Here is a 55,975-nt window from a genome sequence, read left to right as displayed (position 1 = left end):
AAAAGCTGTCCATTGCGGTGGTCAAACAAATCGAGTTGCTGATTCTGCGCGGGATTCTGCGCCCGGGAGAACGTTTGCCTGCAGAACGGGAACTGGCCGACCGTCTGGGCGTTTCACGCCCCTCACTGCGCGAAGCGATTTCTGATCTTCAGCATCAGGGTTTGCTGACAGCCAAGGCGGGGTCAGGAATCTATGTTGCCGAAGTCTTAGGTTCGGCTTTTTCACCGGCTCTGATCCGGTTGTTCAGCAGCCATGACGAGGCGGTTTTCGACTATCTGTCCTTCCGCCGGGACATGGAAGGGCTTGCAGCAGAACGCGCGGCAAGACTGGGGTCGGAAAGCGACCTGAAGGTCGTACAGGCGATCTTTGACAAGATGGAGGCCGCCCATGCCCGCAATGCGGCCGAGGAAGAGGCCCATCTGGATGCGCAGTTCCACATGGCCATCATTGAGGCCAGTCACAACGTGGTCATGCTGCATATGATGCGGTCGATGTTTGACCTGCTACGACAGGGTGTCTTCTACAATCGGCAGATGATGTTCCGACAGCGTACGACGCGAGACGCCATTCTGGATCAGCACCGGGAAATCAATTCAGCGCTGCAGGCTCGCGACCCTGAGGCGGCGCGCGTTGCAGTCCAGGAGCATCTGGGCTTTGTTCGCATCTGCATGGAAGACCACCAGAAAGCCCTGCGGAACGAAGCCATTGCGCAGCAGCGCCTGGACCATGAGACAGGACAGCACTGATGTTCATTGGGCACCTACCTGGTGCGTATCTGGTCTTTCGCACTGCGACGCCCGGATTGGATAAAGCTGCGTTTGCCGCTGCGATGATTGGTTCCATCGCCCCGGATATCGATTTGCTGTGGTTCTATTTCGTAGACAATCGCAGCCACCACCATCACGAATACCTCACACACCGCCCTCTGATCTGGCTCGGCATCCTGACGCTCGGCCTGCTGCTGCGGCTAAGATTCCCGCGCGCAGGACTCATTACTGCAGCCTTCGGCGCCGGGGGTCTGGTGCATATGACCTTGGATTCGATTGTTGGCGAAGTGGCATGGGCTTGGCCAATTTCCGAATTCACCCACCCGCTGGTGGTTGTTCAGGCCACGCATTCTCATTGGATTTTATCTTTTCTAAGCCATTGGACCTTCAAGATCGAAATCGCAATCACTCTCCTGGCGGCCTATGTGTGGTGGACCAGCAGGCGCAAGAAACAGCAGGGCCTTGAGGTTTAAATTCCGTTCAACCGCCGCTTAAGACTGTGAACCCACAAATTTGGCCGTTTCATTGCCTTCGGGTCCTGACTGGACAGCGACGGAAACAACCCTTCAGCTTCGGTCCGAGAGCGCAATTCCAACGGCGTGTCCAATATCGCCCCGATCAGGTCATCCGACCGGCTCTGCGCCTGACGCTCGACCTCAATCGCCTGAAGCATTTCCGAATGGTAAGCCTCAGCCGCTTCGGACCGCTGGCCCTTGCGGAACCGGAAAGCCCCGACCTGAGCATGCACGGGCACCAAATCGGTATGTCGCGAAAACCGCAGCCATAGCTCTCCGTCGACGGCAAGCTTGAGGTTCTCGTTCAGTTGGCCCCCGACCTGATCCCAAAGGTCACGCCGCCAATAGGTCGATTCCTGCTGAACCCACTGATAATCCCCGGCAAGCAGTCTTACCCGTGAAACGGGCTTTGGGCGCCGTACAGTCAGGACATTGTCTTCTTCGTCAATGCACGTGACCCGCCCGGTCATCCAATTCATGTTTTTGTTCAACGCAAACAGCGATCCTACCGTGGCAAGGCCGCCGGGAATAAGAACATCGTCCGAATTGATCCAACCCATTACGTCGCCCGTGGCCACTGCAAAGCCTTTGTTTACAGCGTTGGCCTGCCCGGTATCCGGGCCCGAGATGATATGTGAAAACGCATCCCGGTACTTTTCGACCACCTCCATCGAACCATCGGTGCTACCGCCGTCCGACAGGATCAGGTCCAGCTTGGGATATTCCTGCTCAAGCACAGAGAGGATTGTCCGTTCGATGAAATCGACGCAGTTCAGGTTGGGAATAACGACACTGATCGTCGGCAATTCGGTCATAAAGGGCTCTTATCCAGCCCGGTTTCGGCATATGCCGTCGCACGGGCGCAAAATTGGTTGGAGTGTTTCCGAATATGTAACGCAGACAATCGGTCCCCGGTCAAATCGGGAAGCGGGGTGCGATATTCGCAGCCCAATGTCCGGACCCGGCAGATGTGCTGCCGGGCCGGAATTTTCTTAGTGAAGCTTTTCGTTCACATCCACAATGGATGCGTCGATCAGCTTGTTGGCCTGCGCGGCGGTCATCTGCTTGGCCAGCACAGCATTGGCTGCAGAAATAGCAACGGTGATGGCCTGATCGCGGACTTCCTTGACAGCCGACGCTTCAGCCGATGCAATCTGATCCTGCGCGGTCGCCAGACGGCGCGCGATGGATTTCTCCAGATCGACCTTGGCCTGCTCAGCTGCCAGAACCGCATCTTCCTTTGCGGCGGCCACGATGGCATCCGCCTGACCCTGAACCTCGCGTTGCTTGCGCTCGTACGAGGCAAGCAGGCTGCGCGCTTCTTCATGCAAGGCGCGAGCTTCGTCCAGTTCGGACTTGATGCCTTCGGCACGCTTATCCAGCGCTCCACCGATCATGCCCGGGACCTTGAAGTAGAACAGGACTGCGATGAAAACGATGAAGCCCAGCAGAACCACAAAGTCGGTGTTGCCAAGCGAGAAAAACGGGCCACTTGCGGCCAGCGCGGGGCTGGCGGCAACAAATGTCAGGATAAGGGCAAGAGTGTTCCGCATGTCACTTATCCTTTTGTCTGCGCGTCAACCGCACCGTTGATGGTTTTGGCATCAGCCTCGCCACCCAGAGCGGTAACCAGTTCTACTGCCGTATCCTTGGCAACGATTTGAATGCTTTCCAGCGCACCTGCACGGATGTCGGCAATAGCCTTTTCCGATTCAGCCGCTTTTGCAGCGATTTCAGCATCTGCCTTGGCAATCGCGTCATCCAGACCAGACTGGATTTCGGCGCGTGCTTCGGCAGCGATACGCTGTGCCTCAGAACGGGCATCGGCCAGCGCCTTGTTATAGGCCTCTTCAGCCTCGACCGCTTTGGCCTTTAGATCTTCGGCCGCAGCCAGGTCATTTGTAATGGTCCCCTGACGTTCCGCCAGGATTGCCGCGATGCGGGGCAGAGCCACGCGGGACAGGACCAGAAAGATGACGACCAGCGTGATGACCAGCCAGAAAATCTGGTTGGGGAACCAATCGAAGCAAAGCTGAGGCATACCAATCGCCGACCCATGAGAGTCAACGCAGGTGCCGGCCACCTCTTCGTATACGGGTTCTGTCGCCATGATGTCCTCCGTCGGAACGTTGTCTTTACAACAGGCGGGCCGCTATGGCTTGGGCCCACCTGCGCGTAAGGATCAGGTTCCGCAGATTAGACGGCGAACATCAGCAGCAGCGAAACTAGGAATGCAAAGATCCCCAGGGCTTCTGCAAATGCGATACCGATGAACAGGGTTGCGGTCTGCGAAGCAGCCGCCGAAGGGTTGCGCAGAGCGCCAGCCAGGAAGTTGCCTGCTACGTTGCCCACCCCGATTGCGGCTGCGCCGGAACCGATTGCTGCCAGGCCTGCGCCGATGTGTGCGAGATCGCCTTCCATGATGTTTCTCCTTACGAATTGGAAGTTTCGATGTTTGGGTATCGGACCTTAGTGCGACGGATGCAGTGCATCCTTCAGATATACACAGGTCAGAATGGTGAATACGTAGGCCTGGATAAAGGCCACCAGGACCTCAAGACCGTACATTGCGGTGATCGCCAGAACGGACACAGGCGAGATCACGGCAATCGCGGCGAAGCCTGCGAAAACCTTGATAACCGCGTGGCCTGCCATGACGTTACCGGCAAGACGAATAGAGTGGCTGACCGGGCGCACGAAATACGAGATCAGCTCGATGATCGCCAGGATCGGGCGCAGCGCCAGCGGCGCGCTGGAGACCCAAAACAGGCCCAGGAACCCGGCGCCGTTCTTGACAAAACCCAGAATGGTCACAGTCAGGAACACGGCCAGCGCCAGTGGGATGGTCACGGCGAAATGCGATGTGGTTGTGAACGAGGTCGGGATCAGACCCAGGAAGTTCGCGGTCACGATGAACATGAACAGGGTCATGACATAAGGGAAGTATTTGACGCCATCCTTGCCGCAGATGTCTTCAAGCATCTTGTAGATAAAGCCATAGGCCAGTTCGGCCACCGACTGCATGCGCGTCGGGACAATGGCGCGCTTGGACGTGCTGAGCACCAGCAGGCCGATCACGGCGAGAATTGCAAAAAACAGCCACAGAGTGACGTTAGTGGGCGTGTACCAAGCAATCGCACCGTCGCCAAAAAGCGGTTTGACGATGAACTGATCCATCGGATGGAAAACCAGGCTGCTGCCTTCTGCTGCGGTGGTCTCGGTTGCCACGTTCAGTCCCTCTCGTCTTCGTCGGCCTTGTCGGCCATCTGTTTCTCTTGCGCCTGTTGTGCGCTGCGGAGCATAACCTTTACCCCGGCGACCAGACCCAGCAATGTGAACAGCACCAGGAAGATCGGGATTGTCCCGAACAGGCTGTCCAGCCCGTATCCGATGCCAAATCCGATCCCCAGACCGGATACCATTTCGATGACCATCCGCCAGGCAAGCTCGCCTCCCGAATAATCGGCGTCCGCACGGGCCTCAGGCTTTGACTTGGCCTTTTTCGCCGCCGTGATCTTAGCCTCAAGCTGCGCCATACGCTGCTTTTGGTCATCATCAGTCACGGGCGTTTCCCTCGTACAGTCTTGGGCACGGTGCTAAGGGGCGGAGAGCGCAGAGTCAACGGCGTTGGCAGCCCGAATTGCCGCACTTTACTCTATTGTTTTTAAAGGTAATTTTTCTGAGTCACCATAGGCGTGATCAGCCCGAACCACAGGAAGCGGGTACAAAGGCACGGAATCCGCATATTCAACCTTTTGGTTGATCTTTGCCCGACACCCCCTGCCAGATACGTCTGATCACGCGCCCGTCGATCAGCAGCAGACCGGCGAAGATCGCTGCCATTCCCAGCAGATGCTCGGGCCGCAGGGTTTCCCCCAGCACCCATGTTCCAAGCACCAGCGCTGAAACAGGCGCAATCAATGTCACTGTCGAGATATTGGTCGGGCCAACTTTGGGCAGCAGCCAGTAGAACGCGATAAAGGCGGCGGATGTCAGCACAAACCCGATCATCGCCAGCGAGGCCCAAGTCTCGGCCCGGGTTATATGGGGTAGTCCTTCTTGCCAAAGCGCCAAGGGCGTGATGGCCAGCGTAGCACCCGTCAATGCAAGGGCGGTCAGAACCACAGGTTGCATATCCCGGAAGGCCCGCGCGATGTTGACTGAGAACGCATAGCAGATCGGTGCGCAAAGTGTCAGAAGGATCGCCCAAAATTCGGACGACGCGCCACCGCCCAGTACAGGCAGGGACAGCACAACGATACCGGTGAAGCCGCAAACTACGCCCAGAGACTTTAACAGGGTGGCACGTTCACTTCCGGGCCAGAAATGCGAAACAATGACGGCAAAGGCCGGTGTCGTTGCATTGACGATCCCTGCCACACCCGAAGCGATATGCTGTTGCCCAAGCGCATAGAACGCAAAGGGCGCGGCATAGCTGAGCGCACCAAACCCCAACAACCCAAACGCACGTGCCAGTGTCAGATTGACTGGCAATCGCGCCCCGATCACATAGACCCAGCACCCCAGCGCCCCAAATGCAACCCGTCCCATCGACACCGAAAGCGGCCCAAGTTCCCGCAGCAAAATGGCATTAAACATGAAGGACATGCCCCAGCCGATGCCAAGAATACAAATCACCAGCCAGTATTTTAGTGACATCCCAACCCCCGAAACACATGCCGGGGCACAGTGACCTCATACCGAAAATTGTCAAACCGGTTCTTGCGCTTTAGGAAAGGAGTATGTCCAACGATCTCGATACCGTTTTTGCGGCCCTTGCCGACCCCACACGCCGCGCCATCCTTGCGATGCTGCTGGAGGATGACATGGCTGTGACGGATGTCGCCGAACCGTTCGAGATGTCGCTTGCCGCGATTTCAAAACACCTGGTGATCCTGACCAGAGCCGGTCTGATCAGCCAAGAAAAGCGCGGACGGGTGAAGTGGTGCAAGCTGGAGCCTGACGCGCTGCGATCCGCATCCGTCTGGATGCAAGGGTTCGGGCAGTTCGAGCCGGTCAATCTGGACGCGTTCGAACGATTTCTTGAGGTTGAACTGCCCGCAGCCGAGGAATGATCCGCCTACCTGACTACAAAAACAGAGACACTGGCATGTTTCGCCAGATACCCCGCATGGCTCGAGAATATATAGTCGGTAATACGCGGCGCATGGGTGCCGACGACGATAAGGTCAGCTTCGATTTCTTCGGCAGTTCGTGTCAGGTCACCGTCAACTTCGGCGGCGACATCAACCGAATGGATATTGCGATACGCCACTTCGGTCCCGCTGCTTTCAGCCAACTGTTTGGCAAAATCACGTAGGTTCTTGTCAATCGCAGCATCTGACTGAACAGGGTCACCCGGTTGGGTGCCGGTGACACTGACCAAAGTAATCTTGGCCCCCTGCCATTCGGCTATAGCTGCTGCAACTTTGGCGGCCTTGCGCACCTCGGGTGGCAGATGAAGATCAACCGGGATCATGATATGACTGTACATGGGACGTTCCTCCTTGGCCTGAAGCATAGAGAAACCAGAGGGTGCCAGGCCTTGATCTGCCTCAACACCCTCGCCCGCTTGGTCAAACATTGAAACGGGTTAGCCTTCCTGACTGTATTCAACACCGGTCACGACCCCCGAAGGGTCCGCCCGACACAACCACGGGGCCTGGGCCCCGGTAACGGAAACCGTCGTGACCGACCCGCCCGGTTCGGTATCGGTGGACAATGCCCGAACATCTCCGGGCCGCGTTCCGGTTTCGGCTGCGACCAGCGCCTCGCAACTGGCTTGTAAATCCGTTTCAGATGACCCGGCACAGGCGCCGCAAACCACCAATATCATTATGGAAAGAACTGGTTTCATGTCGTCCCCTTGGACGTTTAATATTCTGGTCTAGGGCCAAGCCTGACACAATTTGGTCGTTTCACAAGTTCAATCGGCTTGCGGCAAAGGACGCGCGGGTTTGTCCTCCTCGGATTTCAGCAGCAAAACCAGGGCCAGGATCGTCAGACCGGCACCAAAATAGACGACAGGGCCAACCGCCTGCTGCCCCAGAGAGATTTCCCACAGAATGACCCAACTGGGAACCAGATAAGTATAAGCCATCACCTTTGCCGATGGCAGGCGCAGCGTTGAATACTGAACCAGCACGAAACTGGCCGCGGTTGCAAAGACCGAAACATAAATCAAACCCACCCAGACTATCGCTGGCAGGTTCGCCCAGTCGGTGGCACGGATCTCGGACCACCCGTAGATCGTCAGCATCAGGCATCCCGCCAGAAGCGTACCAAAGGTAAACACCACTGCAGGCTCTCCACGGTTCAGCTTGCGTACAAGGGGGGTATACAAAGCATGCGCGACACAGCCCCAGAAATAGATGATTTCCCCCTGCCCGATATCGAACGCGCGCACGGCTTGCCAATCGGCGCGAAAGATCACCCACAGCGCCCCGACTGCCCCAAGGGTCAGTGCAAGCGCCATCCTTGGTGTGGTGATCTGGCGCAACAAGATCCAACCGGCGAATGCGGCCATAACCGGAGTCAGCGTAAAGACCGCTGCCGCGTTGACAGGCGGTGCAGTTTTCAACCCGTAGAACATCAACACGAAATAGGCCGCGAATACTCCGCCCAGAACCAAATAGCGCCACGGGGCTTGTGCCGCGCTGCGCGGCAGACCGGTGGTCATAAGGGCGGCACCCCCAATCACCACGGATGCGATGCCGAACCGGGCCGCGGTAATGGCTTCGGGCGCGATCTGATTGGCGATCAGTGACCCCAGCGAGAAACTCCCTGCAACCAGGGCCGAAAAAATCAGCATGGCCAGATGGCCACGCGCCTGTTGACTCATTTTGCCCAGCTCTTGGATTGCTCTTTCAGATAGGTCAGAAAGGCCTGCACCTTGGTCGTGCGATGCAGATCCACATGGGTAACAAGCCACAGATCACCAAACCACTCCGGCATCGGGTCGATCACTTCGACCAGGTTCGGATCTCCTGCAGCTGACCAACGTGGCATGAAACCGATACCCGCGCCGGACAGGACCGCCTCGCGGATACAGAAGTTGTTGGTACAACGGAAGGTGATGCGCTCGGCTGGCACGGTCTGGCGCAACCAGCGGGAAAACGGCGCTCGGCTGTTTTCGTCATCGGTACTGATGAAAGAATGATCTGCAAAGTCATCGAGGCTGCCAGGCTTGCCGTGCAGCGCGACATAATCGGTGCTGGCGTATAACCCGACCTCTTGCTTCATAAAGGACTGAACCACGTTGTCGGGCTGATCAGGCGCTGACCCGGCACGGATCGCCACGTGCGCCTCGCCATATTCCAGACGAAACAGCCGATCACCGGTCAGATACCGGACGATCAGTTCAGGGTGCCGTCGCTGAAACTCGGCAAGAACCGGCACCACCAGAGACGCCAGAGAGGACAGCGACGTCACGACCAACTCGCCCGACACGTCATCACCCCGACCCTTCATCCGGCCGATCAGTTGATTGAACTGATCCTCAGTCGCCTGTGCCACACGCAACAGGTCCTCTCCGGCTTCGGTCGGGGTATAGCCGCGCGCATGGCGCTGGAACAGCTTGACCGCCAGCCGGGCCTCAATTGCATCAATGTGGCGAATGACGGTGGCATGATGCACACCCAGGACCTCCGCCGCGCCACTGACCGTTCCCATACGCGCCACCTGATAGGCGGTTCTTACCTCGTCCCAGTTGTCCACTGCGGTTTTCCATTGTGCAAATTCTAACAGACCCTGTTGACTTACCAGAGTTTTGTTCGCTCGCGCAATGCTCATATCGGGCCAAGACACATCCTGTACACCAAAGGAAATTGAACCATGACCAAAACTATCCTGCATATCGACGCATCGGCCCGCCGCGAAGGCTCGACCACTCGTGACCTGTCGGCACGCATCGTCAATCACCTGGGCGCTGACCGCATAATTCGCCGTGACCTTGCCACTCCCCTGCCGCTGCTGACCGAAGCCTGGGTCAGCGCAAATTTCACCCCTGCCGATCAGCGCAGTGCCATGCAACAGGACCAGTTATCCCTGTCTGACGAGCTGGTAACTGAACTGCAGCAGGCCGATACGCTTGTCATAGGCCTGCCGATCTACAATTTCTCGGTGCCCGCGGCGTTCAAAGCCTGGATCGACCTGATTGCCCGCGTCGGAGTGACCTTTTCGTATTCCGAAAGCGGTCCAAAAGGCCTGTTGGATGGAAAGCGCGCGGTTTTAGCCGTGGCGTCGGGTGGCACAGCTGTCGGGTCTGATGTCGATTTTGCCACCACCTATGCCAAGCATGTACTTGGCTTTATCGGTATCCATGACGTCGAAATCGTCGCCGCCGACCAGTTGGCGCTGGATGCCGAAGGTTCTCTCAGCAATGCACGAAATGCGGTTTCGCAACTGGCAGCCTGATTGACCTTCACCTCAGAAAGCGTCCAGTCTGTCCTGGATACCAAATGGACAGACTGGACGCACGCAATGAAAAAGATCGGCATTCTGGGTGGCGTGGGCTGGGCCTCGACCGTTGATTATTACCGGGCGATTGCCGAAGGCGCGGGGCAGTTTTTCGCCCAGCGCGGACATGGATCCCCTCTGCCCATCCCACCCATGACCATCGAGTCCGTGACCCAGGCTAAAACCCGTGCCCTGCGTGGCGTCGCTGGCGATGAGGCCAGTTGGGCCGGATTTGATGCTGTATTTCGGGAAGCTTTGTTAACTCTTGAAGCCTCTGGCTGTGACTTTGGGATTATCGCCTCGAACACACCCCACGCGCGGCTTCATGCAATCCGACAGGGCGTTACGATGCCCATTCTCAGCATCTTCGATGCAACCGCCGAGGTTACGGCCTCGACAGACGCCACGCGCGCGCTGGTTCTGGGCACCACGGTAACGATGCAGGCGACGCACTATGCCAACAAGCTGGGCGAGATTGGCATCAGCGCAAACGCCCGCCTGCCCGAAAGCGAAATTGCAAAGATGCAAGCGATGATCGACGGTGATTTCTACGGCGGCGCGTCAGAAAGCGCCCGTGCGCACCTGCTGGCCTTTTGTAACCGGCATGCCGAACACGGAACCGCAATCCTTCTGGCCTGTACGGAACTGCCGCTGGCCTTTCCCGATCATCTGGACGACCCTGTGTTCGAGGCTGACGGGCATCTGTTCATCAACCCGTCCGCTGCACATGTGGCCGCGGCCCTGGAGGAGGCGTTAGTGCCCTGATCAGGGCAGCCAGTTCACCGCGCATGTAATCCGATCGAAGAAGGCCATCAAATCAGCGCGCGATATGGCAACTGTGCGGTCATTGACCAAGGGATGCATGTTGATCACATCGGCCTGTTGTGCGGCAGCATCCATGTAAAAGCGTACATCATTCTGCACCCCGTTGATCATCGCCAGCGGGCTGACAGCCCCAGGGCGGATGCCGAGGTTTTGCAGCAGCCGATCCGCCGAGCCAAAAGACAGGCTGCCGACACCCAGCTCGGCGCCCAGCGCCTTGAGGTCGATGTCGCGGCTCTGTTCCAGCGTCACCAGATAGTTCCGCTTTTTCTTATCGCGCAGATAGAGGTTCTTGAGGCGCAGGGTACGCTCACCCGGCACAAGAAACTGATCTTCGACGCCTTTCGCATCCTCAACCGTGCACAGCGGGATGTGGGTATGCAGCCTATAGGTCAGGCCCCACGCATCCAGCTGCGCCAACAGCCCATCGGAACTGAGCGGCAATGTGTCTTGAAAAGCGGATGATGCATCCATGGGAACCTCCTGTCTGCCTCGCTCATCGCCCAACACGGGCACGATTTCAAGCCGAGACAAACCGCAAAACGGGTGCTAGCGTGCCGGCATGAAAGTGACGCGCAATTCCTCTAACCAGTTGATCCTTTCCGATACCCCTTGGTTTATCGGCATCATGCTGGTCTTCTTCATTCTGGCATTTATCGGCGCAGGCCTGTTCTTGGCCAGCGAAGGCGGTGAGGGCATCTTGTTCGGCATCTTCTTTGCACTGTTCGGCGGTGGAATGGGCTTTGGAGCATTCTGCGCCTTTGTCCGTCGTGTTCAGGTCATCCTGGACCGAAAGGAAGACCGCATAATGATCCGCAGGCAGTCGGTTTTTGGCTATGAGACTGTCGAGCATGTGCTTTCAAACCTATCCCATGCGGAGATTGAAAGCACGATATCTAGAAGCGACAAGGGGTCATCCACCCTCTATCGCCCTGTGCTAATATTGGACAAGGGGATGAGCGCGGGACGTCATCCCATCGTCGAAGCGTTCTCGAACGGTCGTGGTGCGCATCGGCTGGTTGAGGCGGTCAATAGCTGGCTTCCCGCGCACAAGGTTGACACCGCTAGCCGTTCAGCCTAAATCCCACCGCAACATCCGGAAGCCTCAGATCTTCCGGTCCCTTGAGTCGTTCAGGGATCGCCCCCCACCAGCGAGTTTCGCCCGTGGGGGCATTTCCTTTTGGCAGGCTTGCACGTTTATCCGTGCGTGCGAGGGAAATTGCGAATTTAACCGGTGCTTCCTAGTTAGGTGGTGCCACATCAAAACCGGCTAAGGAGGCCGCAGGCATGTTTGAAAATCTATCCGAACGCCTCTCTGGCGTCTTTGACCGGCTGACCAAACAGGGTGCGCTGTCTGAAGAGGACGTCAAGACCGCCCTGCGCGAAGTACGGGTTGCCTTGCTTGAGGCTGACGTCTCGCTGCCGGTCGCGCGTGAGTTCGTCAAGAAGGTGCAGGACCAAGCCACCGGTCAGGCTGTTACCAAGTCGATCACCCCGGGCCAGCAGGTCGTCAAGATCGTGCATGACACGCTGGTTGACGTGCTGCGCGGTGAGGAAGACCCCGGCGCGCTCAAGATCGACAACCCGCCTGCCCCGATCCTGATGGTCGGTTTGCAGGGTTCGGGTAAGACGACAACCACCGGTAAGCTGGCCAAACGCCTGAAAGAGAAAGAGGGCAAGAAGGTCCTGATGGCCTCGCTGGATGTTTATCGCCCGGCGGCGATGGATCAGCTGGCCGTTCTGGGCACGCAGGTCGGCGTCGATACGCTGCCGATTGTTCCCGGCCAGAAGCCCGTCGACATCGCCAAACGCGCCAAGCAGCAAGCGACGCTGGGTGGCTATGACGTCTATATGCTCGATACCGCGGGCCGTCTGCACATCGACGAAGTGCTGATGAACGAGGTCGAGCAGGTTCGCAACGCGGTCGACCCGCGCGAAACCCTGCTGGTCGTCGACGGTCTGACCGGTCAGGTCGCCGTTGAGGTCGCCGAGGAATTCGAAGCCAAGGTCGGTATCTCGGGCGTGGTTCTGACCCGGATGGATGGCGACGGGCGCGGCGGTGCAGCGCTGTCGATGCGCGCAGTCACCGGCAAACCGATCCGCTTTGTGGGATTGGGCGAAAAGATGGACGCGCTTGAGACGTTCGAGCCGGACCGGATTGCAGGACGTATTCTGGGCATGGGCGACATCGTTGCCCTGGTCGAAAAAGCCCAGGAAACGATGGAGATGGAACAGACCGAGCGCATGATGAAGCGCATGGTCAAAGGTCAGTTCAACATGAACGACCTGAAAATGCAGCTGGAACAGATGATCCAGATGGGCGGCATGCAGGGCATGATGGGCATGATGCCAGGCATGGGCAAGATGGCCAAACAGGTCGAAGAAGCGGGTATGGATGACAAGGTGCTCAAGCGTCAGATCGCCATGATCCAGTCGATGACCAAGCGCGAGCGCGCTAATCCGCAACTGCTGCAAGCCAGCCGCAAAAAGCGGATTGCCGCAGGTTCGGGGATGGAGGTCAGCGACCTCAACAAGCTGCTCAAGATGCACCGGCAGATGTCGGACATGATGAAGAAGATGGGCAAGATGGGCAAAGGCAAGATGCTGAAACAGGCCATGAAGGGCATGTTTGGCAAAGGCGGCCCCTCGCCAGAAGACATGGCGGCAGGCATGGACCCCAAGGCGCTGGAGCAGGCGGCCAAAGCGATGGGTGGCAAGATGCCCGGAATGGGCGGAGGCATGGCCCTGCCTCCGGGCCTCAGCGGATTTGGCAAAAAGAAGTAAATGACCGCCGCTACACCTCATATCCCCCGGCTTGAAACCGAACGCCTGATCCTGCGCGCCCCGTGCGAGGACGATTTCAGCGCGCTGGAAGCATTCTTTGCCAGCGACGCATCGAAATTCGTCGGCGGTCCCAAGCGTGCGGATGAGACATGGCGGACACTTGCCCTACTGCTGGGTCACTGGACCCTTCGCGGCTATGGGTATTGGGCGGTAGAGGAAAAAGGCGCCGGCAAATACATCGGCCATGTAGGGCTGTGGTTTCCGCATAGCTGGCCTGAGCCGGAAATCGGCTGGACACTGATGAGCAGCGCAACAGGCAAAGGATACGCGACCGAGGCGGCGCTCGCCGCACGGACATATGCCTATGACATACTGGGCTGGGATACTGCTATTTCTCTGATCGACCCCGACAATCTGGCGAGCAGAGCCGTGGCCGAACGATTGGGTGCGCGGTTTGACAGCATCTATAAACACCCGGCCTATGGCGAGATGCAGGTTTGGCGGCACCCGGCTCCATCAGACCTTGAGAACGGTGGAGTGGAGGCATACGCATGACGACGTTCTCCATCCCGATCATCGAAACTGAACGCCTTGTTCTGCGGGCCCCGCATGCGGATGACTTGCCTGAGTTGACTGCCTTCTATGCATCCGAGCGCAGCCATATGGTTGGCGGTCCGCGGGATCAGGTGGGCAGCTGGAGCTCTCTGGCTACACGTCTGGGTCACTGGGCGCTGAAAGGCTACGGCCTTTGGCATCTGACCGAGAAATCCAGCGGTCGCTTTGTTGGCGGGGTTGGCATCATTGATGTACCTGGCTGGGACGAACCCGAACTCGGCTGGACCCTGATGGAACGGGCGGAAGGCAAAGGTCTGGCTTTCGAGGCAGCCCTTGCAGCTCGCGACTATGCTGCACGCCAACAAGGTTTGAATGGCGTCATCAGCTATATCGCGCATGAAAACACGCGCTCTCGTGCCTTGGCCGAGCGTATGGGGGCCAGCTTCGAGCGCGAAGGCGAAGTGATGGGCAAGCCCTGCCAGGTCTGGCGCCATCCCATGCTTGATTTATCCGAACCTGCTTTGACCACCGAAAGGACCGGCCAATGACCAATCCCGTGACTCAGGCTGCCGCGTTGCTCAAGGACCACCGCGAAAGCATCGATCGCTTGGACGCGATTCTGGTTTACACACTGGGCGAGCGGTTCAAGCACACACAAGCCGTTGGCAAACTGAAAGCGGCACACGACCTTCCCCCCTCCGATCCCACGCGCGAAGCTGCGCAGATCGCACGGTTAGAAGACCTGGCGAAAGAGGCCGATCTTGACCCCGATTTCGCCAAGGCTTTTCTGAATTTCATCATTCAGGAAGTCATCCGACACCATAAGAAACACCAGAATTGACCGGGCCGTTCCCGGCACACGCCATCTAAAGGAGATACCACCATGGCAATGAAAATTCGTCTCGCCCGCGGCGGCTCGAAAAAGCGTCCCTTCTACCGCATCGTGGCTGCCGACAGCCGCATGCCGCGCGACGGCCGTTTCATCGAAAAGCTGGGCACCTACAACCCGCTGCTGCCGAAAGACAACGAAGAGCGCGTTAAAATGGACATGGAGCGCATCCAGTACTGGCTGGACCAGGGCGCCCAGCCCACCGACCGGATCGCCCGCATGCTGGAAGCAGCCGGCGCCAAGGAAAAAGCTGAGCGTAGCAACCCCAACAAGGGTACCCCGGGCAAGAAAGCTCAGGAGCGCGCGGAAGAAAAAGCTGCAAAGGCCGCTGAAGCTGCCGAAGCTGCTGCTGCGCCTGCTGAAGAAGCAGCAGCAGAAGAGTAAGCAGGGCGGCGCGTGCGGGATCAGACCTTTACCGACGATTTTCGCGCGCAGTTCGATCTGTTGTTGCGGCTCCGGCGCGACGTGCGCCGGTTTCGCGACGAAGCTGTGAACGAGGCAGTGCTGACGCGCTGCCTCGACGCGTTTCGACTGGCGCCTTCTGTGGGGCTCAGCGAGCCTTGGCGTGTGGTCCGAGTCGAAAGTACCGCCGCGCGTGAGGCTGCGCTTAAGAACTTTCAGGCGGCGAATGCCCAGGCCCTAAAGGGATACTCGGGCGACAATGCGCGGCTCTACAGTCAGCTGAAACTGACGGGAATGCAGGAAGCACCGGTGCAGCTGGCCGTGTTCTGCGACGATTCCACCGACAAGGGGCGCGGTTTGGGTGCAGGTTCGATGCCCGAGATGCGGCGCTATTCCGTGGTCTCGGCAGTCACCCTGTTCTGGCTTGCCTTGCGGGCCGAAGGGTTGGGTTTGGGATGGGTGTCTATTCTGGACCCCGAACAAATGGCGCGTGATCTGAATGTGTCGGATAGCTGGCGGTTGATCGGTTACTTCTGTGTCGGATGGCCCGAAGAGCACTCGGAAACCCCCGAGTTGCAGCAATCTGGCTGGGAAATCCGCGACGACAACCTGCTTGTGGAGGTACGATAGACGTATGTTCGGACTATTACGGCTTCCTATCCTGTTGATGATCGCCTTTATTGTGGGCGTGTTTTTCGAACGCTCGAACCAGCGCGAAGCGTGTGAGGCACGCGGGTTATGGCAAGACGGGCTATGTGTGACGGTGGATGGACCAAATGAATGACCTGATCTGCGTAGGAAGTGTTGCGGGCTCATACGGGGTGCGCGGCGAAGTGCGCCTGAAAAGCTATTGCGCGATCCCTGAGGATATCGAAGCCTATTCGCCGCTGACGGATGAACAGGGCGCGGAACGCTATCCGCTGGTCCTGACTCGTCCAATCAAGAATGGCTTTGCCGCCAGATTGGGCGGAGTTGAAACCAAGGAACAGGCAGACGACCTGAAGGGGCTGCGCCTGTTTGCGCGGCGCGATCAGTTGCCTTCGCTACCTGATGACGAGTTCTACCACACAGATCTAATCGGGCTTGCGGTCTATGACACAGGGGGCGCGTTGCTGGGTCAGGTTAAATCTGTCCAGAACCACGGTGCGGCGGACCTGTTGGAATTGCACGGGCCGGGCCTGAATTCCACTGTTTTGCTACCGTTCACACTCGAGTCGGTTCCTACAGTTGATCTGGAACAGGGCCGCATCGTCGCCGACCCGCCCGAAGGGCTGATCTGATGCGTCGGGTCCTGCTGCATCTGGGCCTGCACAAAACTGGCACAACAGCAGCGCAATCCTTCCTCTATGAAAATCGCGAGCTGATTTGGCCGCATTTTGCGCTGGTCCTACCGTATCGCACCCGCAATTCCGGCCTGTCCCGCGCGGCCACCAACCATTCAGTCTATGGAACAGTGGGAACCCTCTCCGAGTTTGGCAGTCAGTTGCGCGAATTTCTGGACAGCCTGGATTTCGGCGACAAGCGGGGACTGATCCTGAGCGAAGAAAACTTCGCCGGCCTCAGGCCCAGCCGCAATATCGACCAAGGCTATGCTGCGGCCCCCGATCTGGCTGCCTGTCTGGTGGATTCAATTCGCCAGCGATTTTCAGGGCAAGAGGTTGAGATCACGATATACCTGTCTCTGCGCCAGCGCGGAGGCTGGTTGCGCAGCCTGTGGGCACATGATCTGGAACGGATGCGACAGGTTTTTGACTTTGAAACCTTTCGCGACAACCTGGACCACCTGCCCCCGCTGCAAGACACCGTCAGCCGCATCAAGGAAAAGCTGCCTTCCGTCTCTGTTACGACTGAATGGCTGGAAGATTTGCAACTGCGACGGCTTGGACCTGGCGACCCCTTTGCCGAATTTATGGACCTGTCGCGTGAAAAGGCCAACCTTCTGGTGCCTCCGACTCAGGTCAATACCCGGCTTCCCGAAGACGTCCTGTCCGAGTTGCTGGAACTGAATCGTTCGCGCCTGGACGAAGCGGCTCTGGTTGCGCAAAAGACTGCCGTGATTGAACGCGCGCAGACAGACCTGATTGGTACATCATGACTGATACGTCCCCGAAATCTCATGGCCGCAAGGCGATCCGTCCTACGCTGAAACCGCGCGAACTGCTTACGCCCACGCCCGATTTGCATGGGGTGTGGAAGGCCAAGATCATCACCTTGTTTCCGTCGGCCTTTCCCGGAGTTCTTGGCGAAAGCCTGACTGGAAAAGCCCTGCAAGAAGGGTTGTGGCAGCTGGAAACCGTTGACCTGCGTCAGTTCGGTGTCGGCAAGCATCGCAATGTGGACGACACCCCGGCCGGCGGCGGAGCGGGGATGGTGTTGCGCTCAGATGTATTGGGCGAAGCAATCGAGCACACGATGACCGAGGCGCAAGGAAACTGGCCTCTGATCTACCTTAGCCCACGCGGTCGCCGCATGGACCAGCGCATGATGCAGAACCTCGCGCGCTGTGATGGCATGACCCTGCTATGTGGGCGGTTTGAAGGTGTTGATGAACGGGTGCTGGAGCATTACGGCGTCCAAGAGGTCTCGCTTGGGGATTTCGTGATGACCGGAGGCGAGATTGCCGCTCAAGCGCTGATCGACGCCACGGTGCGTCTGATCCCCGGCGTTCTGGGCAATCAGGCCTCTGCCGAAGAAGAGAGTTTTTCGTCGGGCCTGCTGGAGCACCCCCAGTACACCCGCCCGGCCGAATGGAAAGGCCGCCCAATCCCCGAGATTTTGATGTCAGGCCATCATGGTCGCATCGCCGAATGGCGTCACGATATGTCCGAACAGATCACCCGCGAAAGGCGACCCGATCTGTGGGAGGCCTATCTGGGTGAAGGGGAAGAGACGTCTGACTGACATCCCCCGTGTGACATGAGCCCCGCAGCTGAGCTTTCCCGGCTGCAGAATTATTCGGGGGGAAAGCACGAATGCAGCCTTGATCACTTCGTTGTGGGCGATACCATCGAAACCTATGGGGTGCCCAAAGTCTAAGGGCTACCAGATTTCCAGCGCGCCCAGATTTCCGGTGGCCCGTTGAAGACATTGATATCAACCCTCCCCTGAACACCAGGCACCAGCCCGGTGCCGGTGTATTGCCAGAGCCGCCACACCGCTTTGGGATACACATTTCGCGGATGACCGGCGACCGAACGCAACCAGAACTCGGTCTTGGGCAGCCGCCCGATATTCGTATCACCATAGAAATCCACCGTCGTATAGACGATCGGACGGCGCCCATAGTGGCGTTCGAGGATATCCAGGAACCGTTGAGCCTCGGCCCGGACCGTCGCACCATCGGGGTGCAGGGTGCAGGTCTTAGAATGCGGGGTCCACTCCATGTCCAGCACATGTGGCAGATCCGATCCCTTGGGTACGTTCTGGATGAACCAGCGGGCCTGTTCCCGCGCCGACCGGCAGAAATAGTAGTAATGATATGCCCCCCACGGCACGCCCGCAGCCTGCGCACCTTGCCGATGGCTGGCAAACATGGGGTCGGCCACATCGCCCCCTTCGGTCGCTTTGATAAAGACGAAACTAACGCCTGACTGCTTGGCGGTGCGCCAGTCTATCGCTCCTTGCCAGCGCGATACGTCCAGCCCGTGCACCGGGTAATGCCCCGGATGTCTCCCTTCCCATTCGTGGGGGTCTGCATCTGCAAAGGCTGGGAAGATCACAGCGGGCGGCGTAGCATCTGGAAACGACTGGGCCTCGACCAGTTGCGGCGGCGGGCTGCTGCGACCGCAGGACAGGGTCGCAAAGGCTATGACGGCGAGCATCAATGCTGTGCGCATGATCTAATCCTGTATCAAATGACTGCTCTTATAATTACATCCAGTTTGCCTGATCAGCCCCGCAAGGCAATGGTTCTGTTTGCGTGCGGCGGAAACCCACCGTTTTCCCCGCCTTGCGTCGCGATTTAGGCTTGATCCCTGCCCCCGATGCCCGTAAATGACCGCAATCCGGTGCCGCAACTTCGCGACTCCGGTGTTTTGGTTTGCATCATGTCGTGACGCCCAGCTTTCTTCAGCCACGGCGCGGCGGGCAGGCCAGAGACCAAGTGAACATTCGATCTGACCTCTGGCGGGCTGTACGCAGGACCCGGTGAAGACCAAGAGCTCTCAGGCCGTGCCCAAACTTCGTGGACCAACCACGAGCAGATAGGAGAACCTGCGATGGACCTGATCGCACAGCTTGAGGCGGAACAGATTGCCGCCCTGGGGAAAGACATCCCCGATTTCAAAGCCGGTGACACCATTCGTGTCGGCTTTAAAGTGACCGAAGGGTCGCGCACCCGTGTTCAGAACTACGAAGGCGTCTGCATCGCCCGTAAAGGTGGCAACACCATCGCCGGTGCGTTCACCGTGCGCAAGATTTCCTTTGGTGAAGGCGTGGAGCGTGTGTTCCCGCTGTATTCAACCAATATCGACAGCATCACCGTTGTCCGCCGTGGCCGCGTTCGTCGCGCCAAACTGTACTATCTGCGCACTCGTCGCGGTAAATCCGCACGTATCGCAGAGGTCACCAACTACAAGCCCAAAGCTGGCGCCGAAGCGTAAGGAACGGAAAGATGAAAAAAGACATCCATCCCGATTATCACGTCATCGACGTCAAAATGACCGATGGCACCATAGTTCAGATGAAATCCACCTGGGGCTCCGAAGGCGATCAGCTGGCTCTGGAAATCGACCCCTCCGTGCACCCCGCATGGACCGGTGGCGGCGCGCGTCTGATGGACGCCGGTGGCCGTGTGTCGAAGTTCAAAAAGAAATACGAAGGTCTGGGCTTCTAAGCCTGACCCGTTTCGAATGCGAAAGGCCGCCCCTCTGGGCGGCCTTTTTCGTTTTACCCGAAACCTCTGACACCGCCCTGGCAAGAAACGCGTCAGGATCAATCCCTCAGGGTTTCGTCGCGCGTGTCAGATCCGCCGCGCTGTGCACCGGGGGCACAGGGCCGCGCAGCAACATCAACCCCAGCGTCACGCCGATCAGCGCCGCAATCGCCGTCACCATCATGGCGCTGTCAAATGCGTTGTCCTGCAGGTCGCGCAAGGCCTTTGCCAGAGCACTTCCCGATGTTGGATCCATGCCTGCGATCAACTGCTGGATCTGACTGGGCGTTCCGTGGGTCAGCGCATGGGCCAGATCTTCGCGCGGGGTCGAGCCAGCCGGAAGCGCGTCAATCACTTCGGTCAGACCCCGGCGCGAAGTGATGGCCTCGGCCAGGCCGCAGACCACAGCCCCCAGCGTGGCCCCGAAGTATAGACAGGCATTGATCACACCTGACCCCTGCCCTACATGCTCGTCCGGCAAAAGCCGCAACCCAAGACGCGGCAGCAGCGAAAAACAGATGCCAAGGCCAATGCCGACGATCATCAATTTCCACCATATCTGCGCATATTGAGTGGGCACTGTGATCGTGGTCAGCAACAAAAACCCAACCGCCATAGCACTCAGCCCAATCACTACGGGCCACTGAAAGCTGTAGGGCGCCAGAAACCGGGGCGCGATGACCGAGACCGCGAACATGCTTAGGCTCAACGGCATAATCGCAAGCCCAGCCCCGATAGACGTGTACCCGAATGTATCAGGCGATTGGACGAATGTGTTGAAGTAGACGAAAAAGCCAAACAGCATAAAGCCGGTAAGGAACATCCCCGCTGCCGCCATGAAATAGCGCGGATGAAGGAAATAGCGCAGCTCGACCAACGGATCTTCACTGCGGCGCGAAGCCAGCACAAGGCCGACCATGGCCAGCATGGCCACACCCAACGGCACCAGCGTCAACGGTGCCCGCCATCCACCACTTTCCCCATTGCTCAGGGCAAATGACAACGGCCCCAGAAACAGCACAAGAGCCACAGCGCCGAGATAATCGAACCGGGCACCGGCCAGTCGCGTGTTCGGTACATAGTTCCGTTTTCTCACGGTCAACCCAATGATAAACGCGGTGGTCAGCAGGATCAGATCGGTGGCGAAAACGGCTCTCCAACTGATGTAGTGGGCGAATGCACCGCCCAGGATTGGGCCGATCCCGATCGCCAGTCCGACGATGGCGCCCCATGCTCCGGTAACGCTGGCGCGTTTTTCCTCCGGGGTCGCTGCAGTCAACAAGGGCAACGACGTGCCAAACAGCGCTGCGGCCCCTGCCCCCTGCGCCCCACGGCCAAACAGCATCATCGCCCCGTCCTGCGCGAACAAGGCCGAGGCAGAGCCTATGGCAAAAACGATCATGCCAACCAGAAACACGCCCAGCTTGCCCGTGATATCACCCAGCCGACTGATAATCGTCACCAGCGTGGCACTGACCACGGTATAGATGGCCATGACCCATTGCAGGTCCGAAGGCGACAGATCGAACTCATTCTTAAGATCAGGCAGGATGGTCGCAACCGCCGTGGAATTGAAGCCAACAACAACCATGCAAATCGCCGTCATGACCAATACAACGCGTGCGCCGACATCAGATGAATTCGTTTGTAACATCAAATACGTCCTAAAATACGGGCGGCGACTATGGAGCGCCACACCGACAGCTTAGCAGGAATGTGCAAACCGCCTAGCCTTAGATCCAGTAGGACAGCGCCAGCGGCAAAGCGATGATCGTTGTCAGGGTCGAAACCAGTATGAACCCGGCAACATCGGGGCCATATTCCGGCACATGCTGGTCTATGAACAAATAGGTCGCCACCGATGACGGCATCAAACAGCACAGGATCACCGCGCCGCGCTCAGCGCCTGTAAAGCCGAAGGCCCAGACCAACCCGCTGGCGATTGCAACTGCCATCACCAGGTGCAAAGCGGTCAGCATCACCGCACGCCCAAGGCGGTTGACCCGAAGGCTGGCCAATGTGTGGCCCAATGTCAGCAGCATCAGCGGGATGGAAAGCCCACCCAGGATATCGAATGACTTCGCAACAGGCTGAGGCAGGCTATAGCCGCTGGCCATCAGCACCAGCGATAGGACCACCGCATATATGATCGGCGAGGTGGCGAGCTTTCTGGGCGAAAACTCTTTGGCTGGTATCCACATCCCTACAGTGAAGATGCTGACAAGAACGACCACTACAAATGCCATCGTACAGGCCATCCCCGCATCGCCTAACGCAAGCAAGGTGATTGGCAATCCGATATTGCCCACATTCCCATGCATCAGAGGCGTCAGAAAGGCCCGCGCCGGTAGGCGCATAACCTTCAGCGCCGCAAATCCCAGAACACCAAACCCGGCAATCGCCAAAACCGCAGCGGCCATCACGTCCAGAAACGTTCCAACAGCGATCTTTGTGGCCGACAGATGCGAGATGATGAGTGTGGGATATCCAACCCGCGAAACGATCGCGCCAATGACCTTGTTGTCAAAGGGCGTTTTAGTCAACGCCAGTGCATACCCAGCCCCGGCACAGATTAGCACCGGCAACACCACATTCAGTACGTTCAGAAACAGATGCTCCAAGCCATGTCTTTCTCACAGTCCTTAAGCCTGGAGATTGAAACATAGTCCTGGCTTTCGCAAGTCAGCGGCCTATGGGCAGGCTGAGATTTCCGCAACACCGCCTTTTTATGCCGCCATAGATTGTTTCGGGTTCTTCCCTTCCCGCTTTCCACAACATATAGTGGCCTGCAACAACGTGTACGCAAACACGGTGAGACTTGGGAATACAGGCATGGCACATATTATCGTAGTGGGGAACGAGAAGGGCGGCGCGGGCAAATCGACTGTGTCCATGCATGTGGCCACCGCACTCGCCCGCCTGGGTCACAAGGTCAGCACCCTGGATCTGGACCTGCGGCAACGCAGCTTGGGACGGTATTTCGAGAACCGGAATAGCTTTCTGAAAAGCGCGGACCTGACCCTTCCCAGCCCCCGCCACCATGACCTGCCCGAAATTGACGCAAGCACGCTTAAACCCGGCGAGAACATCTATGACCACCGCCTCTCAGCGGCCGTGTCCGAGCTGGAAAGCGATAGCGATTTCATCCTGATCGACTGCCCCGGCTCTCATACCCGCCTCAGCCAGGTGGCGCATTCGCTGGCTGATACGCTGATCACTCCGCTGAACGACAGTTTTATCGATTTTGACCTGCTGGCACGCATCGATTCAAAGGGTGAGAAAATTCTGGGCCCGTCGGTCTATTCCGAGATGGTCTGGAACGCCCGACAGCTGCGCGCGCAAGCCGGCCTGAAGCCCATCGACTGGGTCGTTGTGCGCAACCGCGTCGGTACCCAACGCATGGTCAACAAGGAAAAGATGCAGCGCGCGATCGAGATGCTGTCGCAGCGCATCGGCTTCCGGGTTGCTTCGGGCTTTTCCGAACGCGTTATTTTCCGAGAGCTGTTCCCGCGCGGGCTGACCCTATTGGACCTCAAGGATATCGGGATCAAACAGCTGAACATCTCGAACATCGCAGCACGTCAGGAATTGCGCGACATGATGAAAGAGCTGAACCTGCCGGGTGTTGAGATCGATTTTTAGAGGCTTTTTACGACGGGTAGACGGACTATACTGCCGCTCAAATGGAAAAACGAAAGTCCGTTTCTGGCAATCGTTTTAGCTTCAGAGCCCTTGTTGGGCCTAAGCTATCACTGCTTTCCAATACTCAGGGTAAACTCGAACGAAACCAAATCCATCGACAGTCAAATTTGCTTCGTATCCACTATTGATCGAAGTGTACCTATAGGTATTCTCGTTCAGCCGCTCATATCGTTGCTTCAGCGGTTTGAATGTCCAGGTTTCATCATCCAACCAAACAGCAGTGAACTCTGCCTGATCTCCAATCCCTAGCTGGAGTCGCTTGATCGCACTCGTGTTCGTGGCCGGTGTAAACCCAAGATCGATGTCGAGCAATTCATCAACAGCATCCACAACTTTGTCATTCGAGGTCCATGTACCATCGTCTTGCTTCACTAAAACAAGATCAACCCTATCTGCCCCAATCCAACGCTGTACGGTGGCGGCGCTACACTCCCATTCGTCATTACAGGTCACGGAATAAGCTATTCTGACAGGAGAATTTTCAACTACGTAGACAGCCATGCCCGAGATTACGCGAGACGTTCTGTTACCATTAACCGAACAGGCTTCTGTGCCTACGACATCAATCCGTCGCCACATTGTACTTCGCATCATCGCCTCAACCATCGCTATTGCTTTGCTTGCCCCATAGCGGACATTCATGCGTGTTTCAGCATAGGTCAATCAGGGCTCTCTCCAGCCGTTCTCGGCGGCGTGCATGAACGGCTGGGTCAGTGTTGTCAGAAGTCGAACGAACTAACCGCTGTTCCTTGCGATGATGAAAGCAGTCGAACCCGTTTCGGGACGCCACTTTTGTTCAATTTCGAACCCATGAGCTTGCATACACTCAACAAGGATTTCTTGCGTCAGGACGCGGATCTTGGGCAATAGGCCGATGGTCCCGAGAGCTGGTATGACGTACTTCTCGAGACCTTCCAGGCAGACCGTCGAGCTGAAGAACAGGCCACCTTCCTTCAAGGAACTACGAACACGGTCCAGTGTCGCGTCAAGATCCAGTACCAAGTGCAGGATCGACATAGCCAGTACGGCATCATACTGTTGACCCTTCGCTGGAATAGGCCAGCACTCGAACGCGCTGACTTCAAAGTTGATGTTCTTGCTGCCCTGCGCGTCGACTTTTTCCCGGGCGATTGTGATCATTTCGGATGAATAGTCGATGGCGTCGATATGGGCGACTTTTGGGGCGTGAATGAGCGCCGTCGTACCTGTGCCACAGCCAAATTCCAGGACGCGGTCTTGGGGGGACAGGTGTCTTGCAGTTATGTCCAGTTTGTATTCATAGGCGGCTTGGTTTTGGACCGGACGGCGGGCATAGGATCTCGCCATCAGATTCCAGAACCGGGTGGGTTTGATGAACATATCTAATCCTTTGGTAGGGTGCAGCAGACGCGATGATTTAGTTAGCGTCTTGGATGTCGAAGACTTTTTCGAGGGGCTTGTCGAATACACGAGAAATCAAGATCGCCAGTTCGAGCGTTGGCGAATACTTGGCGTTTTCAATGGCAACGATGGTTTGTCGGGTGACTCCAACCTTTTCGGCGAGTTCTTTTTGCGTCATTTCATCAGCGTCAAAGCGTAGACGTCTAATGTTGTTGGAGATCCTGAGCTTGCCCATGGATCAATATCCCCGCCGATAGCTAGCAAATTTGACAATATCTGCTGACAGGGATCCGAAAGCCATTCCGAAATAGATGATGTTGAAGCCGGTGAGCGCTGATGCGTTGAGAGCCATGGCGACGACAGCTGAGACAAAACCCGCACCCGCGAAGATAATGATGGCGTAGCTGCCACGGCGCTCGAACATCTTGTCACGTTCATCAACGACGAAGCTGGGTTTGGGTTCGTGAGTAACAATCGCAAACCCAATGTTGAACAGTATGGTGCCGATGATGGTGGCCACGACGCCCAAGGGGATCAGCCAGATCACCATGCGGGCCCAGTTGTTTACAGCGTCTGGGCCATCAAACAATCCAGAGGCATTCATATCCAGAAGCCGTGAAACAACAAATGCACTAACGGCGAGGTTCACGAAGATCGAGACGACCGTATTGCGATCTTGGTAGGTCATTTCTGAAATCCCTATTGGACAGAACACTTCTAGTGAGTCGATTATTACTTACATCTTGTATGAAATATTATACCCAATGTCAAAAATAATATACTTCAATATCGAAGCGTAGTTGCAGCTTATGCTCGATGATGGGCATCTACCCTTCAACTGGAGTGCTGCGCGTTTGCGACTGGCCCAAAGGTTGCGTCGCCAACTTTTCGAAGACTAGAACCAGCGTTATGCTAGACCCAGTTATCCTGCGATCTCAGCAAACATCCGAAAGCCAGAGGTTGTATTACTAGAGAATTGTTTCTTCCGGATCATGTTGACTACCTCAATGCCATCGAGTGTGGCTGAAGCTGATCTAAATGGCTTGAACCCACACATGTGCCGTACGCGTCATTTAAAGTTTGCGACACAACCCCTTCGCTTCAGCAGCGGCAACTTTGGACGATATCGAAGTCCCTCACATAATCCGCAAGGGGCAATTCACACCCGGATTCTGTCCGTTTCGGCCGTTCCCTGAGCTCGCGGCCTAACTCACGAGCGATTGCTGAAACCGCTCGGCAGGTTCAGAACTTTGTAACAGAACCGTTCGAGTGCTCGAAATAGTTAAGAATCACCTGGGTCAAAGGCTGCGAATGCGTGGCAAGAAAGGTATGAGGTTCGTTCTGGGAAATCTCAGGGAAAACCTGAGCCCCTAAAATCACGACTCACTTCGACGTTGAATCGCGTCAGCTTCGGATACAAGCTAAGAAAGAGCGCCAACTGTGGTCAGAATCTGCCTCAAACGTGTCCATAAGTGGGGGGAAGCAAGGCAATTTTATGTATCCCCGCTGCAGCCTTGACTAAACTTCCCGGGTACCGCTACGTCATTAAGAAATTATGAAGGTTGTATCAGTTTTTGCGAAACAACCTTGAGTAAAACGAGAATCAATAATCAGAAGTTTGAGGTTAGGAAAATGTTAAATCGGGTCCTGAAAACTACCTCTGGTGCGTTGATGTTGTCCGTCGCGACCATGGCAAACGCTGAAACTGTTCAATTGAACAGTTTAGACGGCGGAATGACTCTGACCGGAGAGCTAATAGATTTTGATGGCGCCAATTACGAACTCCGAACGGTGGTTGGTACAATCACGGTTGACGCTTTCAAAGTTGAATGCATTGGCGAAGCCTGCCCCAGTCGGAACGAAGGTCCGGTCGAATATGGCATTTCTGGTTCTTCTCGCCTGGTCGATGTCTTATTCGCTGACCTTACGACGCAATTCGGTGAGGAGATTGGCGGCACTGCTTTGCGCTCTGAGGAAGAAGGTGTTGATAAGCTACTGCTCCGCAACGAACTAGGCGAGTTTTTGGCCGAAGTCTCCTTGATGGGTGGTGACTCCGCAGACGGGATCAAACAACTGGTCGATGGAAACTCAGCACTGGCAGTGACCACACGCCCGGCTCAACCCGACGAGCTGGCAAGCGCATCGCAGGCTGGACTCGGGGATATCACCACGAGTGAAAACGAGAAAATTTTTGCGCTGGACGGTCTAGTTGTTATTACATCGCAAAGTAACCAACTGCGGGCAGTCGCCGAACAGGATCTAGCGCGAATATTTTCCGGAGCCATTTCCAACTGGAGCCAGATTGGTGGGCCCGATGCCCCGATCCAGCTTTACATGCGAGTGCCTGAAAGCGGAACTGCGTTGGTTTTCAATGACCTGATCATGAACCCCGTGGGCGCAACATACGCGAGCGATACAAGCTTTTTCGAAACAGACACGGAATTGGCTGCAGCAGTTGCTTCTGATCCGCTTGGTATCGGAATTACCAGCCTCGCAAGTGCTGATGAGGCCAAGGTTCTTGCAATTCGCGGTGTTTGTGGAATTCAGGTTCCAGCGACACCTTTCACCATCAAGACAGAAGAATACCCGCTTAGCCGACGCTTGTATGCATATACCGGCAAAACTGCGCCAGCACAGTTGAACCGCTTCATGCAATTCCTCGAAAGCGAAAAGGCGCAAGAGACAATTGATGCTTCGGGCTTTGTGTCACTTGGGGAATCCCTGCAAGGCCCCAATGAGCAGGGACTACGCTATCTTGGCGCAGTTATGCCAACCGATGCAGAGGTTACTCTGAAACAGTTGCAGGAAATGTCGGCTGAGCTGTCCGGTGCCGACCGTAGTTCTATAACCTTTCGGTTTGCATTCGGATCCTCTCGCCTGGATACGCGGGCACAGGACGACATAAGGCGCCTTGCTTCGTTGCTTGCCAAGGAAGAAACCACAAACAAAGAACTTCTTTTGATCGGATACACAGACTCTGTCGGTGCTGGCGGATCCAACCGGTCACTCAGTCAGCAGCGTGCCAAACAAGTTAGCAATGCGTTGCTACAAGCAGCGCCTACCAACAGCCTGGACGGGTTAACCATCCGAACTCTGGGTTATGGTGAGATCTCGCCGCTAAGTTGCAACGACACTGAGAATGGTCGCCGTATCAACCGCCGAGTGGAAGTCTGGTTGCGAGACGTTGTCACCACATCCCAGTAGCGAAGCGCCAACTCAGCTTCGGAACGGGAATACAACGGTCAGTGACCAAGACGATAATTCAATGGAGTAACGTCGTATGAGAATGCTCGCAGTATTGGCCAATGTTTTCCTACTGCAATTGTCAGGGGCGGCTGTCGCGCAGGAAGACCCATACAAAACCGCAGTAGACATCTGGCTCAATGGTAGCGAGGCCGTAGGCCTGCAAGGTTTGTCGGAAGCGGCCAGTCAGGGGAACACGTCGGCGCAAATGATCCTTGGTCAGATCGATCGCGATACTGTACCTGGAGGATTTTCCGATTACTTGATCAATCATCAGGCACGAGACCAGCTTCTTCGTGCACCGGATCCCGATAAGGGAACCGTAAACTGGTTGCTTGCTCTGAGCAATCCTGCCCTACAAAAACACGGCGAGGCCATCTTTGGATATCGGGTTGGTCGTCAGCCAATCAGCAATGCGATAGCACTGCAAACTCATGGTGAGATTGAAGGCGCCGAGTATGTATTGTGGAATACACTGAATAACGGCCGCTTTGATCTGATCAATTCCATGCCTTCAGAAAACTACGGCCTGTCCGAAGCCGGTTTTCTCAAGTGGATCGAAGCTTATATGGCGCGGGAAAACAAGGCGATCACGATGCGGGCCTTTGTGGAAGAATCCAATCCCAAACGTGTTTCGGGGTTGTTGGGTCTCAAACGACTGGCACGACTGTTGAACCTCAATCAGCATTTTTCCGACGAAGCCAACCAGTTCACAACAGTGATGCTGGGCCGGGGCTCGGACTTGCCTGAAAGTGTCGATTTGGTTCGCTTGAACGAAAGCGTTTCCCGCATCAGTGAAACCGATAAATACTTGAACATCGTAAAACGCTACTGCGACTCATGCGAAGGTGAAACAGTGGACTACGATTGCGTGGTTCAGGCTCTGGAAATCATAGGTGGCTACAAGACGCTGATGTCCATCCGCACCCCAGTTGAGGGGTCAATTGACCAGGCTACATTCATGAATTCTAATCGTGCGGTCGAAATCTTCGCGCAGTTGGTAAACAACATGCGCCGCCACTACTCTCGTGGCATTCGATCGTCTTGCATTGCCGCTAATCTGAAAGCCAAGATCTAACATATAGCTAAAACAAGGTTTGATTGAGATTATCACATGTTTGAAGGCGTCGTGAACCTTTGCAAAATAGCTTAACCGTTCAATGGTTCCGGTTCCGGTAAAGCAAAAGTAAAACGTTTGTATGTACTGACTTCCTACGCTGACCAACTTGGATCGAACAGTGTGCATACTGGAAATCACGAAACAAACGGACTCGCGTAAAGAGTGTGTATAACTGAGGAACGTTTTGTGATTGGAAATTGAATAATTCCTGATGTGCAAGGGACGATAACGGACGGGACGAGGCATGGGCAACGTAATGAAACTAGTAACGACTGGTGATGAAGATACGGGTCAGATGATCGGAGCCTCTTCCGCAGACGACCTCCCTGCAGGCGCCCGGTTGTTGCATGGTCAGTACAAAATTGACCACTACCTGAACAGCGGCGGCTTCGGCATTACCTATCTGGCCAATGACAGTCTCAACCGCAAGGTGGTCATCAAAGAGTGTTTTCCAGCCATGTTCGCGCGCCGACAGAATCTGCTGGTGAAGGCTCGTGTGCAAAAACACAAAGAAGATCTTCGCCAGATTGTGCGGCACTTCATCAACGAAGCCCAGCGCCTGGCAACTATGGATCACCCCAATATCGTTGGTGTGCACCAAGTCTTTGAGGACAATGACACCGCCTATATGGCACTGGACTTCGTTGAAGGCCCGGACCTTTTGGACGCAATCGACGACGCTGAAACCCAGCTGGACGAAGCCGATGTCATGTCGATCCTGCGGCAGATTCTGGATGCGGTCGCATTTATGCACAAGCAAGGGATGTTGCATCGGGACATATCGCCTGACAACATTCTGGTCGGACCCAACAAGATACCTGTATTGATTGATTTTGGTGCTGCGCGTGAGCAAAATAGGAAAACAAACCGTGTTTTGTCTGCCTTACGCGCAGTCAAGGATGGCTATTCCCCACAGGAATTTTATGTCACTGACGGCGTGCAAGGGCCGTTTAGCGACCTCTATTCCTTGGCGGCAACATTCTATCATGTGATCACCGGAGAGCGCGCGCCAGACAGCCAGACTCGGGTCTCTGCGATTGCCGAGCAAAAGCCCGATCCATGCAAACCTTTGCAGGGGCGCTTTGATAAGTATGATGACGTCTTTCTCGAAGCGCTCGACAAGGCTATGTCGGCGATGCCAAAGGATCGCTTTCAAACCGCTGATGAGTGGCTCGAGGCGATAGATCACTTGACCGAACCGACCGCCGTTGAACAGGATGTTAGAGTTGCGGTCTCTTCATCCGGCGGAATCAACCGTGTCGCAATAACCGGCGGGCTGTTGGCATTTGGAGTTGTAGGTGCCGTAGTCGGCGTGCTGGCCATCGGAGCATTTTCACCATCCTCCGAGCCACAAGCAACGCAAGAGGACGTTTTGGCTGCCGAAGCCGAAGCCCGCGCCCAAGCTGAGATCGAAGCAGCGGCGACAGCGGAAGCAATCGCAGATGCCACCGCACGGGTCGCAGAAGCCGAGGCACGATTGGCCCAAGCCGAAGCCCGCGCGCAGGCAGAGACCATAGCGCGTGCTGAGGCCGAAGCCGCAGCTCAGGCAGCGGCTCAGGCCGAAGCCGAAGCCCGCGCCAAAGCGGCAACCGAATCGGAAGCTCGTGCACAGGCTGAGGCCGAAGCGGCTGCTCAGGCGGCGGCCCAAGCCGAAGCCGAAGCGCGTGCCAAAGCCGCTGTCGAGGCAGAAGCACGCGCGCAAGCCGAGGTTGAAGCGGCCGCCAAAGCCGCGGCAGAGGCAGAAGCTCGCGCGCAGGCCGAAGTCGAAGCGGCAGCCAAAGCCGCAGCAGAAGCGCAAGCCCGAGCCCAGGCTGAAATCGAAGCAGTCGCAATGGCGATGGCAGAGGCAGAATCGCGCGCGCAGGCTAACGATGAAGTTGCTGCTAAAGTGAGCACTGGCGACACAGATCAGGCGAATGTCGAAGCTGATACTACCACTCAAATCGTTCAGGATTTAGGGCCGACTTCAGTGAAGTCTGAATGGAAGGTTCTTTTGCCTTTTGTAGCGTCGGCGGATAGTCCCGATACTGTGGAATACGTCGCTAGCGAGGCCCCGGTTTGGGTTCACGCGGGGCTGCGTATTGACTCTGTCAATGGGATTGAAATCAATGATCTGAACTCCATCGCTGCCGTTCTACTTCAATCTGGGGCTACTCCTTCGCAAGAGGGAACCATGGATGTGACCATCGGGCTTTCTAACCCAAGAGACGGTGTCGAAGTGCGGGACGTTACTCTGGGTGTCGTACAAGACACGACCTTGTCGAATGGCATCGTTTTTCAAACTCAATATGCAGAGAATGGAAAATGGGTTACGAGCGTGGCTCATGTCCCAGAAGATGTAGGCCCAGGCACAACTCTGAAACCGAACGACCAGCTGACAGCATATTTTCCGACAGATGAAAATATCGATGGGCAAGATACGATTGCTGATCTTCTGCGAGCAGGTTTGAATGACGGCCAGACTGACTTCAAGTTCACGGTCAGGAGAGGCACTTCTTTGTGGCTGGCGGACTTGCACTACGTGGGCAAGTAAAAGAGAGATCATGGCTGAACGCAGTGTGCGAGTTGACCACGCCACATTGAATAGGTGGGTTGTGAAAAAGCATAAACTGGTTCTAGTCTTTCGAAAAGTTTGCGACACATCTGTCTGGGCGTTCGTCACAGACGAAGATAACGAAACCGGTATGTTTCATTTCACCGTATATGGAGAAAGTGAGCCAAAGCTCTCTGAACAAGTCGGTGTTCTGAGCAGCGGAATGCTTACCAGCCTTGCAATGAGCAAGCTATGCGGTTCCATTCGCGATTGGCGCGAAGTCCTAGCCTGTTGTCGGCACATTCATTCACTGAGATTGTGACTTTGCTAACGCAGCATGAAGGCTGCGCCACGGACGCGGCTTCGAGCCGAGACAACTGTCATTCGATTTGTGACCAAGTATTTACGCCGAGTGTGAATGCTTGGAATTTTGCGGATTATGGTCGTCGAATTGTGGTTTCTCTTTTGAATTTCGAAGTGCGCGGTACTCGATAGGCGTTTGTCCGTAGACCCGTTGGAATGCACGATAGAAGTTGGAGCGTGCCAAAAACCCTGATTGAGAAGCGATGTTGGCAACGCTTTCATTAGTTTCTGCAAGCAACCGGGCCGCATGAGCCAAACGGAACTCGTTCACGTATTGCGACATGTTGGTTCCTTGAGTTCTGTTGACAGCAGACGACACAGTGCGGGCCGGAAGGCTTAAGCGCTTGGCAAGTCGTTGGACGGTTATGTTGGGGTCCAAAAAAAGCTGTTGTTCATCCATCAATGCCTGCAGTCGTTCTAGGACTTTCGCATCTTCAGTATTGGATACTGGCGCTGCGTATGACACAGCGTTGGCTTTGGGAAACATCACTGGGAGCGTGATTGACGTCGCAAGAAGAAGAAAGATCAACGGAACAGTTCCGTAAGAAATCAGCATTGAGGCATTGGCGCCCTTGTTGAATGTAAAGTCGATTGCGATCGCGCTATCCAAAACCAGTACAAAGACGAGAAATCCAATGCCGCGTAAAAGCCAGTTGGAAAGCGCCTGGGTGACATCGACCCGTGCTTGACTCAGTGCGTCAGGCCCCTTCCGCCAAAGTAAGAAGAGAGCGACGCAATAATACGAATAGCTGGCACTGATTACCCAATCCATGCTTCTCAAGTCACTGGCCAAGAGCAGATACAACCCGATCAAAATGAAAGGCGCACTTAGGTGCATCATGACGATCTTGGCGACGTCGTGTCTTTCGACAACCAACGATGCAAAGCTCAGATACAAGAGCGGCCCGAGGACCAAGGGCAACGTGCGTTGCAGCGGGATCAACTCCTCGACTCCGTAGCCAAATCGCAGACCGACCAACAGGGATGAGAAGGCGCCCAACCCAAAGAAGGCCGAGAACAACATGTTGGCCAGACGAAAGCCCAGATCCAACCGCCAGGCCAGCATGGTAAGCACAACGCAAAGCAATGCTGTCGCCAGCGGCAAGGGGAAACTGATCAACCCGGGGCTGTCCATTTGTCCTCTTTCTATCGAGACCTGTCCTCAATCAGGATCAAGGACAGGTATAGGCAGTGCAAAGCATTGTTTCAAATAAACCTACGGCTCAGCTTTGACGTATCTTGAACGATGATCGGAGCTTTCGATGAGACAATCTTCTTACCTTCTTGCAGGATTCTTAGCTATGTGCGCAGCCACGGCATTTGCCCAGCCCTATCGGGCTGCAATGACAGAACTCAATGTCGCCGACGTTGAGGGAGAACGCGATCTGTCCGGATTTATTTGGTATCCAACAGATGCAACTGGGCCAGAAACTTACGACTTCGAAAGTGAAGTGTGGGCTGGGACGAAGGTTGTGAAAGATGCTGCGCCAGTGACCAGCCGGTTCCCACTTGTCGTCTTATCTCATGGTATGTTTGGCAACGCCTACAATCAGGCATGGCTTGCCGGTGCGCTGGCACGGCGCGGATACATCGTGGCCGCCATCAGCCATCCTGGTACGTCAACCTGGTCTCGCGATCCCGATCTAACGCGGCAACTGTGGGAGCGGCCAAAGGACATTTCCCGTGTCATTGACCATGCAACCGGTTCGTCTGATTTTGCGAGGTATGTCGATACAGACAGAATCTATATGGCGGGACACTCACTGGGTGGCTTTACGGCTGTTGCCCTTGCCGGCGCGCAGTACGACGCGGCTGGGTTAAATCGGTTTTGCGACACTCAGCCAGACGAACTGGCTTGTGGCATCCTTTCGGGTTGGAAAATCGCGCAAACATCTGAAGATCGCGCTCAGATGGAAGCTGACCTGTCTGATCCTCGGATCAAGGCATTTGCAGTTTTTGATCTTGGCGGAACACAGAGCTTTTCCGAAGCGAGCCTTCGGAAAATTGACCGGCCGATGTTGGTCTTTGGGGCGCCGATCATGAATTCTGGTCTAACCCTCGACATTGAATCCCGTGCCCTGATTGCCGCGCTACCCACGCAGAATGCACGCTATATCGAGCCCGAGACGCTATCGCATTTTGACTTCCTGGGTCGCTGCAAGCCCGGAGGCTACGAACTGCTCGCAAGAGAAGAACCGGGAGACGAAATCATCTGCTCAAATGGCGGCACAGCGCGTGCTGCCAAGCATGAGATGATCATCGACGCTGTTACGGATTTCTTTTCGAATTCATAACAGTGCGGAGGCGGAATGGTACGGTGAATCCGGCCTTCCGCCTTCGCCTCCTATCATGATCGCATAAACCAGTTTAGGCGACACCACCGTCGACAACTTGCTCGGGATATAGCTCCGCCCAATCTGACAAAAACTCGAACACGGCATCTTGGCTTGCCAGATCTATGGCACGGCGCGGAAGAGCGACGCCTTCCCGCAATGCCAGACACAGGCACCGAGTATAGTCGCGGTCTAATCTCTGCGGGCAGTTCTCTGACCCATGAATAACTGTGGACAGAAGTGTTCCTCCATAGCCGTTCACATGTGTCAGGTCTGGCTTTAACGACAGAAGGTACTCCATGACGTCTGGCAAGCCCTCCCATCCGGCAACCTGCACCGGTGTCAATCCTTCGGTATCTGGACGGTCATATTCAACTCCTACGGCGACCAGTCGTCGAACGTGATCCAGTTTTCCCGGGATGTGCAATATCATTCGAATGATATTGCGGTAAGCGTCAGGTATCTTGTCTGGGTCAAAGTTGCATGGCGGCTGAACGCCATCGGCAACGGCACTCAATGTAGTTTCGATTTCACTCAAGGTCGTATCTGCGCCGCGCTCTTCGAGCATCCTCGCCAAACTGACATTTCCAAATACCCGCGCATAAGCATAGGGCGTAGTGTTTTCAAAGGGCCGATTCAGATCGGCTCCATTTTCAAGAAGAAGCTCGACCATATCTGGCGTGGCCATCCTTCGCGCCGCCTGGTGTAGCGCAGGGACGACCCACGGTGCCTCGCCGCCAACATGCGTCCCGTCAAATTCATCTACTTTAGCCCCGTGGTCGAGAAGCATCTGAACCGCCGTTGTGTCATGGAAGTCCATCGCGCGCAGCAATGCGTTTGTCCCCTTCGGGTCGGCGCCATGATCCAGAAGCAGTTGCAATCCCTTATGATGACCCAGCTCGGTTGAGTGATAAAGGCTCTCGCCGTCGTTCGGATTTGCGCCGTTCTCCAGCAGCCATTGCCCAAGAACCATATTGTCCGAATGGCCTATGGCGAAGTAGAGCGGTGATAGCTTGTAGTCGTTGCCATGGTAGACCGGCGCACCAAGATCAACATCAGCACCGGATTCCAAAAGGGCATTTGCGATATCAAGCATGTCATTGGCCAGCCCGGATGCGCGATGAATCCACTTGGACCGGGCGAGGATCGTCAAAGGCGGCGCCAGATCGCCAATAAGCTCGGTCGCCAGTTTCGGCGTTTGGTTGAGAAATTCCAACACATCCGACTTGCGATAAAGGGCCAGACACAGCCCGAAATCTCCGTCAGCCAGATCGGGCGCGTCAGCCAGAAGTTGATCAACAGCCGTAAAATGACCCTGAGCGAGAGCCAGTTTCAGGCGCTGCCGTTTGGCGGCTCTGTCCATGCCTAGTAGTTCGGCTGCGAACTTTAAGGCAGGCCAGGTCGGAAAACTGTTCTCGCACGCAATTACGTGCAAATAGTCCGAGTGCCTGAGTGCTGTTGCCTCCGGTCGAGGTGGATAGTTTGCGATGCGTTGACGGGCGCGTAATTCGCCTGCTTCATAGTCTTTGCGAAGTGCTTTGGCATCGCGGCGCAATTGGTCCAGGGATTTTGCCATCGGTGTCCTCACTTTTGGCTCGATGGTCCGCTGAATCCGAGCATGAGACATACCGAAATAAGGCTGTCGTATTGTTGATAGAGATGCCGATGACAGCTTTCCGCGGACCTGGAGGCTTTCCCTAGAAGCATTCCTATCATAACCATCCGAAGCAGCACCCGCAAGATCGGCTTGAGTGGATGACACTGATGCGAATGACCGCAAAACGAAGGCCGCGGCCTGCAACGAGACCCAAGAAACAGATGCTGCACTCTGCACGAAGGTCGGTAATGTGCACACAGTTGCCAATTAGGAACTGTTGTTCATCTCGTTCTGAACCACGTCGGCGTCTGAATGCTCGCAGGGCCAGTTAACGAGTCATTTGCGCCTTAGACTTCACTTCACACCAACGAAAAACAAATCCTTACAAATTTTTAAGATGTCTGAAAGGTCAGTTAAAACTCCCGGTATTCTACGGACAGCTTAGTTGATTAGTAACGAGGCGAGGGTCTTGTGCTGAGTTCTGTTTTACCCGTTTTGGCTGGCGTTCTTTTTGAAATTGGGCATCTGTGGCCGGCATTCTTTCTGGGCCCCGAAAGTGTTTTGGCTTTTTCAACCAACACTGCCCAATACTTAGTCTTTGCCTGCATTGCAGCACTGGTTTTTTTGCACAGAGGCCACAATCTCTCTCGCAACCTAAGTACATCAGTTCTGAAAGTGACATCTGATCCCAAGTGTCACACCCATCGGAGGACCAACGCCCTCCCTGGTTTGGATGACAGATTAATTGATCAGCTGTTTCTTCATGCCCAAGCAGTTCGAAGTGACAGACATACAGGTCGACATTGTACCTCCACAATCACAGCGAGAATTGGATAGAAAATGTCGAAATCCAAAGGTGACGCCACCTCTGTGCTGGCCAGATTTAACGAAAGATTTGGCCTGATTCAAAAACACGTCATCACCATTCCGCCCGCAAACAACAAAGCCCGCCCGGACAATCGTGCATTTGGTGCAGGTCAGACCAACTATTCCAAGGCCAAAAAGGAGCCAAACATGTCATTGGACATTTCTAAACTAAGTGAAATCAAAGGTCTTCTGGGGGCGTGCCTCGTCGACAGCGATACCGGTCTTGTTTTAGGCACAGAGGGCGGTTCCAAGTTTGATCTTGATACCGCAGGCGCCGCGAATGTTGAAGTTGTCCGCGCTAAGCTGCAGGCAATCGAAGCTTTGAAACTCAACGATACCATCGAAGACATTCTTATTACACTTGGCAAACAGTTTCATCTGGTTCGCCCACTGGACAAAAACCCAAACATTTTTGTGTATGTCGCGTTGGACAAGAAGGTCGCCAATCTGGGTCTCATCTCGACAAACTGACGGCTTTGATGTCAACGACCCGATCAGCCGCTGCAGCAATTGCGCATGATCTGAAAAGCCCGCTCACTCATGCTTATATAGCACTTCAGAAAGCGAAGGATTCTCTACAATCGGAAGGTCGATCCTTAGAACCGATTGACCAAATTCAATCTGAACTTGATCGTCTCAAATGGACCTTCGAAACAGTTTTGAGGATCGACCGTATTGAAGAAGGAGGCGGCCCCAAAGCGTTCAGCTATCTGGATTTAAATAGATTGGGTAGAGAAACAGTTGAAAACATTATTCCACTTGCGGAGGTTAAGGACCAAAGTCTTATTTTTGTGGATAACCAATCAGGGCGTACACTAATCGAAGGTGATGAAGGTATGTTGAAACAGCTCTGTGCAAACCTTCTGCAGAACTCAATTGATCATTGTCCGGATCATTCCAGGATTCTCCTGACTGTTGAACAAGAAGAAAGCACCATTACGCTCTCGGTTATTGACGATGGCCCTGGTGTTCCCGAAAACACACTGGGCAAGCTATTTGTTCCTTTCTATAAGCTAGAAAGTGAACGAACCAGTGTTGGGAATGGATTGGGTTTGGCGCTGGTGAAGGCTATAGCAGATCATCATTCGGCGCTCTTAGCGGCGACAAACAACTCACCTGGGTTGACTGTTTCAATTAAATTCGAAATCGCTTAGCGGCTTTAATTGAGACCTTGGCTCACACAGTTGTAAAGCGTCTTGTTGGCATTGGTCGGCATGCTGAATTCTCTTACACAAAGTGGGCAAGAAAGTTTCTTGAGTGTTTTCTTCTCAAACCCTGAGATCGCTCAAGAGCCGGAGCATTGCTATTCAACCTTGCGCAATATCTAGGCCTCTTTAATGGAGGTACATCTTCGACTGATCCACAAACGAAGTATTCAGCTCATGCGGTAACCGACGTTTCTGAGGGTCACGATCCTCTGACCATCTGCACCGATCTTGCGTCTGAGGCGCCCGACATAGACATCTACAACATTGGTCAATGGATCTTCATTCATTCCCCAAACTGAATTCAGAATCCGCTCTCTTGATAATACGCGCCCAACATTGGTCAAAAACAAAAGGAGAAGGTCGCGCTCTTTCTTCGACAGCTGGATTTCTTGACCTTCGACAGCGACCTGAAGGGATTGCTTGTCAAATGTAAGTGCTCCGCATGTAATCACCGTGTTGCTGAGATTATTTGCATAGCTGTTGGCGCGGCGGTGCAACGCTTCTATCCGAGCGATGAGTTCGTCGAAATCAAAGGGTTTAGGAAGATAGTCGTCTGCACCAATCTTCAATCCTTCTACCCGTTCCTCAGGGCTATCCAAGGCGGTCAACATCAGGATAGGGATCTTTGACTTTCGGGCACGTAGCTTGCGACAAACATCTTGTCCCTGAATTCCCGGCAACATCAGATCCAACAAGATAATATCATAATTGCCGGATGCTACGTGCTCCAAAGCATCTTCCCCGCTTGGTGCATGATCTATGGACCAACCTTCAGCAGACAATCCGCGGCGTATGAAGTCAGCTACGCGTGTTTCGTCCTCGACAAGTAGAATATTCATAGTGTGCCTCAGTTTTCTCTCTGTCTGAAACCATGTATGGCAAAGCTGCGTGAGGTTTTATGGTTTTGCAATTTGCTTCTGAAACAGACAGGCATTAGCCCGTTTCTCGTCGAACATCGGTTTGTACAATTTTCATTAGGGGTTCTTTGGGCAGCGTTATAATGATTTTCAACCCGCCCTCCTGGCGATCTTGAAGATCAACGGTCCCACCATGGGCTTCGACAATCGATTTAACGACTGGAAGCCCCAGACCGCTTCCCTCGATCCCCTGCCCCGAGGCGTTTGAGCCCCGAAAGAACCGGTCGAATGCCTGGGATTTTTCCGCTGCGCTCAGGCCGGGACCGTCGTCTTCGATTGTAATCGAGCAAGACGCGAGCCCTTCTTCCAGTATTGCGCTGATTGTTGGGCCTCCATATCGTCGTGCATTTTGCAACAACGCGAGTATTGACTGGCGAAGCCGAACCTCATCGACCGAAGCCTTCACCATACATTCTGGGCTTTCGACCTGCACCGGATCAGGGAACATCGCCACGGCATCTCGTACCACTTTTCGTAGATCCGTTTTCTTGCGATCCAGCCTAAGTTGACCCGCCTCGAACCGAGCGACGGTTAGCATGTCATCAACGATTTGATTGGTGTGCTTTGCGGAATCCCGAATACGGGCGAGTGAGTCGGAAGTATCCTCTGACAATGTGTCTGATGTCCTTAAAGTAACGTCGGCCTCTCCAAGGATAATTGCCAGTGGCGTTCGCAACTCGTGACTAATATCGGCCATCAATCGTTTGCGGTTCTCTTCCCCCATTTCAAGTTTGTCGATGAGTTGTTGAAGCTCGAACGTTCTGGCAGCAACCGTTTCTTCAAGTTGCCTCTTTTGCTCGGCGCGACTTGCTTCTCGGGCAGCCAAGCCTTCCGCCATGCTATTCAGAACAGTGCCTAATTCCCTGAATTCACGGCTACCACCAAGATCTACGGGCTTCGAATAATCGGCTCTTCGCAGGCGCCCAACGCCGTCTGCAAGCAACGTAAGTGGTTTTCTGATTTGGCGGTTGAACGATACAAGGGCCACCAGCAACACACCTATGGCCGCAAGAACGATCACGTAAACCAATCGTTCATTCCATTCTCGAAAGGCTGCTGCTTCGGCCAAAACTTCTTCAACCTCTTCCACTTCCTCATCAAGCGCGGCCTGAATTTTTTGATCCAGTTCGTCATCAATGTCCCCGTCCAGCAGGGCGGCCAGACGCTCAATCCGCACAAATGTCTCAATCGGGCTACCAGCCTCTGAAAGGTTCGCGATGGCTGCATTGACAGCTTCTATATCGTCTTCAATCTCATCGAGAAGCTCCAGCTCTTCGAACTCCTCTTCGCCTACCATCTGAATTTCCCGGGCAATGGTCTTTCGGATTGCATCCAAAGTCTGGGCGATTTTCTCCTGCAGCTCTGTCTCGCTGATCCCATCATCCCGATCGCCGATAAGAAGTGCGTCACCGTGTTGCTTGAACAGACGGTATAGGTCCGCCTCAAGCCTCAGATGCAGGCCATATGACTCATGGGCCAGGGAAATTCGGGCATCCCACCATCGGGTTTTTTCGAGACTGTATAGGGTCAGGCCCGCTAACCCACCCAAAAAACCGATCAGTACAGCGGCATAAATCCCAAATAGAGTAGATGAACGCATATCAAATAACCCTTGAATTCTGTTCTAAACTAAGCGGGATGGCGTGTTCGGCCAAAATGATGGTGGCCGACGAAAACTCCTGCAGAGTTTCGAGCAATTCAACCGTGTGATGCCAGCATGACATCCACCTGACTGACGCGATGATGACGACATCAGCTTTGCCGAGAACAGCGCGCACGAGATCCAATTGCAGAGTCTGGAGTGGCAAAAGACCTTTACCGTTCTCCGCCAACCGTTGATCTAGGCCGCGGGGCGCCGCGAGGAGATCGGACAGCCCAAAAACCCGCATAACCGTTGCTATCCTCAGATCGCTCGGTCGTCTCCGACAGCTCAGCGTTGCGGATCGTCGCAAACTTCCCTGAAGTCCAACATGGTTGTCTCCGATAAAGGCGATCTTCGGGGTACTAACTCCCCCACCATAACAGACATCAATGCCATCGTTTGCGTCTAGCCCGGCGATGATACGCGCGAGGCTGTTTGCATGTATATCTGTTAATTTGGAAACTGATCCCGGCGGAGCCACAAATGAGATGGGCTCCTGATCAAGCTCTCCGGCCACCTTGATGGTAATCGGGTCGTTTAGGTTTATTGCAGATCTGGTCACTTCTGGTTCCGAAAGCAGCTTCTCGGCTTTTTCACGGGCGACCCTCCACGCGCAATATTGGTCCCACGCCTCAGCCAGATTTTGTAACGGAAGGGCAATCAACGCCAATACCGACAGGCAAGCTGCAACTGTCGACGGAGCAATGGCGTACCGACTGGCCTGCCAAAGCATCAGCAGAGCGGTTAACGCCACACCCAGCTGCAAGACCGCCTGCAGGCTGGTTGTTCTACCGCGACGTGCCAGCGCATCACTGCGCAAACATGCGCCCTGTTTGTCAAGCTTGCGCAGTTCACGGTCGGTTCGACCCATCTGGTCTAATTCAGGTGCGATAGAAATGCGTTCAATCATGGAAATAGCAATGTTGGCTCGATTTCGACGAAGTTTTTGATGGCGCCGAACGAGATGCCAGGCCAGCAACCCCATTGCGACCAGTGCAACACTCAGCGAGGCGATACCATTGATCGCAAGCATAGGGTCGAGAAAATAGAGAATGGATACCGCGCCAGGGATCACAATCATTGCAGACCATGCATCCGGCAATCCGCGACCAAACCAAAGTCGCGCTGCAGATAAGTCACCGACAAACCTTAGGGACAACGCTCCAACTCGGCGTTTTTCATGTCGGGACTTTGGAAGTCGCGCAATCTGTCGATAAAGCGTCCGGCGCAGTGAAATTGTGTAACTCTGGCCAAGCGCTTCTGCCCGATATCGTGAAAAGAAGAGACATGCTGCTGCGACGGTACCGGAGACCCCCAGTTGCAAGACAGTATTTGTTGCAAGTACATCCCCGGCGTGAAGTGCCGCAAAAGCATCTCGTGTAGCAAACGCTGCGAAAGCAAGCGCAATAGCCTGCACGATTCCGCAGGATACCACGAGGACCGCATCAATGATGCGGTCCCTTGTGGCCAGTCTTGGGAGGGGGTTCATGCGGCCACATCTTCGCGGTCGCGTCGCATCAACGGTGCAACATGTTGGGCGATAATCGCTGGCGACCAAAGATCTTCGCGTGTTAAAATTGGGCGGCTGGTTACTTCTGCAGCTTCAGCAGCAGCCAACGGGGAACAACTGACCTTTCCGGATACCGCAAATGGGCTGAGACCCACATTATTTAGAACGGTTACACCGCCCAACGCACTCAGCGCGTCCGGCGCAGCGAATAAAATGCCGTCCAATCGATCCCGAATGCGTGAGGATTGTAAGATTGCCCGTGTTTCCTGCTGGAAGACGCCATCAGCGATCTCGACAACCACGACTTCGGCACCGCGCGACGCTGCAGTTGCAACCAGTGTATCAAATCCGGATTCGATCGCTTCAAATGGCATTCGATACGTGGTCGCCATTCCTACGTCAGTGAAATCAAGAGCTGGCGCGCCCCCATCTTCGAAACTGTTGAAGTCACCAAAGGCCCCGGTTCCGGTGGCTTTGACACCGGCGACGGCATATCCAGAGCGCATCAACCCATGGCCAAGGCTTGATGCGGCTGTAGTTTTTCCTGAATTCATTGAGGCTCCAAAAACACCAATGACCGTTACGCGCTCGTTGGTCGGCATCGATGGTAACGCATAATCTGCCACGTTGATCACCTGACCCTTGGCATTGGTCAAAAGGCCGATTGGCTTTAACCGTGTTGGATCATCCATGCAATCATGCGCGGCGTCTACGCGACCTGCGACGCCGCCACCGGCAACGAGATCGATAAGATCATCATCAATCACCGCGCTGGCAAGAAATTGGTCTGGTGCGTATCGGTCACCCAAGCATAGAACAACGTAATCGCCTGGGTAACTGACAGAGGCGCGACGTTCCGCTAATTGGATTTTCTTGTGATGACCAATCTCGGCGATCTCACAGAGGATAAGATCCCCTGCCTTTGCAGTATCCAACTGCGCGGAAAGTCCATGTACATCGGACCGGTCAACTCTGCGGGTTGTAAACGCCCATTTTGCGATTTCGCAGGCAATAGGCGAGGTTTGGGAAAACTGTGTCATGCATTGCTCCGTAACTGGCTGTTCAGTGAAATCGTTTTGCCAAAGTGATGTGAGAACATTTGCAAAGTGGAATGAAGGATTGGCATGCAAACGAATGAACGGCAAATGAACACTTTTCAGGGTCCTCGTTTCTGTCTCAAAGCAATCTGATGCTAGTTCGATCTCCGGTTTGTCCTTGCGGACAGTCACTTAGAGTGCGCAAACGAACGGTTTTCGGTCAGTCATCATCGTTCCGATCGTCGCCACGGTCATCGTCTCCATCCCGTTCACTAGCCCCTTCGTTGTTAGATCCGCGATCATCTTGACCTTTAGTTCGATCTCCACGACCGCCGCGGTCACCAGTGCTACCTATCTTGTTTTTTGTTCCCCACCGTAACTCAAGGATCGTGATGCGATCGTCTCGGTTGCGATCAATGTCTTCAAGAAGCCGCCGCGCACCAACTTCTCCAAAGGCGGCGGACAGCTCATTCAAGCTCAAGACACCGTCAGAATTCGTATCAACAGACCTGAAACTAGCAGTCTGCGCCGCTGCTTTATTGAATTGACTGTCGCCAATCAGAAAAGTGAAAGCCAATAAAACGGCGCAGGTTAGGTAGCGAAAAATTCTCAACTTGCGTTGCGCTGACCTACTTCCAGTCTTTGTCACAGACGATCCCCTGCTCGTCGGTTGTTTCTGTGAACCAACGGTATTTAATTTCAGTAGGACAATATGGCTCGCAGAGATGAAAAGCGCATATATAGAATGTGAACGTTGGATGAACGGTATTTCCATGCGAAAAGATGGCTTGGCCTTATTGTTTGGAAGCCTCTCGGTATCAGGTCCGGATACTAGAGACTCAGGAACTGAAAATGCGGTGTTTTCAGTTTCCTACCAGAGAAATTCGGAGTGCAGGTGCTGGGCAATTGCCGCCTTTGGTCCTCACGGAAAAACCTTCTTGGCCTCTTAATCTTGGTTTGGTCCATCAATCAGTACTCGAAGCCAACAACGTGGGTTCGTTTCAAACAGATCAAAAGGACTTCGATAATCTTGCAATTTACACAAATCAATCAGAGGCTTTCTCCACAGAAAGAAGTTTACTGTTTCTGTCAGATTGAAGGTTTGATCTTATCCAGCAACCGTTCAGTTTTACATCACCACCGAAGGCCTACTTCCCGCCAGAGATGTTTTTCGCCGCGATCACAAAGGGTACAAAGCGGTCATTCGGGCGGAGAATACCAGGGGCAAGTTTGTCCGCACAGCAGACATCGACCACCACTTCTGATCGTTTGAACCTTACAAAACTGTCAGATGACGGCTTTGAGCCCAACCCAGTCATTGTGATTTTTCGCGGCGCAAGCTCGCAACGGAAGAAATGCTACATGCGCTTGAAATCTGGCGCTGTGACGCGGCGATGAAACCGGCCATTGGTGCAACGCGCAGCGAGGCTGGAACGGTCAATTCACACAGTCGGGCAAAGCAGTCTTTCGCAGCGCGCGCGCCAAGGATTGCTTTACGGAATTTACGACTTCTAGATCCTTTCTCCCTGAACTGATGGAGGTACTACCATCGCCTTATCAAAGCACCAATGTATGCGACCTAGCTTGAGGCGATTGCAACTTCTGAAGATTAGGTGCGAGCTCGACATGCGCTTGCTCCATTGCCTATCATCTGTTCTGCCATCAAGACTCCCTGACTTCCGCGCTTAACAAACAGAGCCTGTGCCAAAGGTCAGCGCCTTCTGGGTAAGACGACCTGGGCCTGCAAGCGTATTCTAAGGCCATCTGCACCGACCTCGGGTGCCTCAAGCCAATAGCCGACCCCGGCTTGCAGATTGACCGGCACCGCACCCCATTGCACCAGCCGTGACACCGATGCGTTAACTGGCACAGCCCAGGCTTCAGCCTCCCAGTCATAGGTACTTTCGCTTTGAAGCAAATAGGTCCAGGCACCTTCAGTGGAGTAAGCAAGAAACGGCTGGAGAAAGCTGACATTCGTGGGGGTTTTGGGGTTGCTTTCCAGATCCCACAGATGATTGGCCAGCGCGCCATAGGTCCAGGGCCCGGTCTGACGCAGGGCAATGCCGGTGATCCCGGCGGCCCAGGTGTCGCTTGACACGTCGCTAAAGGTCGGTAACCGCACAACCGGACCAATGCCCCATGTCAGATCCCCTGTTCCTGTAGGAGAAAACCATGCGGAGAACAGAATATCTCCGACCCCTTCCTGACGCGTCCCCGGGACAATGTCTTCCTGCCAGATGTAAGGAATGATAGTACGGGTGATCAGGTTAAGGTCATTGTTAAGTTCAAAGGGCACGACTGGCTGAAAGTTCAACGTGGTGCGCGACCCCTGATCAGAGACACCCAGGTTATCATCATAGTTCAACTGAAACGGAACCGAGATGATGGCAGCAAGCGGGTTGGCCAGTTCCTGGGCCAAATCGGCGGCCTCGTCTGCAACGGTTGAGGTTGCTACGCTGGCTGCAAAAAACAGCCCCACAAGTGCATGGGATCGACGCATGGCCGTGTACTCCTTTTTGAAAGGCGGGATGGGCGAGTGGCCTAGTTGATCGGTTCCACCGTCGGGAACGACCAACTACCGCTCAGGATTGCATCCTCTGGCTCGTAAAGGCGGACAGCATAGTTCCAGCCCGGAGTGATCGGAAGGCAGTTCACGCGGCCGTCGTCGCACCCACCAAAATGGAGTGTGACTGATCCGTCTTCCGCGGCTTGGGCCGTATAGCCGTTGTAGCTGTTAACACCCAGATCATTAGCAGCCAGGAAACCCTCGCCATTATAGACGGTCACCGACCAGAACGCCCGAACCGGGACATCCTTAACTGTAACCGCGTGTGGCGTTTCTCCATCGTTCGCATCGACCGCGCCCAACAGGTAAATCGCTGCCTCTGGGGGCAGGCCGCCCCAACCCGAGAGCGCCCCAACCAGAAACTGAACCGGGTCAACGTCCTCTTTGGCTCTACCAAAGGCACGCGACGTATCGATACCCAGCAGGGACAAATCGCTGATTGCCTGACGCGCTACGGCAAGTTGTTCGGTATTCCAGTTGGGCGCATCAAACGGACCAGTTCCACCGCCACTGACAACAATCTGATCCTGCGCCACCCGTGCCGCAGCGATGTCTTGTGGGTCGGTTACATCTACAAAAGTGCGGAAGGCAATGAATCCGAAAGGCGTACCAAGGTCTTCTTTGGTGATCAGGTACGTGCCGGGCGTTGCCTCGGCGTACATGAAATGATCCTGGTTGATGACATGCATCGAGATGTAACGGCCATCCGCCTCGGGGAGCGTAACTTCGACGGGTTCGGTCAAATCGAGCAGAACCGCAGAGTAAAGCGTATCCTGGTTCATTCGGATCACCGGCTGATTGTCAGGTGTTGTGGCTTCGCGCATATGCCCTAACTCGCCAACGGCCAAGCCGAGATTACTCATGTTAGTGCGGAACATATGGTCGGTTTCCGCGCGCACGAGATTGTCCACGGTCACATCAACCACGTCCTCGGCCCAGACCCCTGTCGGGAGTGTCAGGGCGATTGCCAGAAAAAGCTTCTTCATTTTTGCATCCTGTCATTCAGTTCACGGGTTGCACGGTCGGGAATACCCAACTTCCGTCGATGACCTCGGAACCGGGCTGATACAAGCGCACGGCGTAGTTCCAGCCGTCCATGATTGGAAGGCAGTTCACGCGGCCATCGTCGCAACCGCCGAAATGCACGGTCACACTGCCATCGTCGTTCTGGGTGCCCGAAACCGAGTTGACCACGTAGGCGTCGAGGGAATTGAGTTCAAAGAATCCGTCTGCATTGTACAGGCTCACGGACCAGAATGCGTTTACGGGAACATCCGCCGGCACCTGGATATAGTATTCGCCGAGCGGCAGGCCGGGCTCGATATTGAGATAAAAGGCTTCTTCTTCTGGTAGACCTCCAAAGCCGGCTGCGGTGCCCAAGAAATGGCGCAACGGGTCGACGTGTTCTGCCGTGCCAAAGGTCCGAACGCTGTCTGTTGCAAACCTGCCCAACTCAATCGCGGCCTGACGCACGGCCGCGAAGCTTTCGGTGTCATAATTGGGCATCTCGAAGGGCGTTGCCGAGGCAGCTTCGATAGTGAACCCGTCCTGAATTGTGTTGACTGCCGCGATGTCCTCCGGACTCTCGGCATCCACAAGTATTCTCATGAAAACAAGTACGTAGGGGGTGTCAAATGTGTCCATGTCGAGCTGAAACACACCACCGCCATCAAATACTTCATTGATGAAATGGTTCTGATTGACCACCATCGTTGTCATGTACCGGTCGCCCACATCGGGCAGTGTCAAGGTTGCGCCTTTGCTGATGTCGATAACCGCAACGCTATAGAGTGTGTCCCGGTTCATCCGGATAGTGGGCTGATTGTCGATGGGCGTGGGTTCATTGAAGTGGAAGAACTGGTTTACGCCTCCGGCCAGCCTGTCATACGTTTTCAATTCGTTGTCAGTCGCAGCCCGAACAAAGTTACTTATTGTGACCGGCACCTCGTATGTCTCGGCAAGTGCATCAACTGTGGTATCAAAGCTCTGAGCCGTCGCGGAGCTCCCCAACGCTGCAGCCAAGGCCGCCAGCTTCCAGCATTTGCGCGTGTGATTGATCATTTGCCGCTCCACTAACCAATTATTGCAATACATTGCTTGATGGTCCCGACACCTGCTCAGGCGGGCATTCTCACGCCCCTCAATTGGTGGGTTGCAGAAACTCTACAATTGGAACCATGGTCGTTGTTTTTCAACAAAACACAAAACTCGAATGTATACCCTGACCGATTGGAACAACCGTGTCGGAAAACTGGTTCAAAATGACAGGTTGCAAACGCGCATTGACCAACCTGTCTGATATTCTTCTTGTTTTACGCCCATGCGGCTGACCAATCATTCTTGTTGGGATGTCAATTTTTAGACTGAGATCAGCGGATGGTAAGGCTCTGTGCTCTCAAACCTTGCCAGCTGGAGCCTGACTTTCTCAATTCAAAAAGTGTGTTTGGCTTTGACACAGGTCAGGGACGCCGAGCTGCGCCGGACTATGTTTGGAGTGCTCAAAATTTTCATTGTAGTACGTGTAGGATGTAGGATGACGGGCCAGGACGGGAACGCTCAGCACAGGACACCGCCACTTGCGCGCGGGCGGGTTCTCTTACCGCTGTTGGTGGCTTATCGGGAATCCGGTCGATCCGTAGAAGACCTCCTTGCAGGGTTCGATCTTGCGTTTTCAGAGTTGAGCGCCCCAAATTGCTTCATTCCACACGATACGATCTACGCCGTGTTCGAAGCCGTCGCGCACAACACATCACCAGATTTTCCAGCACTTGTGGGCCAGACTTCAGATCCGACCGTTTCATCCCCATTTGGGCAGGCCTTTCGGACCGCCAATTCCCTGGCTGATTTCATCGGCAGGTTCTGCGTTCATGCAGGCAACAATACAAATGCGGTCACGATGACACTAGATGTCTCTGGAGATTACGCGGTGCTTTCTGCTAAGCGCAGGTTCACGCCGCACTGCTCTCCAGCCTATATGGATGCGTTTCAGATCAGCCGGTGGGCCACGTTACTGCATGAAACCGCTGGTCAGAATTGGGAAGCGAACAAGGTTCTTGTTCGGGTGAACCGTCCTGATCTGCTCCCGTCATACTTCTATGGTATCAGGGCAGTAGGTGCGGGCCCAGACGGGTATTCCTTCCGCTTCCCAAGCCCCTGGCTTCTGCATGATTTGGTTAACCGAACCGCCGCTGATGGCATTCCGGCAGGCCAGGACGACAAAAACCCGGTACCAACAGACTTACTGAGTTCGCTCCAGAGCGTTGCCAACTCAATGGTTGGGCGAAATGACTTTTCAGTTACGGCGCTTGCCAGGGCATGCGGTGCTCGTGGCGCTGTTCTCAATCGCCGACTTGCGGCTTATGGGACATCATTGTCGCGCATAGTCATCGAAGCCAAATGCGACCGTGCTAAACACCTGCTTTCCAGGTCTGAGACGTCAGTGGGCGATATCGCCGACCAGCTAGGGTATTCTGACGCAACCGCTATGACACGGGCATTCAAGAAATGGACGGGACAAACACCTTCCGATTTTCGCATCCACGAACTGAATCGCCACGAGGCATCTGTTCCGATACTCGACCCGGTCGAATGCGATTGTGAAGCGTAACAGGAATAAGGCGCAACATACTTTTGCCGCGCTTCAAACTCGGGATAGGTAGAAAAGGGGAGCAGGCCATGGAGTGGATACAAAAACGAGGCATCGTCGGCAGCTTTCTAGTTGCGGCGACGACGCTCCTCGGCGGATCAGAAGTTGTGGCACAGGATACCGATTGGGGCTTTTACGGCAGCTTCTACATGTACGGCGCAGACACCAAGACAACCATTGGCTCGCTGGAGTCGGAGCTGAGCTTCAGTGATGCGGTTAAAAACCTTGATCTGGCATTCATGGGTACACTTGAGGCGCGAAATGGCCGATGGTCGTTGATCGCGGATTACATGCGCACAGACCTGTCCTTTGACGGTGATACCCCCGGCCCGGTGTTCAGCGGCGCTGAAACCAGTCTGCAGACTCAGTTCTTCAGTGGGTATGCCGCTTACACAGCCTATCAGGCCCAAAACCTGGCAGTGGATTTAGGGGGCGGGTTTCGTTGGTTTGCGACAAGCAGTACAATCACTCTGGTCGGTGGGCCCACCCCGCCGCCAAGTGCAAAGACCAGCGATGATTGGTTAGACCCTCTGATCGCGGCCCGTATCCGGTATCAGATCAATGACCGGTGGTCGGCCGTAGCCTTGGCCGACTATGGTGGGTTTCGCTCAGACCGCGAAACGGCGCAGTTCATAGCGACGGTAGGTTATGCCATCACCCCAAAGTGGAATCTGCGTGCAGGCTATCGCTACATCATGGTCGACAAAGGTGAAGGTCAAGACAGGTTCAAGCTTTCACAATCGGGGCCCGTGTTGGGTGTGACTTACAGCTTCTGAGTACCGGCATGATGCGAAAGATGGCGACACCAAACACAAACAGATCGGGGATCCTTGAGTTGCGCCGGGACGTAAGCGGTGATGCCCACAGGCGTGTGACCGACAATAAGAGCCGAGGTCGAACAATCTGGCGCAAACATTTGACGAAAGGAACAAGCAGGCGACTGATTGCTCCGGCTCTGCATTTGGCAATCGCGTGTTCTTGCTGTGCACTCGCCGCTTGCGGAGCAAATATCTATGACGAAGTTGAGTTGATGCCCTCGCCAACGGTCTACGCCGAGGCCGCCTTTGACCCTTTCGTTGATATCACTGCCGAAAATTTCAATCAGCGCTCGCAGCTGTTCTACGCGACGGATCGAATGCCTGCAGTTCCGGGCGACCCACAAGCCTTTTACAATAATGAACGCGGTCACCTCCTGCGCACCGGTATCACCAACGTGCAGATCGATCCCCGACTGGATTCATGGGAAGATCTTCGCCGCATCACTATGACGAACCGACGAGCAACGGATTACAATCTCAGCGTCTCTCACGTCCAAGAGATTGGCGTCATGCCATTTAGTGTCACGCGTTATCTTGAAGACCCTCCGTCACAACAAGATATGGAGGCGGTCGGTCGTCGTTTTGCCGAGAAGATTGAGGATCAACTTGCATCCTCTCGCAACAAAGACATCTTCATCTACATCCATGGCTACAACGTCGATTTTGATTACTCGACGCTTGTTTCCAAAGAGTTACAGCATTTTCTGGGCTATCAGGACGCATTCATCAGCTACAACTGGCCTGCAACACCCCATCGGCTCGCGTATTTTCGTGATCAAGAATCCGCGTTGTCGACGCGCCGCAACCTTCGATCCCTTATCGAATACCTGTCAAAGCAAACAAGCACGCGCCGCATTCATCTCATAGGATACAGCGCAGGTTCGAGACTCGCATTTGAAACAGCTTACCAGATTGCACTTCGGTCGAGCCCTAAACCGCGGCTGGGGCATTTGATTCTGATCAGTAGCGACCTTGATCGCAGCTACTTTTTACAGGCGATTGAAGACGGCCTGCTTGATGCGGTTTCAGATGTGACACTTTATCAGTCGCAGACCGATTCAGCGCTCGCCATGTCGCGGTTCGTTTTCGGACGGGACCGTCTGGGTCAGGTTTCTGACGAAGCAATAAACGCATCGATCTTCCAGAATCAACTGTCAGAGATCGGTTCCCTGCACATCATCGATGTGACCAGGGCTGAAGAGACCAGTGCAGGAAATGGTCATTGGTATTTCCGGTCTTCACCGTGGGCCAGCAGTGACTTGTTCCTTACTCTGCTTACAGACCGGCCCCCTCAGGCGCGTGGACTTGTTCGCGCCACAGGCGAAGCAGTCTGGAGTTTTCCGTCGAATTATCCGCTGGTACTAAAGCATTATCGTATGAGCAACTGAGTTTGACCAACGCAAGTTCAAAGTCGATCACGGATTCCTCACGTGGCACAAACGTTGGACGGAACCCCGACTACTTTGTTTCAATGCATGCCGCATCTATCGAAGCCAATATTCGCTGCATCGCAGGAGGTTGGAGAAGAAGGGCTCACAACGGAGTTCGGATGTTTTGCAAGATCCGTGCTCATTATGACCCGTCGCCTGGCTGAACCAGCCCAATCCAGACCTTCGCCCGATATTGGCGATGCTGCAGCGTGGCCCGTCAGAGAAGACATTCGCTGCAGAAGCAATGCTGCACGGCGCACGGAGGTCTGGAGTGCGGGACAAAGCGGCCATTCGGTCAAACCATAGCGGGCAAATTGGGTCGAATTGAATCAAGGGCAATTATTTCATCGATTATTTAGATTTCCCAAAATCGATCCTTCCCGAACCATTGCCACTTAAGTCGAGAATTGCATTCAATCTACACCTGCACGCGGCAACAAAGCGGTCAAACCAAAGCCCGGCAACAAAGCGTCGCCGCCAATCTAAATTTACTCGGCTGGTGACCAATTTGGGCCGGGATCATAGGTCGATATCTCAGCTGTTCTTTCAAGCGTATCCGGCCCAAAGTCCGCCTCGAACACGGTGCCGTTTTCACCCACGAGAAAAGAATGGATACCCGTTTCTCCGTAGTCCGCAGGCACCGCAAGCAAGGCGTGACCTGCCACGAACCGATCGCCGACAAAATAGGAATAGGCACCACCCGGAGCATTTGGTCCCTGCCCCTGCAAAATTGCGAAGTAGTAACCGAGGAAAGGTTCGGGTTCGAAATCATCCGCACCGTCGCTCCACCCCGAGGCGGTGGCGCGGGCAAGGGCTTCACCGACAAAACTGTCTTCTTCTGGCCAGAAGAGGCCGTTTCGTGCGCCGGGATCCGATATGATCGTTTGGGCAAATTCCATGACGCCATCGCCATTGTGGTCCACAAGACGAAACGCCGCCTGAAGATCAACATAGGCCTCAAGCGTTTCGATTACTTCCAATTCATTCAGTCCGATTTCACGGGCGGAAAGCTCCTCTACCCCGGCTTCTAAATCAAACTTCCAACCATTCTCAGCTTGCAGAATTGGGATCGGAAAGGGCCAACTATCTTCGCCAAGCAGAAGAAAAACCCCATCATCCTCGGGCTGAAAGCGGTATCCCTCAGCATACATGCCAAGCACTTCCTGCCTTCTTTGCTGATCTTCCACCGGATCACCCGTTCCGATTAGATCTTCTGCCTCTGGTCCGAAAATCTCGAGCAGCTTGTTCTGGTCATCGGCCCTTAACGCTTCGACAAAAGCGTCCAGCGCGGTTTGCGGAGTTTCGAACAGGGCACCGTCGGAAAACGCCGGTCCAGTAGCCACTGCGATCACTAAAATAGAAAAAACCGATTTACGCATGTTACCGCCTCCCCTTGCCTTTGGCAGCATGTCCCCGTTTGGACGCCTTGTGAGCTTTGCCGCCTGAAGATTTTTTCTTCATAGCCTTACCTTTGGACGCAGCGGGTTTTTGCTGAGCCCTGGCCTTTTTTACCTGAGGTTTCTTAGCTGCTTGCGGTTTCTTTTTGACAGGCTTCTTCGCCGCATCTGGCCGTTTAGTCCGATCGATGGCCTGCTGCTTGGCAGCAGCCTTGTCCCGATCAACGTTACCGCGATTCACCTGCGGCAAGGACTTGCCCCCACTACCTCGATTGGCCAGAGCACCGCTCGCGATAGCCCCCGCCCCTGCACCGGCTGCAACTGCTGCCGCGCCTCCCCTGCTGATGTCTGCAGCACCGGATTCACGGCTCAGTTTTGCGCGGAGTTCGTCCGTGCGACCCTCGGGGCGGTCGACAGGCAGGTCGCCGCGACCACCTTCCGGCCTTTTGTGATCAGCGATCTTGTCCCGGGCTTCCTTTTTTCGGTCAGGATCGGGTTTCCATCCGATATCAGTTCGGTCACCAAGATCTATATCGTTACCGATATTGACGTTGCCGTCGACGTCTATGTCGATGTCCGGGTTTCTGTATATCGGGCCACCGCCCCATCCGCCGCAATTCCGGCACCCCCAATAGTCATACCAATCGTCGTCATCGTCGAAAATCTCGTCGATCAGCGCCACGGTGCCAAATGTCAGCAAGGCCGCGCCCACTACGTCCCCGGTCGACGGGCCGGTATAGACAGTCTCGGGATTATATTGCGGGACGTACACTGTTTCGGGTTGTGTCGGAGTAATTACAACCGTTTCTTCATCAGATACCTCGACAGTTTGCTCGGGCCCGGAAACAAGAGCTCCGCTGTCAATTGCCTGATCCCGCATTACCTGCACCGCATCCAGTACATCGTCGGACTGGGCCAGCATGGCGGTGCCGACTGTCTCGGTCCAATCGATGTGGGTGGCCATTTGACCGACGACTTCGGGGAACGCCGTGGCCAATACACTTACAGACGGATCCCAGCCCATAGCTTCGATTTCCGGCTCGAGCTCTACGGGGTCGCGGTCGGCGTTATCCAACAAATACCGTTCTGCTTTAACAATCTCCAGTGGCTGAGTGGCCGCAACGAATATCTGTATGAGTAGAGTGTCGGGAAAAAGAGCCACCGGGGCGACCAAAGTTTGCAACTCAGCATCAGATAAAAGGTCGGATGAAGTTTCAGACGTAACTTCCGTTGCAACAGTATCGGACGCCTCTTGTGCGAACAGGGCGTTAGATGTGCTTAAACTGAGAGCAAATATTATATATCTAAACATATTGCGATCCTTCAATTTATCGAAGGATCGCCTAAGACCGTGATTCTGGCAACTGGCCTGCCAAATGGAGGATCATTTAGTAAAACATGGTCATTGGTCAAGCTGGCTTGAGCCGTCAATTTGCTTACAAGGCCAGCTTCTATTGTGCAGGGCGATTAACTCCCGACAAAACTGTTTTGCGCGACAAGCTTCAGGGATTAATGGGGGCGAAAACATACAGAGCTTTTAGTGCTTCGCTCGGCTCCACCCCCGGCAAAGCGAGACGAAATATCTCTTCCATTGTGCCCTGAGCATACATTTCTGACAGAATACTATCGACAACGAGTCGAAAGTTATCGTCACCCCTCGCGATGGCCAATCCTTGCTTTTCTATCGTCAGTATTTCCTGGGATAGTTTGAATTTGCCCTTTAGTCCCGCAGCAATGTAGTTGACCAGCAAAATCGACTGATCTGCAAAATAGGCGTCAATTTCACCGTCTCGAAGTGCTTTGATACCGTCTGGGTGTGAAGCGAACCGCACCATTTCTGCGTCGACACCTGCAGCTTCAAATGAATTCAGAACGGACGCTTCTGTTGTTGTGCTGCTTCTCATTCCAACCTTCTTTCCCGCGAGTGCACCCATGGTGCCCTCAGCCTCGATTGGTAACAATATGGACGTGCCATCGACATAAGTTGGAATTGAGAAATCAACAATTTCGCGTCGGGAAAGTGTAATCGACGCTGCCCCGCAGAGCATATCCACCTCTCCGGAAGCTACTTTGTCGAAACGATCCTTAGAGTCGACCGGAATGAACTGAACATTCAAATCCTTCAATTCCAGTTTCTGCGCAACTACCTTCGCTACATGATCGCAAATCAACGGCGACAGACCAAATGGGCGACCTTGGTCGTTAATGTAAGACAACGGAGCAGCATCTGTTCGAAAACCAAATCGGATTTCGTTGTTTTTTGTTATCCTGTCGATTGTTTGGGCAACCGCGCCGGTTGTGAATAGAACCGTCACAATAAGTATAGAAAGCAAGCGCATGGTTTTTCCCTCTTTAGTGGCGTAACACCCTTGTGGAGGTGAAAAGCACCCTGTGTCGAGAGTAAAACACATTGTGTCGCCTAGGAGTCGGTCTGTTGATGAGAGGTGCTGGCATGGCGACGAATCGAAAGTATACCCTCGCAATATTGGCAGATGCCCGAATGCATCTGCTCCTGCTCAGGGCTTAACGCGAGAGAAAAGTCTTGTGGGCAGAGCTTATGCTCGAAGTTTCAAAGGACCCGCGTCAACTGCAAGTCGTTGCG

60 protein-coding genes (1 of these 60 running past the window's edge) are annotated in these 55,975 nt (G+C 54.7%); 28 read left to right on the top strand and 32 right to left on the bottom strand.

Going from position 1 to position 55,975, the window contains the following annotated elements; all coding sequences use genetic code 11:
- Together AC2FH0_RS17990 and AC2FH0_RS17985 are read left to right on the top strand one after the other, a co-directional pair.
- Positions 1–746, top strand: the 3' portion of a protein-coding gene (locus AC2FH0_RS17990; protein WP_142639185.1) for an FCD domain-containing protein. The gene continues 25 nt to the left of window position 1, outside the view; 746 of the gene's 771 nt are visible here — the last part of the coding sequence; its start codon lies off the left edge, out of view; the stop codon is at positions 744–746.
- Entirely contained in the window at positions 746–1,240 is a 495-nt protein-coding gene (locus tag AC2FH0_RS17985; protein ID WP_496790021.1) for a metal-dependent hydrolase, read from the top strand. Before AC2FH0_RS17990 ends, AC2FH0_RS17985 begins: the two co-directional genes overlap by 1 nt.
- Here AC2FH0_RS17985 and AC2FH0_RS17980 read toward each other — a convergent pair.
- From AC2FH0_RS17980 to AC2FH0_RS17950, 7 genes are all read right to left on the bottom strand, one after another.
- Positions 1,237–2,097, bottom strand: coding sequence for a glycosyltransferase family 2 protein (locus AC2FH0_RS17980; RefSeq protein ID WP_496690333.1), 861 nt, complete (start codon positions 2,095–2,097; stop codon positions 1,237–1,239). The genes AC2FH0_RS17985 and AC2FH0_RS17980 overlap by 4 nt on opposite strands.
- Before the next feature lie 177 nt (positions 2,098–2,274).
- Positions 2,275–2,835: a F0F1 ATP synthase subunit B gene (locus AC2FH0_RS17975; protein ID WP_496690334.1), complete on the bottom strand. Its 561-nt coding sequence runs from the start codon at positions 2,833–2,835 to the stop codon at positions 2,275–2,277.
- A 5-nt stretch (positions 2,836–2,840) separates the two neighbouring features.
- Positions 2,841–3,392, bottom strand: coding sequence for a F0F1 ATP synthase subunit B' (locus AC2FH0_RS17970; protein WP_271951428.1), 552 nt, complete (start codon positions 3,390–3,392; stop codon positions 2,841–2,843).
- Positions 3,393–3,478: 86 nt separating this feature from the next.
- Positions 3,479–3,703, bottom strand: a complete 225-nt coding sequence (locus AC2FH0_RS17965; RefSeq protein WP_005981269.1) for a F0F1 ATP synthase subunit C — start codon at positions 3,701–3,703, stop codon at positions 3,479–3,481.
- Between the two features lie 48 nt (positions 3,704–3,751).
- Positions 3,752–4,510 carry a F0F1 ATP synthase subunit A gene (locus AC2FH0_RS17960; RefSeq protein WP_142639176.1) on the bottom strand — a complete coding sequence of 253 codons (759 nt, stop codon included), beginning with the start codon at positions 4,508–4,510 and terminating at the stop codon, positions 3,752–3,754.
- A gap of 2 nt (positions 4,511–4,512) precedes the next feature.
- The gene (locus AC2FH0_RS17955) at positions 4,513–4,845 is read right to left on the bottom strand and encodes an AtpZ/AtpI family protein (protein ID WP_142639174.1); all 333 of its coding nucleotides are present in this window, start codon (positions 4,843–4,845) and stop codon (positions 4,513–4,515) included.
- A 184-nt stretch (positions 4,846–5,029) separates the two neighbouring features.
- Positions 5,030–5,941, bottom strand: a complete 912-nt coding sequence (locus AC2FH0_RS17950; protein ID WP_496692180.1) for a DMT family transporter — start codon at positions 5,939–5,941, stop codon at positions 5,030–5,032.
- Between the two features lie 83 nt (positions 5,942–6,024).
- Here AC2FH0_RS17950 and AC2FH0_RS17945 point away from each other — a divergent pair, with 83 nt between their 5' ends.
- On the top strand, positions 6,025–6,357 hold the full coding sequence (locus AC2FH0_RS17945) for an ArsR/SmtB family transcription factor (RefSeq protein WP_142639170.1): 333 nt from the start codon (positions 6,025–6,027) through the stop codon (positions 6,355–6,357).
- Between the two features lie 5 nt (positions 6,358–6,362).
- On the opposite strand, the gene AC2FH0_RS17940 is transcribed toward AC2FH0_RS17945, so the two are convergent.
- The 4 genes from AC2FH0_RS17940 to AC2FH0_RS17925 all read right to left on the bottom strand — a co-directional run bounded on the left by AC2FH0_RS17940 (position 6,363) and on the right by AC2FH0_RS17925 (position 8,998).
- Positions 6,363–6,776 (bottom strand): universal stress protein, encoded by a 414-nt coding sequence (locus tag AC2FH0_RS17940; protein WP_142639302.1) that lies wholly within the window; start codon positions 6,774–6,776, stop codon positions 6,363–6,365.
- A 99-nt stretch (positions 6,777–6,875) separates the two neighbouring features.
- On the bottom strand, positions 6,876–7,139 hold the full coding sequence (locus AC2FH0_RS17935; RefSeq protein WP_496702939.1) for a hypothetical protein: 264 nt from the start codon (positions 7,137–7,139) through the stop codon (positions 6,876–6,878).
- Positions 7,140–7,208: 69 nt separating this feature from the next.
- Positions 7,209–8,123, bottom strand: a complete 915-nt coding sequence (locus tag AC2FH0_RS17930) for a DMT family transporter (RefSeq protein WP_496790019.1) — start codon at positions 8,121–8,123, stop codon at positions 7,209–7,211.
- Positions 8,120–8,998 (bottom strand): LysR family transcriptional regulator, encoded by an 879-nt coding sequence (locus AC2FH0_RS17925; RefSeq protein WP_142639300.1) that lies wholly within the window; start codon positions 8,996–8,998, stop codon positions 8,120–8,122. The genes AC2FH0_RS17930 and AC2FH0_RS17925 overlap by 4 nt, the downstream gene beginning before the upstream one ends.
- 117 nt (positions 8,999–9,115) lie before the next feature.
- On the opposite strand from AC2FH0_RS17925, the gene AC2FH0_RS17920 reads away from it, so the two are divergent.
- Positions 9,116–9,697, top strand: a complete 582-nt coding sequence (locus AC2FH0_RS17920) for an FMN-dependent NADH-azoreductase (protein ID WP_271951444.1) — start codon at positions 9,116–9,118, stop codon at positions 9,695–9,697.
- A gap of 66 nt (positions 9,698–9,763) precedes the next feature.
- Positions 9,764–10,504, top strand: a complete 741-nt coding sequence (locus AC2FH0_RS17915; RefSeq protein ID WP_496790018.1) for an aspartate/glutamate racemase family protein — start codon at positions 9,764–9,766, stop codon at positions 10,502–10,504.
- Here AC2FH0_RS17915 and AC2FH0_RS17910 read toward each other — a convergent pair whose 3' ends face one another.
- Positions 10,505–11,035: a prolyl-tRNA synthetase associated domain-containing protein gene (locus AC2FH0_RS17910; protein ID WP_496790017.1), complete on the bottom strand. Its 531-nt coding sequence runs from the start codon at positions 11,033–11,035 to the stop codon at positions 10,505–10,507.
- Between the two features lie 88 nt (positions 11,036–11,123).
- On the opposite strand from AC2FH0_RS17910, the gene AC2FH0_RS17905 reads away from it, so the two are divergent.
- The 11 genes from AC2FH0_RS17905 (at position 11,124) to trmD (ending at position 18,092) form a co-directional block, all read left to right on the top strand.
- Positions 11,124–11,642 (top strand): hypothetical protein, encoded by a 519-nt coding sequence (locus AC2FH0_RS17905; protein ID WP_496678738.1) that lies wholly within the window; start codon positions 11,124–11,126, stop codon positions 11,640–11,642.
- Between the two features lie 206 nt (positions 11,643–11,848).
- Positions 11,849–13,345 carry a signal recognition particle protein gene (gene ffh, locus AC2FH0_RS17900; RefSeq protein WP_496790016.1) on the top strand — a complete coding sequence of 499 codons (1,497 nt, stop codon included), beginning with the start codon at positions 11,849–11,851 and terminating at the stop codon, positions 13,343–13,345.
- On the top strand, positions 13,346–13,900 hold the full coding sequence (locus tag AC2FH0_RS17895) for a GNAT family N-acetyltransferase (protein WP_496790015.1): 555 nt from the start codon (positions 13,346–13,348) through the stop codon (positions 13,898–13,900).
- On the top strand, positions 13,897–14,448 hold the full coding sequence (locus AC2FH0_RS17890; RefSeq protein WP_496702932.1) for a GNAT family N-acetyltransferase: 552 nt from the start codon (positions 13,897–13,899) through the stop codon (positions 14,446–14,448). Before AC2FH0_RS17895 ends, AC2FH0_RS17890 begins: the two co-directional genes overlap by 4 nt.
- Entirely contained in the window at positions 14,445–14,741 is a 297-nt protein-coding gene (locus tag AC2FH0_RS17885; protein ID WP_142639150.1) for a chorismate mutase, read from the top strand. Before AC2FH0_RS17890 ends, AC2FH0_RS17885 begins: the two co-directional genes overlap by 4 nt.
- Positions 14,742–14,783: 42 nt before the next feature.
- Positions 14,784–15,173, top strand: coding sequence for a 30S ribosomal protein S16 (gene rpsP / locus AC2FH0_RS17880; protein WP_142639148.1), 390 nt, complete (start codon positions 14,784–14,786; stop codon positions 15,171–15,173).
- A gap of 12 nt (positions 15,174–15,185) precedes the next feature.
- Entirely contained in the window at positions 15,186–15,821 is a 636-nt protein-coding gene (gene bluB / locus AC2FH0_RS17875; RefSeq protein ID WP_496707197.1) for a 5,6-dimethylbenzimidazole synthase, read from the top strand.
- Positions 15,822–15,825: 4 nt separating this feature from the next.
- On the top strand, positions 15,826–15,975 hold the full coding sequence (locus AC2FH0_RS17870) for a hypothetical protein (RefSeq protein ID WP_185956731.1): 150 nt from the start codon (positions 15,826–15,828) through the stop codon (positions 15,973–15,975).
- A complete protein-coding gene (rimM, locus tag AC2FH0_RS17865) occupies positions 15,968–16,471 on the top strand; it encodes a ribosome maturation factor RimM (RefSeq protein ID WP_271951457.1) in 504 nt (167 codons plus the stop codon). Before AC2FH0_RS17870 ends, rimM begins: the two co-directional genes overlap by 8 nt.
- A complete protein-coding gene (locus AC2FH0_RS17860) occupies positions 16,471–17,286 on the top strand; it encodes a hypothetical protein (RefSeq protein WP_496790014.1) in 816 nt (271 codons plus the stop codon). The genes rimM and AC2FH0_RS17860 overlap by 1 nt, the downstream gene beginning before the upstream one ends.
- A complete protein-coding gene (trmD, locus tag AC2FH0_RS17855; RefSeq protein ID WP_496750833.1) occupies positions 17,283–18,092 on the top strand; it encodes a tRNA (guanosine(37)-N1)-methyltransferase TrmD in 810 nt (269 codons plus the stop codon). The genes AC2FH0_RS17860 and trmD overlap by 4 nt, the downstream gene beginning before the upstream one ends.
- A 131-nt stretch (positions 18,093–18,223) precedes the next feature.
- On the opposite strand, the gene AC2FH0_RS17850 is transcribed toward trmD, so the two are convergent.
- Entirely contained in the window at positions 18,224–19,027 is an 804-nt protein-coding gene (locus AC2FH0_RS17850) for a glycoside hydrolase family 25 protein (RefSeq protein WP_496790013.1), read from the bottom strand.
- 381 nt (positions 19,028–19,408) lie between these two features.
- On the opposite strand from AC2FH0_RS17850, the gene rplS reads away from it, so the two are divergent.
- The gene (rplS, locus tag AC2FH0_RS17845) at positions 19,409–19,792 is read left to right on the top strand and encodes a 50S ribosomal protein L19 (protein ID WP_142639138.1); all 384 of its coding nucleotides are present in this window, start codon (positions 19,409–19,411) and stop codon (positions 19,790–19,792) included.
- A gap of 11 nt (positions 19,793–19,803) precedes the next feature.
- A complete protein-coding gene (rpmE, locus tag AC2FH0_RS17840; RefSeq protein WP_142639136.1) occupies positions 19,804–20,025 on the top strand; it encodes a 50S ribosomal protein L31 in 222 nt (73 codons plus the stop codon).
- A 106-nt stretch (positions 20,026–20,131) separates the two neighbouring features.
- Here the strand turns inward: rpmE and AC2FH0_RS17835 are convergent, their stop codons facing one another.
- Entirely contained in the window at positions 20,132–21,718 is a 1,587-nt protein-coding gene (locus AC2FH0_RS17835; RefSeq protein WP_496790011.1) for an MFS transporter, read from the bottom strand.
- A 79-nt stretch (positions 21,719–21,797) separates the two neighbouring features.
- Complete coding sequence (locus AC2FH0_RS17830) at positions 21,798–22,685, bottom strand: AEC family transporter (protein ID WP_496790010.1); 888 nt, start codon at positions 22,683–22,685, stop codon at positions 21,798–21,800.
- A 211-nt stretch (positions 22,686–22,896) separates the two neighbouring features.
- On the opposite strand from AC2FH0_RS17830, the gene AC2FH0_RS17825 reads away from it, so the two are divergent.
- Positions 22,897–23,706, top strand: a complete 810-nt coding sequence (locus AC2FH0_RS17825) for a division plane positioning ATPase MipZ (RefSeq protein ID WP_142639130.1) — start codon at positions 22,897–22,899, stop codon at positions 23,704–23,706.
- Between the two features lie 99 nt (positions 23,707–23,805).
- Here the strand turns inward: AC2FH0_RS17825 and AC2FH0_RS17820 are convergent, their stop codons facing one another.
- The 4 genes from AC2FH0_RS17820 to AC2FH0_RS17805 form a co-directional block, all read right to left on the bottom strand.
- Complete coding sequence (locus AC2FH0_RS17820) at positions 23,806–24,429, bottom strand: putative glycolipid-binding domain-containing protein (protein WP_271951470.1); 624 nt, start codon at positions 24,427–24,429, stop codon at positions 23,806–23,808.
- Between the two features lie 72 nt (positions 24,430–24,501).
- Complete coding sequence (locus AC2FH0_RS17815) at positions 24,502–25,125, bottom strand: class I SAM-dependent methyltransferase (RefSeq protein WP_496790008.1); 624 nt, start codon at positions 25,123–25,125, stop codon at positions 24,502–24,504.
- 37 nt (positions 25,126–25,162) lie between these two features.
- Positions 25,163–25,381, bottom strand: coding sequence for a helix-turn-helix transcriptional regulator (locus tag AC2FH0_RS17810; protein ID WP_496790006.1), 219 nt, complete (start codon positions 25,379–25,381; stop codon positions 25,163–25,165).
- A 3-nt stretch (positions 25,382–25,384) separates the two neighbouring features.
- Positions 25,385–25,834 carry a hypothetical protein gene (locus AC2FH0_RS17805; protein WP_271951474.1) on the bottom strand — a complete coding sequence of 150 codons (450 nt, stop codon included), beginning with the start codon at positions 25,832–25,834 and terminating at the stop codon, positions 25,385–25,387.
- 1,046 nt (positions 25,835–26,880) lie between these two features.
- On the opposite strand from AC2FH0_RS17805, the gene AC2FH0_RS17800 reads away from it, so the two are divergent.
- The 3 genes from AC2FH0_RS17800 (at position 26,881) to AC2FH0_RS17790 (ending at position 32,042) form a co-directional block, all read left to right on the top strand.
- Positions 26,881–28,350 carry a phosphate ABC transporter substrate-binding/OmpA family protein gene (locus AC2FH0_RS17800; protein WP_496790004.1) on the top strand — a complete coding sequence of 490 codons (1,470 nt, stop codon included), beginning with the start codon at positions 26,881–26,883 and terminating at the stop codon, positions 28,348–28,350.
- Positions 28,351–28,426: 76 nt separating this feature from the next.
- Positions 28,427–29,467 (top strand): hypothetical protein, encoded by a 1,041-nt coding sequence (locus AC2FH0_RS17795; RefSeq protein WP_496790002.1) that lies wholly within the window; start codon positions 28,427–28,429, stop codon positions 29,465–29,467.
- Between the two features lie 298 nt (positions 29,468–29,765).
- Entirely contained in the window at positions 29,766–32,042 is a 2,277-nt protein-coding gene (locus AC2FH0_RS17790; protein ID WP_496790001.1) for a serine/threonine protein kinase, read from the top strand.
- Positions 32,043–32,445: 403 nt separating this feature from the next.
- On the opposite strand, the gene AC2FH0_RS17785 is transcribed toward AC2FH0_RS17790, so the two are convergent.
- Positions 32,446–33,540, bottom strand: a complete 1,095-nt coding sequence (locus AC2FH0_RS17785; RefSeq protein WP_496789998.1) for a helix-turn-helix transcriptional regulator — start codon at positions 33,538–33,540, stop codon at positions 32,446–32,448.
- Positions 33,541–33,748: 208 nt separating this feature from the next.
- Here AC2FH0_RS17785 and AC2FH0_RS17780 point away from each other — a divergent pair, with 208 nt between their 5' ends.
- Positions 33,749–34,699 (top strand): alpha/beta hydrolase family protein, encoded by a 951-nt coding sequence (locus tag AC2FH0_RS17780; protein ID WP_496789995.1) that lies wholly within the window; start codon positions 33,749–33,751, stop codon positions 34,697–34,699.
- A gap of 73 nt (positions 34,700–34,772) precedes the next feature.
- On the opposite strand, the gene AC2FH0_RS17775 is transcribed toward AC2FH0_RS17780, so the two are convergent.
- Complete coding sequence (locus tag AC2FH0_RS17775) at positions 34,773–36,101, bottom strand: ankyrin repeat domain-containing protein (protein ID WP_496789994.1); 1,329 nt, start codon at positions 36,099–36,101, stop codon at positions 34,773–34,775.
- A 1,074-nt stretch (positions 36,102–37,175) separates the two neighbouring features.
- Here AC2FH0_RS17775 and AC2FH0_RS17770 point away from each other — a divergent pair.
- Both AC2FH0_RS17770 and AC2FH0_RS17765 read left to right on the top strand, forming a co-directional pair.
- On the top strand, positions 37,176–37,673 hold the full coding sequence (locus AC2FH0_RS17770) for a hypothetical protein (RefSeq protein ID WP_496709600.1): 498 nt from the start codon (positions 37,176–37,178) through the stop codon (positions 37,671–37,673).
- Positions 37,674–37,681: 8 nt separating this feature from the next.
- Positions 37,682–38,356 carry a sensor histidine kinase gene (locus tag AC2FH0_RS17765; RefSeq protein WP_496709599.1) on the top strand — a complete coding sequence of 225 codons (675 nt, stop codon included), beginning with the start codon at positions 37,682–37,684 and terminating at the stop codon, positions 38,354–38,356.
- A gap of 221 nt (positions 38,357–38,577) precedes the next feature.
- On the opposite strand, the gene AC2FH0_RS17760 is transcribed toward AC2FH0_RS17765, so the two are convergent.
- The 8 genes from AC2FH0_RS17760 to AC2FH0_RS17725 all read right to left on the bottom strand — a co-directional run bounded on the left by AC2FH0_RS17760 (position 38,578) and on the right by AC2FH0_RS17725 (position 48,143).
- Complete coding sequence (locus AC2FH0_RS17760; protein WP_496692155.1) at positions 38,578–39,249, bottom strand: response regulator transcription factor; 672 nt, start codon at positions 39,247–39,249, stop codon at positions 38,578–38,580.
- Between the two features lie 94 nt (positions 39,250–39,343).
- Entirely contained in the window at positions 39,344–40,927 is a 1,584-nt protein-coding gene (locus tag AC2FH0_RS17755; RefSeq protein ID WP_496709598.1) for a sensor histidine kinase, read from the bottom strand.
- A 1-nt stretch (position 40,928) separates the two neighbouring features.
- Positions 40,929–42,458, bottom strand: coding sequence for an ABC transporter transmembrane domain-containing protein (locus tag AC2FH0_RS17750; protein WP_496709597.1), 1,530 nt, complete (start codon positions 42,456–42,458; stop codon positions 40,929–40,931).
- Positions 42,455–43,519, bottom strand: coding sequence for a hypothetical protein (locus AC2FH0_RS17745; protein ID WP_496789993.1), 1,065 nt, complete (start codon positions 43,517–43,519; stop codon positions 42,455–42,457). The genes AC2FH0_RS17750 and AC2FH0_RS17745 overlap by 4 nt, the downstream gene beginning before the upstream one ends.
- Before the next feature lie 217 nt (positions 43,520–43,736).
- Complete coding sequence (locus AC2FH0_RS17740; RefSeq protein WP_496702894.1) at positions 43,737–44,165, bottom strand: EF-hand domain-containing protein; 429 nt, start codon at positions 44,163–44,165, stop codon at positions 43,737–43,739.
- A 1,062-nt stretch (positions 44,166–45,227) separates the two neighbouring features.
- A complete protein-coding gene (locus AC2FH0_RS17735; RefSeq protein WP_496789991.1) occupies positions 45,228–46,016 on the bottom strand; it encodes a transporter in 789 nt (262 codons plus the stop codon).
- Positions 46,017–46,057: 41 nt separating this feature from the next.
- The gene (locus AC2FH0_RS17730) at positions 46,058–47,068 is read right to left on the bottom strand and encodes a DUF1254 domain-containing protein (protein WP_496702891.1); all 1,011 of its coding nucleotides are present in this window, start codon (positions 47,066–47,068) and stop codon (positions 46,058–46,060) included.
- Between the two features lie 16 nt (positions 47,069–47,084).
- On the bottom strand, positions 47,085–48,143 hold the full coding sequence (locus tag AC2FH0_RS17725) for a DUF1214 domain-containing protein (RefSeq protein WP_496692146.1): 1,059 nt from the start codon (positions 48,141–48,143) through the stop codon (positions 47,085–47,087).
- A gap of 472 nt (positions 48,144–48,615) precedes the next feature.
- On the opposite strand from AC2FH0_RS17725, the gene AC2FH0_RS17720 reads away from it, so the two are divergent.
- From AC2FH0_RS17720 to AC2FH0_RS17710, 3 genes are all read left to right on the top strand, one after another.
- Positions 48,616–49,689 (top strand): AraC family transcriptional regulator, encoded by a 1,074-nt coding sequence (locus AC2FH0_RS17720; protein ID WP_496702887.1) that lies wholly within the window; start codon positions 48,616–48,618, stop codon positions 49,687–49,689.
- A gap of 68 nt (positions 49,690–49,757) precedes the next feature.
- A complete protein-coding gene (locus tag AC2FH0_RS17715) occupies positions 49,758–50,504 on the top strand; it encodes a porin family protein (protein ID WP_496692144.1) in 747 nt (248 codons plus the stop codon).
- A gap of 95 nt (positions 50,505–50,599) precedes the next feature.
- Positions 50,600–51,934: an alpha/beta hydrolase gene (locus AC2FH0_RS17710; RefSeq protein WP_496789990.1), complete on the top strand. Its 1,335-nt coding sequence runs from the start codon at positions 50,600–50,602 to the stop codon at positions 51,932–51,934.
- A gap of 530 nt (positions 51,935–52,464) precedes the next feature.
- On the opposite strand, the gene AC2FH0_RS17705 is transcribed toward AC2FH0_RS17710, so the two are convergent.
- From AC2FH0_RS17705 to AC2FH0_RS17695, 3 genes are all read right to left on the bottom strand, one after another.
- Positions 52,465–53,355 (bottom strand): DUF2950 family protein, encoded by an 891-nt coding sequence (locus AC2FH0_RS17705; protein ID WP_496707147.1) that lies wholly within the window; start codon positions 53,353–53,355, stop codon positions 52,465–52,467.
- Between the two features lies 1 nt (position 53,356).
- On the bottom strand, positions 53,357–54,685 hold the full coding sequence (locus tag AC2FH0_RS17700; RefSeq protein WP_496789988.1) for a DUF3300 domain-containing protein: 1,329 nt from the start codon (positions 54,683–54,685) through the stop codon (positions 53,357–53,359).
- 190 nt (positions 54,686–54,875) lie between these two features.
- A complete protein-coding gene (locus tag AC2FH0_RS17695) occupies positions 54,876–55,712 on the bottom strand; it encodes an amino acid ABC transporter substrate-binding protein (protein WP_496692140.1) in 837 nt (278 codons plus the stop codon).
- Between the last annotated feature and the right edge of the window lie 263 nt (positions 55,713–55,975).

Source organism: Ruegeria sp. CDSC051 (assembly GCF_059610665.1).
Note: the sequence above shows the minus strand (reverse complement) of the source record. Positions and strands in the feature narration are given on the sequence as shown.

Coding starts and splice junctions, on each gene's coding strand:
- AC2FH0_RS17890 (WP_496702932.1), top strand. CDS start 13,897: ATGACGACGTTCTCCATCCCGATCATCGAAACTGAACGCCTTGTTCTG.
- AC2FH0_RS17705 (WP_496707147.1), bottom strand. CDS start 53,355: ATGCGTAAATCGGTTTTTTCTATTTTAGTGATCGCAGTGGCTACTGGA.
- AC2FH0_RS17815 (WP_496790008.1), bottom strand. CDS start 25,125: ATGTTCATCAAACCCACCCGGTTCTGGAATCTGATGGCGAGATCCTAT.
- AC2FH0_RS17810 (WP_496790006.1), bottom strand. CDS start 25,381: ATGGGCAAGCTCAGGATCTCCAACAACATTAGACGTCTACGCTTTGAC.
- AC2FH0_RS17745 (WP_496789993.1), bottom strand. CDS start 43,519: ATGACACAGTTTTCCCAAACCTCGCCTATTGCCTGCGAAATCGCAAAA.
- rimM (WP_271951457.1), top strand. CDS start 15,968: ATGAATGACCTGATCTGCGTAGGAAGTGTTGCGGGCTCATACGGGGTG.
- AC2FH0_RS17715 (WP_496692144.1), top strand. CDS start 49,758: ATGGAGTGGATACAAAAACGAGGCATCGTCGGCAGCTTTCTAGTTGCG.
- rpmE (WP_142639136.1), top strand. CDS start 19,804: ATGAAAAAAGACATCCATCCCGATTATCACGTCATCGACGTCAAAATG.
- AC2FH0_RS17945 (WP_142639170.1), top strand. CDS start 6,025: ATGTCCAACGATCTCGATACCGTTTTTGCGGCCCTTGCCGACCCCACA.
- trmD (WP_496750833.1), top strand. CDS start 17,283: ATGACTGATACGTCCCCGAAATCTCATGGCCGCAAGGCGATCCGTCCT.
- AC2FH0_RS17825 (WP_142639130.1), top strand. CDS start 22,897: ATGGCACATATTATCGTAGTGGGGAACGAGAAGGGCGGCGCGGGCAAA.
- AC2FH0_RS17800 (WP_496790004.1), top strand. CDS start 26,881: ATGACTCTGACCGGAGAGCTAATAGATTTTGATGGCGCCAATTACGAA.
- AC2FH0_RS17940 (WP_142639302.1), bottom strand. CDS start 6,776: ATGTACAGTCATATCATGATCCCGGTTGATCTTCATCTGCCACCCGAG.
- AC2FH0_RS17695 (WP_496692140.1), bottom strand. CDS start 55,712: ATGCGCTTGCTTTCTATACTTATTGTGACGGTTCTATTCACAACCGGC.
- AC2FH0_RS17975 (WP_496690334.1), bottom strand. CDS start 2,835: ATGCGGAACACTCTTGCCCTTATCCTGACATTTGTTGCCGCCAGCCCC.
- rpsP (WP_142639148.1), top strand. CDS start 14,784: ATGGCAATGAAAATTCGTCTCGCCCGCGGCGGCTCGAAAAAGCGTCCC.
- AC2FH0_RS17980 (WP_496690333.1), bottom strand. CDS start 2,097: ATGACCGAATTGCCGACGATCAGTGTCGTTATTCCCAACCTGAACTGC.
- AC2FH0_RS17930 (WP_496790019.1), bottom strand. CDS start 8,123: ATGAGTCAACAGGCGCGTGGCCATCTGGCCATGCTGATTTTTTCGGCC.
- AC2FH0_RS17905 (WP_496678738.1), top strand. CDS start 11,124: ATGAAAGTGACGCGCAATTCCTCTAACCAGTTGATCCTTTCCGATACC.
- AC2FH0_RS17985 (WP_496790021.1), top strand. CDS start 746: ATGTTCATTGGGCACCTACCTGGTGCGTATCTGGTCTTTCGCACTGCG.
- AC2FH0_RS17920 (WP_271951444.1), top strand. CDS start 9,116: ATGACCAAAACTATCCTGCATATCGACGCATCGGCCCGCCGCGAAGGC.
- AC2FH0_RS17725 (WP_496692146.1), bottom strand. CDS start 48,143: ATGATCAATCACACGCGCAAATGCTGGAAGCTGGCGGCCTTGGCTGCA.
- AC2FH0_RS17785 (WP_496789998.1), bottom strand. CDS start 33,540: ATGGACAGCCCCGGGTTGATCAGTTTCCCCTTGCCGCTGGCGACAGCA.
- AC2FH0_RS17760 (WP_496692155.1), bottom strand. CDS start 39,249: ATGAATATTCTACTTGTCGAGGACGAAACACGCGTAGCTGACTTCATA.
- AC2FH0_RS17720 (WP_496702887.1), top strand. CDS start 48,616: ATGACGGGCCAGGACGGGAACGCTCAGCACAGGACACCGCCACTTGCG.
- AC2FH0_RS17765 (WP_496709599.1), top strand. CDS start 37,682: ATGTCAACGACCCGATCAGCCGCTGCAGCAATTGCGCATGATCTGAAA.
- AC2FH0_RS17885 (WP_142639150.1), top strand. CDS start 14,445: ATGACCAATCCCGTGACTCAGGCTGCCGCGTTGCTCAAGGACCACCGC.
- AC2FH0_RS17770 (WP_496709600.1), top strand. CDS start 37,176: ATGTCGAAATCCAAAGGTGACGCCACCTCTGTGCTGGCCAGATTTAAC.
- AC2FH0_RS17735 (WP_496789991.1), bottom strand. CDS start 46,016: ATGCGTCGATCCCATGCACTTGTGGGGCTGTTTTTTGCAGCCAGCGTA.
- AC2FH0_RS17790 (WP_496790001.1), top strand. CDS start 29,766: ATGAAACTAGTAACGACTGGTGATGAAGATACGGGTCAGATGATCGGA.
- AC2FH0_RS17805 (WP_271951474.1), bottom strand. CDS start 25,834: ATGACCTACCAAGATCGCAATACGGTCGTCTCGATCTTCGTGAACCTC.
- AC2FH0_RS17835 (WP_496790011.1), bottom strand. CDS start 21,718: ATGTTACAAACGAATTCATCTGATGTCGGCGCACGCGTTGTATTGGTC.
- AC2FH0_RS17895 (WP_496790015.1), top strand. CDS start 13,346: ATGACCGCCGCTACACCTCATATCCCCCGGCTTGAAACCGAACGCCTG.
- AC2FH0_RS17750 (WP_496709597.1), bottom strand. CDS start 42,458: ATGAACCCCCTCCCAAGACTGGCCACAAGGGACCGCATCATTGATGCG.
- AC2FH0_RS17775 (WP_496789994.1), bottom strand. CDS start 36,101: ATGGACAGAGCCGCCAAACGGCAGCGCCTGAAACTGGCTCTCGCTCAG.
- AC2FH0_RS17870 (WP_185956731.1), top strand. CDS start 15,826: ATGTTCGGACTATTACGGCTTCCTATCCTGTTGATGATCGCCTTTATT.
- AC2FH0_RS17970 (WP_271951428.1), bottom strand. CDS start 3,392: ATGGCGACAGAACCCGTATACGAAGAGGTGGCCGGCACCTGCGTTGAC.
- AC2FH0_RS17780 (WP_496789995.1), top strand. CDS start 33,749: ATGACAGAACTCAATGTCGCCGACGTTGAGGGAGAACGCGATCTGTCC.
- ffh (WP_496790016.1), top strand. CDS start 11,849: ATGTTTGAAAATCTATCCGAACGCCTCTCTGGCGTCTTTGACCGGCTG.
- AC2FH0_RS17915 (WP_496790018.1), top strand. CDS start 9,764: ATGAAAAAGATCGGCATTCTGGGTGGCGTGGGCTGGGCCTCGACCGTT.
- AC2FH0_RS17950 (WP_496692180.1), bottom strand. CDS start 5,941: ATGTCACTAAAATACTGGCTGGTGATTTGTATTCTTGGCATCGGCTGG.
- AC2FH0_RS17910 (WP_496790017.1), bottom strand. CDS start 11,035: ATGGATGCATCATCCGCTTTTCAAGACACATTGCCGCTCAGTTCCGAT.
- AC2FH0_RS17700 (WP_496789988.1), bottom strand. CDS start 54,685: ATGTTTAGATATATAATATTTGCTCTCAGTTTAAGCACATCTAACGCC.
- AC2FH0_RS17730 (WP_496702891.1), bottom strand. CDS start 47,068: ATGAAGAAGCTTTTTCTGGCAATCGCCCTGACACTCCCGACAGGGGTC.
- AC2FH0_RS17755 (WP_496709598.1), bottom strand. CDS start 40,927: ATGCGTTCATCTACTCTATTTGGGATTTATGCCGCTGTACTGATCGGT.
- rplS (WP_142639138.1), top strand. CDS start 19,409: ATGGACCTGATCGCACAGCTTGAGGCGGAACAGATTGCCGCCCTGGGG.
- AC2FH0_RS17850 (WP_496790013.1), bottom strand. CDS start 19,027: ATGCGCACAGCATTGATGCTCGCCGTCATAGCCTTTGCGACCCTGTCC.
- AC2FH0_RS17795 (WP_496790002.1), top strand. CDS start 28,427: ATGAGAATGCTCGCAGTATTGGCCAATGTTTTCCTACTGCAATTGTCA.
- AC2FH0_RS17860 (WP_496790014.1), top strand. CDS start 16,471: ATGCGTCGGGTCCTGCTGCATCTGGGCCTGCACAAAACTGGCACAACA.
- AC2FH0_RS17935 (WP_496702939.1), bottom strand. CDS start 7,139: ATGAAACCAGTTCTTTCCATAATGATATTGGTGGTTTGCGGCGCCTGT.
- AC2FH0_RS17965 (WP_005981269.1), bottom strand. CDS start 3,703: ATGGAAGGCGATCTCGCACACATCGGCGCAGGCCTGGCAGCAATCGGT.